Source organism: Flavobacterium anseongense (genome assembly GCF_021608185.1).
GTDB lineage: Bacteria > Bacteroidota > Bacteroidia > Flavobacteriales > Flavobacteriaceae > Flavobacterium > Flavobacterium anseongense.
In genome coordinates this window covers 1-57,671 of the sequence record NZ_JAKIHN010000005.1, presented here as the reverse complement: position 1 = coordinate 57,671, position 57,671 = coordinate 1, and the positions used below count along the sequence as shown (strand labels likewise).

At 37.3% G+C, this 57,671-nt stretch carries 51 protein-coding genes (1 of these 51 running past the window's edge); 29 read left to right on the top strand and 22 right to left on the bottom strand.

What is annotated here, in order from left to right; all coding sequences use genetic code 11:
- Positions 1 to 202: the 5' end (the start) of an SCO family protein gene (locus L1S35_RS08345; RefSeq protein WP_236399823.1), read on the bottom strand. Its footprint begins 476 nt before the window's first position; the window shows 202 of its 678 coding nt (coding positions 1-202); the start codon lies at positions 200 to 202; its stop codon lies beyond the left edge, outside the window.
- A 169-nt stretch (positions 203 to 371) separates the two neighbouring features.
- Between L1S35_RS08345 and L1S35_RS08340 the strand changes: the two genes are divergently transcribed.
- Positions 372 to 2,396, top strand: a complete 2,025-nt coding sequence (locus tag L1S35_RS08340) for a M13 family metallopeptidase (protein ID WP_236399820.1) — start codon at positions 372 to 374, stop codon at positions 2,394 to 2,396.
- A gap of 31 nt (positions 2,397 to 2,427) precedes the next feature.
- On the opposite strand, the gene L1S35_RS08335 is transcribed toward L1S35_RS08340, so the two are convergent.
- The 5 genes from L1S35_RS08335 to L1S35_RS08315 are packed head-to-tail and all read right to left on the bottom strand — an operon-like array spanning position 2,428 to position 6,786.
- A complete protein-coding gene (locus L1S35_RS08335; RefSeq protein WP_236399233.1) occupies positions 2,428 to 2,673 on the bottom strand; it encodes a CBU_0592 family membrane protein in 246 nt (81 codons plus the stop codon).
- Complete coding sequence (locus L1S35_RS08330; RefSeq protein WP_236399230.1) at positions 2,670 to 3,488, bottom strand: SDR family oxidoreductase; 819 nt, start codon at positions 3,486 to 3,488, stop codon at positions 2,670 to 2,672. Before L1S35_RS08330 ends, L1S35_RS08335 begins: the two co-directional genes overlap by 4 nt.
- Positions 3,469 to 3,981, bottom strand: a complete 513-nt coding sequence (locus tag L1S35_RS08325) for an ORF6N domain-containing protein (protein ID WP_236399227.1) — start codon at positions 3,979 to 3,981, stop codon at positions 3,469 to 3,471. Before L1S35_RS08325 ends, L1S35_RS08330 begins: the two co-directional genes overlap by 20 nt.
- Before the next feature lie 59 nt (positions 3,982 to 4,040).
- A complete protein-coding gene (locus L1S35_RS08320) occupies positions 4,041 to 6,425 on the bottom strand; it encodes a M20/M25/M40 family metallo-hydrolase (protein ID WP_236399224.1) in 2,385 nt (794 codons plus the stop codon).
- A 10-nt stretch (positions 6,426 to 6,435) separates the two neighbouring features.
- On the bottom strand, positions 6,436 to 6,786 hold the full coding sequence (locus L1S35_RS08315; protein ID WP_236399221.1) for a hypothetical protein: 351 nt from the start codon (positions 6,784 to 6,786) through the stop codon (positions 6,436 to 6,438).
- Between the two features lie 413 nt (positions 6,787 to 7,199).
- On the opposite strand from L1S35_RS08315, the gene L1S35_RS08310 reads away from it, so the two are divergent.
- The 3 genes from L1S35_RS08310 (at position 7,200) to L1S35_RS08300 (ending at position 8,708) form a co-directional block, all read left to right on the top strand.
- Positions 7,200 to 7,532, top strand: a complete 333-nt coding sequence (locus L1S35_RS08310) for a single-stranded DNA-binding protein (protein WP_236399218.1) — start codon at positions 7,200 to 7,202, stop codon at positions 7,530 to 7,532.
- A gap of 71 nt (positions 7,533 to 7,603) precedes the next feature.
- A complete protein-coding gene (locus L1S35_RS08305; protein WP_236399215.1) occupies positions 7,604 to 8,044 on the top strand; it encodes an HRDC domain-containing protein in 441 nt (146 codons plus the stop codon).
- A gap of 190 nt (positions 8,045 to 8,234) precedes the next feature.
- Positions 8,235 to 8,708 carry a hypothetical protein gene (locus L1S35_RS08300; RefSeq protein WP_236399211.1) on the top strand — a complete coding sequence of 158 codons (474 nt, stop codon included), beginning with the start codon at positions 8,235 to 8,237 and terminating at the stop codon, positions 8,706 to 8,708.
- A 4-nt stretch (positions 8,709 to 8,712) separates the two neighbouring features.
- Here the strand turns inward: L1S35_RS08300 and L1S35_RS08295 are convergent, their stop codons facing one another.
- Positions 8,713 to 9,399 carry an HAD family hydrolase gene (locus tag L1S35_RS08295; protein WP_236399208.1) on the bottom strand — a complete coding sequence of 229 codons (687 nt, stop codon included), beginning with the start codon at positions 9,397 to 9,399 and terminating at the stop codon, positions 8,713 to 8,715.
- A gap of 11 nt (positions 9,400 to 9,410) precedes the next feature.
- The gene (metG, locus tag L1S35_RS08290; RefSeq protein ID WP_236399205.1) at positions 9,411 to 11,468 is read right to left on the bottom strand and encodes a methionine--tRNA ligase; all 2,058 of its coding nucleotides are present in this window, start codon (positions 11,466 to 11,468) and stop codon (positions 9,411 to 9,413) included.
- Positions 11,469 to 11,661: 193 nt separating this feature from the next.
- Between metG and L1S35_RS08285 the strand changes: the two genes are divergently transcribed.
- The 3 genes from L1S35_RS08285 (at position 11,662) to L1S35_RS08275 (ending at position 15,240) form a co-directional block, all read left to right on the top strand.
- Complete coding sequence (locus L1S35_RS08285) at positions 11,662 to 12,558, top strand: S66 peptidase family protein (protein ID WP_236399202.1); 897 nt, start codon at positions 11,662 to 11,664, stop codon at positions 12,556 to 12,558.
- A gap of 70 nt (positions 12,559 to 12,628) precedes the next feature.
- Positions 12,629 to 12,988, top strand: coding sequence for a YraN family protein (locus L1S35_RS08280; RefSeq protein WP_236399199.1), 360 nt, complete (start codon positions 12,629 to 12,631; stop codon positions 12,986 to 12,988).
- An 80-nt stretch (positions 12,989 to 13,068) separates the two neighbouring features.
- A complete protein-coding gene (locus L1S35_RS08275; RefSeq protein WP_236399197.1) occupies positions 13,069 to 15,240 on the top strand; it encodes a M12 family metallo-peptidase in 2,172 nt (723 codons plus the stop codon).
- A gap of 108 nt (positions 15,241 to 15,348) precedes the next feature.
- On the opposite strand, the gene mfd is transcribed toward L1S35_RS08275, so the two are convergent.
- The 3 genes from mfd to L1S35_RS08260 are packed head-to-tail and all read right to left on the bottom strand — an operon-like array spanning position 15,349 to position 20,880.
- A complete protein-coding gene (gene mfd, locus L1S35_RS08270) occupies positions 15,349 to 18,711 on the bottom strand; it encodes a transcription-repair coupling factor (protein ID WP_236399194.1) in 3,363 nt (1,120 codons plus the stop codon).
- Between the two features lie 4 nt (positions 18,712 to 18,715).
- Positions 18,716 to 20,263 carry a T9SS type A sorting domain-containing protein gene (locus L1S35_RS08265; RefSeq protein ID WP_236399192.1) on the bottom strand — a complete coding sequence of 516 codons (1,548 nt, stop codon included), beginning with the start codon at positions 20,261 to 20,263 and terminating at the stop codon, positions 18,716 to 18,718.
- 26 nt (positions 20,264 to 20,289) lie between these two features.
- Positions 20,290 to 20,880 (bottom strand): hypothetical protein, encoded by a 591-nt coding sequence (locus L1S35_RS08260; protein WP_236399190.1) that lies wholly within the window; start codon positions 20,878 to 20,880, stop codon positions 20,290 to 20,292.
- A 158-nt stretch (positions 20,881 to 21,038) separates the two neighbouring features.
- Between L1S35_RS08260 and L1S35_RS08255 the strand changes: the two genes are divergently transcribed.
- Positions 21,039 to 21,977 (top strand): L-threonine 3-dehydrogenase, encoded by a 939-nt coding sequence (locus tag L1S35_RS08255; RefSeq protein WP_236399187.1) that lies wholly within the window; start codon positions 21,039 to 21,041, stop codon positions 21,975 to 21,977.
- Between the two features lie 67 nt (positions 21,978 to 22,044).
- On the opposite strand, the gene L1S35_RS08250 is transcribed toward L1S35_RS08255, so the two are convergent.
- The 3 genes from L1S35_RS08250 to L1S35_RS08240 form a co-directional block, all read right to left on the bottom strand.
- Positions 22,045 to 22,626, bottom strand: coding sequence for a globin family protein (locus tag L1S35_RS08250; protein ID WP_236399185.1), 582 nt, complete (start codon positions 22,624 to 22,626; stop codon positions 22,045 to 22,047).
- A gap of 12 nt (positions 22,627 to 22,638) precedes the next feature.
- Complete coding sequence (locus L1S35_RS08245; protein WP_236399182.1) at positions 22,639 to 23,073, bottom strand: hypothetical protein; 435 nt, start codon at positions 23,071 to 23,073, stop codon at positions 22,639 to 22,641.
- Between the two features lie 365 nt (positions 23,074 to 23,438).
- Positions 23,439 to 23,942, bottom strand: coding sequence for a nuclear transport factor 2 family protein (locus L1S35_RS08240; RefSeq protein WP_236399179.1), 504 nt, complete (start codon positions 23,940 to 23,942; stop codon positions 23,439 to 23,441).
- A gap of 124 nt (positions 23,943 to 24,066) precedes the next feature.
- Between L1S35_RS08240 and L1S35_RS08235 the strand changes: the two genes are divergently transcribed.
- Positions 24,067 to 25,647 carry a L,D-transpeptidase family protein gene (locus L1S35_RS08235; protein WP_236399175.1) on the top strand — a complete coding sequence of 527 codons (1,581 nt, stop codon included), beginning with the start codon at positions 24,067 to 24,069 and terminating at the stop codon, positions 25,645 to 25,647.
- A gap of 5 nt (positions 25,648 to 25,652) precedes the next feature.
- Here L1S35_RS08235 and L1S35_RS08230 read toward each other — a convergent pair whose 3' ends face one another.
- The 7 genes from L1S35_RS08230 to L1S35_RS08200 form a co-directional block, all read right to left on the bottom strand.
- Positions 25,653 to 26,594: a hypothetical protein gene (locus L1S35_RS08230; protein ID WP_236399171.1), complete on the bottom strand. Its 942-nt coding sequence runs from the start codon at positions 26,592 to 26,594 to the stop codon at positions 25,653 to 25,655.
- Between the two features lie 105 nt (positions 26,595 to 26,699).
- On the bottom strand, positions 26,700 to 28,370 hold the full coding sequence (locus L1S35_RS08225) for a sodium/sugar symporter (protein ID WP_236399167.1): 1,671 nt from the start codon (positions 28,368 to 28,370) through the stop codon (positions 26,700 to 26,702).
- 1 nt (position 28,371) lies between these two features.
- Positions 28,372 to 29,424, bottom strand: coding sequence for a UDP-glucose--hexose-1-phosphate uridylyltransferase (locus tag L1S35_RS08220; RefSeq protein ID WP_236399165.1), 1,053 nt, complete (start codon positions 29,422 to 29,424; stop codon positions 28,372 to 28,374).
- Entirely contained in the window at positions 29,405 to 30,592 is a 1,188-nt protein-coding gene (gene galK, locus L1S35_RS08215) for a galactokinase (protein WP_236399162.1), read from the bottom strand. The genes L1S35_RS08220 and galK overlap by 20 nt, the downstream gene beginning before the upstream one ends.
- Positions 30,589 to 32,988, bottom strand: coding sequence for a beta-galactosidase GalA (galA, locus tag L1S35_RS08210; RefSeq protein ID WP_236399159.1), 2,400 nt, complete (start codon positions 32,986 to 32,988; stop codon positions 30,589 to 30,591). Before galA ends, galK begins: the two co-directional genes overlap by 4 nt.
- A gap of 4 nt (positions 32,989 to 32,992) precedes the next feature.
- Positions 32,993 to 33,991, bottom strand: a complete 999-nt coding sequence (locus tag L1S35_RS08205) for a glycoside hydrolase family 53 protein (RefSeq protein ID WP_236399156.1) — start codon at positions 33,989 to 33,991, stop codon at positions 32,993 to 32,995.
- A 2-nt stretch (positions 33,992 to 33,993) separates the two neighbouring features.
- Complete coding sequence (locus L1S35_RS08200) at positions 33,994 to 35,067, bottom strand: aldose epimerase family protein (protein ID WP_236399153.1); 1,074 nt, start codon at positions 35,065 to 35,067, stop codon at positions 33,994 to 33,996.
- Between the two features lie 100 nt (positions 35,068 to 35,167).
- Between L1S35_RS08200 and L1S35_RS08195 the strand changes: the two genes are divergently transcribed.
- Positions 35,168 to 36,166, top strand: coding sequence for a GntR family transcriptional regulator (locus L1S35_RS08195; RefSeq protein ID WP_236399150.1), 999 nt, complete (start codon positions 35,168 to 35,170; stop codon positions 36,164 to 36,166).
- Positions 36,167 to 36,227: 61 nt separating this feature from the next.
- Here L1S35_RS08195 and L1S35_RS08190 read toward each other — a convergent pair whose 3' ends face one another.
- A complete protein-coding gene (locus tag L1S35_RS08190) occupies positions 36,228 to 38,246 on the bottom strand; it encodes a M13 family metallopeptidase (protein WP_236399147.1) in 2,019 nt (672 codons plus the stop codon).
- A 402-nt stretch (positions 38,247 to 38,648) separates the two neighbouring features.
- Here L1S35_RS08190 and L1S35_RS08185 point away from each other — a divergent pair, with 402 nt between their 5' ends.
- The 19 genes from L1S35_RS08185 to L1S35_RS08095 all read left to right on the top strand — a co-directional run bounded on the left by L1S35_RS08185 (position 38,649) and on the right by L1S35_RS08095 (position 57,606).
- Positions 38,649 to 38,891, top strand: coding sequence for a hypothetical protein (locus tag L1S35_RS08185; protein WP_236399144.1), 243 nt, complete (start codon positions 38,649 to 38,651; stop codon positions 38,889 to 38,891).
- 260 nt (positions 38,892 to 39,151) lie between these two features.
- Entirely contained in the window at positions 39,152 to 40,054 is a 903-nt protein-coding gene (gene deoC / locus L1S35_RS08180; protein WP_236399141.1) for a deoxyribose-phosphate aldolase, read from the top strand.
- A gap of 5 nt (positions 40,055 to 40,059) precedes the next feature.
- Entirely contained in the window at positions 40,060 to 41,526 is a 1,467-nt protein-coding gene (locus L1S35_RS08175; protein ID WP_236399138.1) for an aldehyde dehydrogenase family protein, read from the top strand.
- An 11-nt stretch (positions 41,527 to 41,537) separates the two neighbouring features.
- A complete protein-coding gene (locus tag L1S35_RS08170; RefSeq protein WP_236399135.1) occupies positions 41,538 to 42,419 on the top strand; it encodes an aldehyde dehydrogenase family protein in 882 nt (293 codons plus the stop codon).
- A 300-nt stretch (positions 42,420 to 42,719) separates the two neighbouring features.
- Positions 42,720 to 44,177, top strand: a complete 1,458-nt coding sequence (locus L1S35_RS08165; RefSeq protein ID WP_236399132.1) for a CoA-acylating methylmalonate-semialdehyde dehydrogenase — start codon at positions 42,720 to 42,722, stop codon at positions 44,175 to 44,177.
- Between the two features lie 156 nt (positions 44,178 to 44,333).
- Positions 44,334 to 45,686, top strand: a complete 1,353-nt coding sequence (locus tag L1S35_RS08160; protein WP_236399129.1) for an aminotransferase class III-fold pyridoxal phosphate-dependent enzyme — start codon at positions 44,334 to 44,336, stop codon at positions 45,684 to 45,686.
- 22 nt (positions 45,687 to 45,708) lie between these two features.
- Entirely contained in the window at positions 45,709 to 47,154 is a 1,446-nt protein-coding gene (locus L1S35_RS08155) for an NCS1 family nucleobase:cation symporter-1 (RefSeq protein WP_236399126.1), read from the top strand.
- A 77-nt stretch (positions 47,155 to 47,231) separates the two neighbouring features.
- Positions 47,232 to 48,614 (top strand): dihydropyrimidinase, encoded by a 1,383-nt coding sequence (gene hydA / locus L1S35_RS08150; protein WP_236399123.1) that lies wholly within the window; start codon positions 47,232 to 47,234, stop codon positions 48,612 to 48,614.
- Positions 48,615 to 48,693: 79 nt separating this feature from the next.
- Positions 48,694 to 49,560, top strand: coding sequence for a nitrilase-related carbon-nitrogen hydrolase (locus L1S35_RS08145; protein WP_236399121.1), 867 nt, complete (start codon positions 48,694 to 48,696; stop codon positions 49,558 to 49,560).
- A 30-nt stretch (positions 49,561 to 49,590) separates the two neighbouring features.
- On the top strand, positions 49,591 to 50,976 hold the full coding sequence (locus tag L1S35_RS08140) for an NAD(P)-dependent oxidoreductase (RefSeq protein WP_236399117.1): 1,386 nt from the start codon (positions 49,591 to 49,593) through the stop codon (positions 50,974 to 50,976).
- 4 nt (positions 50,977 to 50,980) lie between these two features.
- Positions 50,981 to 52,249 carry an NAD-dependent dihydropyrimidine dehydrogenase subunit PreA gene (preA, locus tag L1S35_RS08135; RefSeq protein WP_236399114.1) on the top strand — a complete coding sequence of 423 codons (1,269 nt, stop codon included), beginning with the start codon at positions 50,981 to 50,983 and terminating at the stop codon, positions 52,247 to 52,249.
- Between the two features lie 226 nt (positions 52,250 to 52,475).
- Complete coding sequence (locus L1S35_RS08130; RefSeq protein ID WP_236399111.1) at positions 52,476 to 53,711, top strand: M20 family metallo-hydrolase; 1,236 nt, start codon at positions 52,476 to 52,478, stop codon at positions 53,709 to 53,711.
- 130 nt (positions 53,712 to 53,841) lie between these two features.
- Positions 53,842 to 54,801, top strand: coding sequence for a 2-hydroxyacid dehydrogenase (locus L1S35_RS08125; protein ID WP_236399108.1), 960 nt, complete (start codon positions 53,842 to 53,844; stop codon positions 54,799 to 54,801).
- Positions 54,788 to 55,189: a hypothetical protein gene (locus L1S35_RS08120; protein WP_236399105.1), complete on the top strand. Its 402-nt coding sequence runs from the start codon at positions 54,788 to 54,790 to the stop codon at positions 55,187 to 55,189. Before L1S35_RS08125 ends, L1S35_RS08120 begins: the two co-directional genes overlap by 14 nt.
- Entirely contained in the window at positions 55,179 to 55,577 is a 399-nt protein-coding gene (locus L1S35_RS08115) for a VOC family protein (protein WP_236399102.1), read from the top strand. Before L1S35_RS08120 ends, L1S35_RS08115 begins: the two co-directional genes overlap by 11 nt.
- Positions 55,578 to 55,637: 60 nt before the next feature.
- Positions 55,638 to 55,976 carry a TM2 domain-containing protein gene (locus L1S35_RS08110; protein ID WP_236399099.1) on the top strand — a complete coding sequence of 113 codons (339 nt, stop codon included), beginning with the start codon at positions 55,638 to 55,640 and terminating at the stop codon, positions 55,974 to 55,976.
- A 3-nt stretch (positions 55,977 to 55,979) separates the two neighbouring features.
- On the top strand, positions 55,980 to 56,384 hold the full coding sequence (locus L1S35_RS08105; RefSeq protein ID WP_236399096.1) for a DUF2752 domain-containing protein: 405 nt from the start codon (positions 55,980 to 55,982) through the stop codon (positions 56,382 to 56,384).
- On the top strand, positions 56,381 to 56,812 hold the full coding sequence (locus L1S35_RS08100; protein ID WP_236399091.1) for a magnetosome magnetite crystal formation protein family: 432 nt from the start codon (positions 56,381 to 56,383) through the stop codon (positions 56,810 to 56,812). The genes L1S35_RS08105 and L1S35_RS08100 overlap by 4 nt, the downstream gene beginning before the upstream one ends.
- Complete coding sequence (locus tag L1S35_RS08095; protein WP_236399087.1) at positions 56,809 to 57,606, top strand: M48 family metallopeptidase; 798 nt, start codon at positions 56,809 to 56,811, stop codon at positions 57,604 to 57,606. The genes L1S35_RS08100 and L1S35_RS08095 overlap by 4 nt, the downstream gene beginning before the upstream one ends.
- Positions 57,607 to 57,671: the final 65 nt, after the last annotated feature.

The following is a 57,671-nucleotide window of genomic DNA, read 5'->3' as shown; positions in this document are numbered from 1 at the left end:
TAAAAGAAAAGTCGGCAATTTTGTGTTCACGGGCAATATACTGCACAGTCGAATCTACTAATTCCGGATTAACATCAGCGGGATTATAAATTGGTAACTTTTTGCCTGATTTCAAAACATTGTAAAACAAGGATATGGTTATTATAGAAAAGACCAAAAAAGTTCCGATGAAAATCCTATATTTCTTTATGGTTTCGAGCATTCTTTTTTTTGCAAAAGTACAAAAGCAAGGTGTTATTTGTAACATTTCAAAAACAATTGATACATATAAATCTGTTAAAAAAAATTTTCTTTCGCCAGAAAGAATAAATTTGTACCAACAAAAAATAAATCAACTATTTATGAAGTTTACTACTACTACAAAAACATTAATGACAGCAATTGTGTTTACAAGTGCTTTTCAAGTTAATGCACAGCAAAAAACACCAGGAATTAATTTGTCTTTGATGGACAAAACGGTAAGCCCGAAAAACGACTTTTTTAAATTCGTTAACGGAACATGGTTAAAAAACACCGAAATTCCTGCAGATAAAACACGTTGGGGAAGCTTTGATGAATTGCGTCAAAACACCGATAAAGATGCATTGGCTATCTTAAAAGAAGCGGCTAAAAATCCAAAGTATGGTTCAAATACCGATCAAGGGAAAGCCATAAATATGTATAAAACTGCCATGGATACTGTGGCAAGAAGCAAACACGGAATTGACCCAATACTACCGTATTTAGCAAGAATCGATGCGGTTAAAAACATGGTCGATTTGCAAAAACTGATGATGTATGAAGAATCTAAAGGTGGAGGCGTTGGATTCTTTGGCGTTGGAATTGGAGCAGATGACAAAAACAGTAACCGTAATGTAGTGAGTCTTGGCGTTGGCGGATTAGGTTTGCCTGATAGAGATTATTATGTTGCTGATGATAAAGATTCTAAAGAAAAAAGAGAAAAATATGTGCTTCACGTAGCCAGAATGTTGCAGTTTTTAGGTGAAAAACCAGAGCAAGCGAAAGTAAATGCAGCTAAAATATTAGCTTTGGAAACAGCAATGTCTAGTCCAAGATTAGACAGAGTTGAAAGAAGAGATGCCAGAAAGCAATACAATCCAACAGCAATTACTGATTTACAAAAAATGGTTCCGGCAATTGATTGGAATACGTATTTAACCGAAGTTGGATTCAAAAAATTAGACACCATTATCGTAAGTCAGCCTCGTTATATGGCTGCATTGCAAACCATTTTTACTGATAATAAAGTTGAAGATTGGAAAGCATACATGCGTTGGATGTTGTTAAGAGGTGCTGCGTCGACATTGTCAACTGACATTGAAACAGCAAACTGGGAGTTTTACGGAAAAACATTAACCGGTGCATTGAAACAAAGACCGCGTCATGAAAAAGCACTTCAAATAGTTAACGGAACTGTTGGAGAAGCTTTAGGAAAATTATATGTTGAGCAAAAGTTCCCGGCTGAAGCAAAAGGAAAAGCGGCCAGAATGATTAAAAATGTTATGCGTGCTTACGAAAACAGAATCAACAATTTGACCTGGATGTCGGCCGAAACCAAAACCAAAGCAATTCAAAAATTAAACAGCTTAACCATTAAAATTGGATATCCTGACCAATGGAAAGATTATTCAGCTTTAGTGATTAAAAGTCCGGAAGAAGGCGGAAGTTATTTTGATAACTTAAGAAGTTTTGGAGAGTGGAGATGGAAAAAAGATTTAGAAAAACAAGGTAAGCCGGTTGATAAAACCGAATGGGGAATGTCACCACAAACTGTTAATGCCTATTACAATCCGTCGTATAATGAGATTGTTTTCCCGGCAGCGATTTTACAACCGCCTTTTTATAATTATCAGGCAGACGAAGCTGTAAATTATGGAGGAATCGGAGCCGTTATTGGCCACGAAATTTCACATGGCTTTGACGATGAAGGTTCAAGATACAATGCCGAAGGAAATCTTGTAGATTGGTGGACAGAAGCAGATTTGACCCAGTTTACAGCATTAGGCGGAGCTTTAGCAGACCAATATTCAGCTTTAGAGCCATTGCCTGGATCTCATGTTGACGGAAAATTTACTTTAGGTGAAAACATTGGAGATTTAGGTGGAATTAACGCAGCATATGATGGATTACAGTTGTATTTAAAAGAAAACGGAAACCCGGGATTAATAGATGGATACACGCCAGAACAACGTTTGTTCATTTCCTGGGCGACAATCTGGAGAAGCAAAATGCGTGATGAAGCATTGAAAAATCAACTAAAAACTGATCCGCATTCACCAGGAATGTATAGAGCTTATGTGCCGTTGTTAAACTTGGATACGTTCTACAAAGCGTTTGATATCAAACCGGGAGACGGAATGTATATTGAGCCAAACAAAAGAGTTAAAATTTGGTAATCTAATTCAAATTATAAATAAAAACCTCAAGTTATGCTTGAGGTTTTTTTATGCTTTTTAGCAGACCAATTACGCTGACTATCGCCCACGTTCCTTCTAGAATTACAAACGGAAAATAATTGATTAAATAAGAAGTGAAACAGGCAATGCTTGCGCCAACTATATTCATTGTATAAAACAAAACACCATCTTTTTTTATCCAGGAAAAGATATTCAAAAAATAGGCAAGGAGAATTATTCCAACTCCAATTGTTCCTATGATGTTATTTGTATTCACAAGGTTGTATTTTGAAATTTATATTCTAACGTGTTTTCCAATTTATCACTCAAAATGGTTTTCCCAATAGAGATTTTTGTTTGGTCAAACTCAGGTAAAGGTAAATTTAATTCTACAGCTTTTTGAGTATAATATTCTCTTCTCGTCGGATGAAATGGAGTTACTGCATTGAATGTTTGACTCCATGAATCCAGCTCGATTATTTTTTCAATAATTCTGATGCAATCAATTTGATGAATTAAATTAATTGGTGCTTCGGGATTTTCGAGATTTTTCCGCCCAGATAAAAAGCGAATCGGATGTCTGTCTTCGCCAATCAATCCGCCAAAGCGAACAACCGTTGTTTTGAAATTTGCATTGCTTTGCAACAGTTTTTCTGCTTCCAGTAATTGCTTCCCGCTTTCAGTATCTGGATTTGGATTTGTTGTTTCTGTAATAGTAGAATTGTCTTCGGCATAAACCGAAGTTGAGCTTACAAAAACAACTTTTTCAATCTTCGATTTCTCGATAAACGGAATCAGATTTTGAATTTTTTTGATAAAGTTTTCGCTGCCAGCACTTCGCAATTTAGGTGGAATATCAATAATCAGAATTTCAGAAGTCGCAAGAAACGAATCGATTTCTCCTTTGATTTCATGTTCTGACAATTCAATTTGAAAAGGATGAATTCCATAACGTTCTAGTACAGAAATTTTCTCTGTAGAAGTTGTTGAACCATTTACCGAAAATCCGTTTTCAAGTACTGATTTTGCTAATGGCAAACCCAACCAGCCACAGCCTAAAATAGAAATTTGATTATTGTTTTTTGAAGCCAATTTGTTTTCGTTCTTTTTGATTCTTTCCTGTCTCTTCTTTTTGAAGAAGATAATTTAATGCTTCGTAAATATCGCCAAATTTTTTGTCATACTTGGTTTCTAAAACATTCAGTTTTTCATTGAAATCTTTATGCTCAATTGCGTGTTTTCTTATTATTACAAACGTTCGCATAATAGCAATGTTTACATTTATAGCAACATCAGAATTTAAAATTCCGCTTAACATAGCAACACCTTGCTCGGTAAAGGCGTAAGGAATAGTTCTAATATTTCTTTTCCCTTGGGATGCGGTCACAAATTGTGACCGCATAGTTGTCCATTCGTCATGACTTAATTGAAACATAAAATCTATAGGGAATCTTTTGTAATTACGTTTAACAGCTTGATTGAGAACTTTAGTCTGAATTTCATATAATGCTGCAAGGTCAAAATCCAGCATTACTTTTAGATTTCGTATTTCGTATATTTTAGATTGTAAAGTAGCAACTTTCATTATCCAACTTTTATTAGTTGCTAATGTACGAATATATTTATAAATAATTAATTGAAAATTTACCTCAAGCTGTCAACAGCAACAGTCAAACTATCTCTTTGAGTTTGATATTTTCTGAAAACTGGTTTTGCTCCCGTTGTTTTTGGAGATGGTTTTAGCTTCTGTTTGATAATCACGGCATCGTTCAAAACAAAAGGTGTCGGAATCATTCCCGGTTTTCTCTGACTCATTTTCAGCAAACGATTTGCCAGTAAATCAAATGAGCTTTCCACTAAATCTAAATCTAGTTTTTGTGAATCTGAAATGGAGAATTCTAACACCAAAGGGAGATTATCCACAACATAATACGTCAACAATTTCCCCGAAGTTTTCGAAGCAATATTGCTTTTAAAGTCTATAGATTGAACACCATTCGCTTTCAGGTTATTGATTTGAATATTGTTATTCACAAAAATATCATAACGGTTAACGCCACGATTCGGCGTGATTTTTATTCGGTACAAATGCTGATTTCCTTTTACTGTATCGCGAAGAAATTCAATCGTTGGTTTGGCAAAATCCTTCAACGGTGCATCAGCCATAAAAGTATATTGTGAACCATATTTGCTATACAATTTGTTTGAATTTAAAGCTGTTGCTGCTTTTGGTTTTTCGCCCAAATAGATTTTTGTCCATTCGTCAAGATTGGCGTCATAAGTTGCCCAATTAGCTTTGTTGATGTCAGCATTAAGAACATAAACCAAACTGTTTGGTTTTGCTTTGTCATTAGTATAATCTGAAGCTTGATGCGCTTTGATAAAGAATCCAATCGAAATTAAAATAAAAATAACTGCCCAAATTTCTTTTTTCACAAACGACCCAAAAATCGGTAACAATAACGTAAAACTCAAAACAGTTAAAACCGAACTTCCCACCAGGATTTTCAATCCCAAACCAATAGGAAACATTTGAATAAATGGTGCCAAAATGATTAGTGTTGGAATCGCTAAAAGACAATTTAATACCCAATTCGACTTCTGCGTAAGCACAAAAAACCCAAGCATCAATGAACTCGCAATCACCGGAATAATCAAAAATCCGGCACCTTGTAATTTCAAAGCAATACCAAGATTGATAAGCAGCCAAACAAATAAAGGCGCTACCATTTGACCCATTTCCGGATTTCGTTTGCCGTTATTTTGATAGAACAAAAAGCAAATCGCTATGGTAAAACTGATAAAGGCATAGATGTAATCGTGTCCGTTATAAGTAAATCCCTGAAGAATGTCGTTGTATTGCGGATAAAAATTCAGCAGTAATTTCCAACCTACATAAGTCACTAAACCTGCCGCAGTAAGTGAACCAAGCAATGGTAAAAACCCTTTAATAATTTCATCCAAACGCATGGCGCGTTTTCCTAAACCAACAAAAACAAACAACAAAAACAAGCCAAAAGCCACAATCAACATCGGGAAAATCCATCCAAAAGGATAACTCATAAAACTAAACGGAACGTTGAAATATATTTTGTTATCGGGTGAATTAAAATCAGTTAAATCAACATTCGAAAAATGATTCAGCAACGGAAACAAGTAACTTCCCTGATGAGCCAAGGTTTTCGGGTCAAGATTATCGTATTTATCCTGAGCCGTATGATAGTTAAAATGACTATCGATAAACGCAAAATTAAAACCCTGAATTTTTCCTTCTTCTCTAAAAACAGTCAAATCAGTATCATTCGGCAACATCTTATAAATGCTGTACATCAACGAATTCGAAACAGGATAACTCGCATTTCCTGCTTTGAACGCATCAACCATTTTGGCATTGCCGTCATTGGTTTCCATCAGCATATAACTTGGTCCCGAACTTCCACGCGCTTCAAAATTCAATACCAAACCGACTTCTTTTGCCAGTTTATGTTGCGTCACAAAAAGCGCAGCGCCATTCAAACCTAATTCTTCGGCATCGGTAAAAAGTATAATGATGTCGTTTTTATGTGGAGTTTTATTATGCAAAAAAGCACGAATACTTTCCAAAATTGTAGCAATGCCCGAAGCATCATCGCTCGCACCTTTCGAGTACGAATGCGGCGCCGAATCATAATGAGAAAGCAACAACAGAGCTTTGGTATTTTTGGAACCTTTTATTGTTGCAATAATATTTTTCGATTTTACCAAGGTTCCTTTTTCGGTCATGGTGAAACCTTCCTGAACCGAGGTTTCTAAACCTAAATTCTGTAGTTCTTTTTGAAGATAATTGCCCACAACTTCGTGGTTTTTCGAACCGACAAAATGAGGTTTTTTAGAAATTTCCTTTACGATCGACAAAGCTCTTTTGGTAGAAAACTCCGATAGCGGTGCCTCAGTTTGGTCATAACTTTGTGGCATCATAAAAAAGAAAATACCGAATAGCAGGGCTACAAGAACTAGTAGGGAATAAATGGAAGTATTGTTTTTTCTCATTAAAATAAAATTAATGTTCTCTTTTTACTAACATATAAAAATCGCTATCCAACAAGCGATAACCTTGGTCATACACAAAAAAATATGTGTTGCCCGTTCCAGTATTTAGTATGTTGGTAAAAAAATCAAAATCAAAACCCTTACTCAACAGCTTGGTTTTGGTGGTTTTCGATTTTCCTTCCGTATTGAGGTTTGACAAAATTCGGTAATTTTTGCGTAACTTGTTATTGATGTTACGCATATAATTTGTGCTGTCTTTATTTATTTTGTTGTTAAAAGCATTGCGGCAACCATCGCTGCAGAACTTTTTGTCCTCGCGACCCACAATTTTTTCACCACATTCTAAACAGACTTTACTCATTTTTTTAATATTAGTAGCACAACAGTTGCTTTTTTAAGATAATCCCTCCCGCTTTCCGCACTACGCGGTAGTTGCTGCAATCGGGGCTAAATACACGTTCATTGGTTTTCAGAAGAATAAAATACCTGACAGTCATTGACAGTCCTCCTCTTACTATAACACGAGCAAAGTTACTGCTGAAGGAAATTATGTGACATTTCCCGTATGTATTTGTCATCCTTTTCTCAATCAAATATAATAAAAATTTTCCGTTTACAAACGGGTACAAACAATTACAACCGAAAGTAAACGTATAACTACCGAATAAATTTCACCAACCATCACAACTTTGCAACGTCGGAAATGAGAAACCAAAAACTCACAACCGACAGCGAAAAGTAAAAAATAACAATAACATTTAAATTTTAAACGCCATGAATGCAATGAGAAACAAAGTACAATTAATCGGTCACGTAGGACAAGAACCTGAAATCAAAAACTTCGACGGAGGGAAAAAAGTAGCCAACATCACTATTGCTACTAATGAAAATTACACCAATGATAAAGGTGAAAAAGTAGAACAAACCGAATGGCATCGTGTGTCTGCATGGGGTAAATTAGCCGAAATCATCGAAAAGTATGTCGACAAAGGCAAAGAAATTGCCATCGAAGGAAAACTAACACACAGAAGTTTTGACGACAAAGACGGTAACAAAAGATATGTTACGGAAGTAGTTGCTAATGATATTCTTTTATTAGGGAAATAAAACCATCAACTCGAATTCCCGGTTTTGATTAGTTAGAATCGGGATTGTCGAGAGGTTTAAATCAACTGGTCATGAATATCAAAGTATTTAATATCAGACTGAGCAAAGAGCATTGCCAACAAGACCAAACCCGAATGAATGAGTTTTTAGATGCGGTTGAGGTAAAGCTAAGCTCGACGAATTTTGTAACAACCGGAACTTTAGATTATTGGTCAGCGGTGGTTTTCTTCGAGCCAAAAATCAGCAAAAATGAAAAACAAGTAAGTAAGTTTTCAGAAGAAGAATTATCGCCGATTGAGCTCAAAACTTTCAAAGCACTACAAAGTTGGAGAAACGATTTAGCAAAAAAGTTAGACTGGTCGGCCTTCAGGATTTGCCATAATTCTCATTTAGTTGCTGTTGTCAAAGCAAACCCTCAAACGCTATCTGAATTAGAAAATATTTCTGGTTTCGGAAAGAAGAGAACGGAGAAATACGGCGATGATATAATGTCGGTTTTAAACGCTTTATAAATCAAAATGATCTTTAACTAAAAACGGCAAATTAAAGTTTAGCCGTTTTTTTATTGCAAAAATCGTAATCTTTTAACGCAAAAAACACAAAGTTGTCAACACGCAAACGTTTTCGCTATCGATTTTAAAATAGTTAAGTAATATTTATTCAACAATTTAGTTACATTTAAATTGTCAAATTCAACAAACCATGGAAAAATTAAAATTAACACCAATTTTAATTGCGGTCTTTTTGGCTTCAAATTATGGTAGAGCACAGGTTGGTATAAATACAACAGCACCCTTAAGCACATTGGATATTAATGGTAATTTAAGTGTAAGGGAGATAGGGATTGCCAATGCTTTGGTTGCTGGTTCGGCTGCTTTTTATGGAGGACCTCCGAGTAGTGCTACAGCTATTAATGATGGTGTTTATATTTCGTTAACCCCGTTATCCGGGAGTCAGGAGTTTATCTTGCCAAATGCAGCAAGTTTCCCAGGTAGAATCTACATCTTGAGAAATATTTCTAATTCTATTACAGCCCAAATTTATACTTATGGTGGTCAGTTTTTTGCGAAAGATTCCAATTCTGCTACTGCAGCACCTTTAAACATGCCCGGAAATGGTACACTAAAAACGGTAATAGTCATAAGTGATGGTGTAAATTGGACTTATATTTTCTAAAGGTTTACAGCAAAATCTCCAAAACATCCGATATCTTTTCCAAGGTTCTAAAATTAGGATGACTTACTTTATGGCTAATTTTTTCATGTTCCCAAGTCGTGTGAAACGGAATATGAACAGCATAACCACCAATATTTAATACAGGTAAAACGTCCGACTTCAATGAATTTCCAATCATAAAAAATTCTTTTGACTCAATTTCCAACCGCTTTAAAAGTTTCTCATAATTCAATTCCTGTTTGTCAGACATCACTTCAATATGATGAAAATAAGGACCAAGACCGGAGTCGTGAAGCTTTCTTTGTTGGTCTTTTAAATCGCCTTTGGTTGCCACAATCAGTTTGTATTTTCCCTGAAGTGCTTTTAGCGTTTCTTCAACGCCATCTAAAAGTTCGATAGGTCTTTGTAATAATGCTTTCCCCAATTCAATAATTTCCCCAATAACTTCTACAGACAAAGTATTGTCAGAGATTTTCATTGCCGCTTCAATCATTGATAATGTATAGCCTTTAATGCCATAACCATACAAGTCGAGATTGTCGATTTCGGTTTTAAATAATTGTTGCGATAATCCTTGATGCGATAAATAATCGCTCATCAAAGCACAGAATTTTTGCTCCGTTTCCTGAAAATAAGGCTCATTGACAAACAAAGTGTCGTCAGCATCGAAGGCAATAACTTTTAGATTCATAATTCTATAATTTAGCTAATCAAAGCACCATTATCAACACCGTCAGCATCAGGATTTACAAAAACTAATTTGCCTTCAGCGTTATTGGTCATCAAAATCATGCCTTCACTTTCTACGCCACGCAAAGCTCTTGGAGCTAAATTAATCAAAACCGTAACACGCTTACCAACAACTTCTTCCGGTGAAAAATGCTCGGCAATTCCGGAAACTATGGTTCTAACATCCAAACCGGTATCGACTTTTAAAACCAAAAGTTTATTTGCTTTTGGCATTTTCTCAGCTTCAACAATGGTCCCAACTCGCAAATCTAATTTGGCAAAATCTTCGAATGTTGCTATTGGTTTTTGAGGTTCGGTAATTTTATTTTCCATCGCGTTTGATGTTTTAGTAGCTTCCAGCTTGTCTATTTGTTTTTGGATTTCGGCATCTTCAATTTGGGCAAATAAAATTTGGGCTTCACCTATTTGATGTCCTGAAGGAAGTAAATCGGATGTTTCTGAAACCGAATTCCAACTTAGATTTTTACTATTTAAAATGGTTGCTAATTTGCTTGCAGTAAACGGTAAAAATGGTTCACATAAAACTTGTAATGCTGCCGCAATCTGAAGCGCCACATACATTTGTGTCTCTACTCGTTCCGGATTGGTCTTTACCATTTTCCATGGTTCTTCGTCAGCAAGATATTTATTTCCCAAACGCGCCACATTCATCAATTCGCCTTGCGCTTCTCTAAATCGGTAGCGTTCAATCGAGTTTGAAATTACAGCAGGATATGCTTTTAATTCGGCTAAGGTTTGCGTGTCAACTTCATTAAACTCATTTGGAGTTGGTACAATTCCGTTGTAATATTTATTGGTTAAAACCACGACACGATTGATGAAATTTCCAAAAACCGCAGCCAGTTCATTATTATTTCTCGCCTGAAAATCCTTCCAGGTAAAGTCATTGTCTTTGGTTTCAGGAGCATTTGCAGTCAAAGCATAACGCAATACATCTTGCTTTTCGGGGAAATCCTGTAAATATTCGTGCAACCAAACCGCCCAATTTTTAGAAGTCGAAAGTTTGTTTCCCTCCAAATTCAAAAATTCATTCGCCGGAACGTTATCAGGTAAAATATAAGTTCCTTCTGCTTTTAACATCGCAGGGAAAATAATACAGTGAAAAACAATGTTGTCTTTCCCAATAAAATGAATCAGTTTTGTATCCTCTTTTTTCCAGTAATCTTCCCAATTTTTGCCTTCTCTTGCTGCCCATTCTTTGGTTGAAGAAATGTAACCAATCGGCGCATCAAACCAAACGTATAATTTCTTTCCTTCGGCACCTTCAACCGGAACGTCAATCCCCCAATCTAAATCTCGGGTTACTGCGCGAGGTTTCAAACCATCATCCAACCATGATTTTACCTGACCCAAAACATTTACTTTCCAGTCTTTCGCATGGTCTTGTAAAATCCATTTCTGTAAAAAATCCTGATATCTGTCCAATGGCAAAAACCAGTGTTTAGTCGATTTCAAAATTGGAGTTTCTCCGGTAATCGTTGATTTTGGATTAATCAAATCGGTAGCATTCAAAGTCGAGCCACAACGTTCGCATTGGTCGCCATAAGCTTCCGGATTGTCACATTTCGGACAAGTTCCGGTTACGAATCTGTCGGCCAAAAATTGATCCGCTTTGGCATCATACAATTGCTCGGTAACTTCTTCAACGAAGTCATTATTATCATATAATTTTCTGAAAAACTCTTGCGCAGTATCGTGATGAATTTTGGATGATGTTCTCGAATAGTTATCAAACGAAATTCCAAAATCGATAAACGACTGACGAATAATTCCGTCGTATTTATCAATAACCTGTTGCGGTGTGATACCTTCTTTTTTGGCTTTCATTGAAATAGCAACACCATGTTCATCGCTTCCGCAGATGAAGGCAACATCTTTCCCTTGCAATCTTAAGTAACGGGCATATATATCTGATGGCACATAAACGCCCGCCAAATGGCCAATATGAATTGGACCATTGGTGTAAGGCAACGCGGCTGTGATGGTATATCTTTTTGGATTTTCTAACATATGTATAATTAAAAGATTCTGAACTTGATTCAGAATGAAGTGCAAAAATAAGTATTTTTAAGCCAAGATTTAACTAATTAATTTTGGGATTTGTTTACTTTTGAAATGGCTATTTTTCAAACCAAATCTATTAATGCGAACGCTTATACTTTTACTATCTATAATTTCAATTTCTTCTTATTCACAAAAAAAGATGATTACACCACCTTACCTGCAAAAAGGCGACACCGTTGCCATCGTTTCTACCGCAAGAAAAAATATTGATGACAATTTAAAACCAACCATTGATTTACTCGAAGGTTGGGGATTGAATGTAAAAATCGGGAATACAATTGGTTTAGATTATTATCAATTGGCAGGAACGGATGACCAACGTGCAGCAGATTTTCAGGAGCAAATGGACAATCAAAACATCAAAGCAATTTGGTGCGTTCGTGGTGGTTATGGAACGGTGAAAATTATAGATAAATTGGATTTTGCCAAATTCAAACAAAATCCAAAATGGATTATTGGTTTTAGCGATGTGACCGTTTTGCACAGTCATTTGAACCGAATGGGAATAGAATCTTTACACGCAACCATGCCGGTTGCTATTCCAAGAGCGACAGACGAAGCTAAGAATTCGTTGTGTGCTGCTTTGTTTGGAGATAAATTGCAATACACTTTAGATTGCGATGCCTTAAATCATAACGGCAAAGCTAAAGGCGAATTGGTTGGTGGAAATCTGTCTATTTTATACAGTTTGTTAGGTTCGGAATCGGCGATTGACTGCCATGATAAAATATTGTTTATCGAAGATTTGGATGAATATTTATACCATGTCGACCGAATGATGATGAACTTAAAACGCAACGGCTGTTTGAGTAGTTTAAAAGGAATCATCGTTGGCGCAATGACAGAAATGAAAGACAACGACATTCCATGGGGAAGAAACGCTTTAGAGATTATAGAAGATACAGTGAAAGGATTAAACATACCAATCATATACAATTTCCCCGCCGGACATATCAGAGATAATCGGGCACTGATTTTCGGAAGACAGGTTTCGATGGAAGTAACAGCTGAAAAAAGTAAAGTCACCTTTGAGTAATTTTTAACATTAAGCATTACAACTGAACACTGCTCCCGAAGCTTCGGGATGAATACTGAAAATTACTTATATGGCAGAACACAATGAGCTTGGTAAATTTGGCGAAGAATTAGCTGTAGAGTTTCTGCAAAAAAACGGCTATGCTATTATGGAAACTAATTGGACATTTCAAAAAGCGGAGATTGATATCATCGCTCAAAAAGATAACATAGTTGCCGCTGTTGAAGTCAAAACCCGTTCGAGGATTGACTTTGGTCTGCCTCAGGATTTTGTAAAACCAAAGAAAATCCAATTGCTGGTCAAAGCCGTAAATGAATACATAGTTTCTAATGATTTAGATGCTGAAGTTCGATTTGATATTATTGCGATATACAAGGAAGAAAAGACATATAAAATAGAACATATTGAGGATGCTTTTTATCATTTTTGAATAAACAAATCTTAAAATCATCTAACAAAATTTGTTTTACACTGAATTTCAATAACTTTACAAAAAAATATCTTCACGCTATGAAAAAACACCTACTAGTAACTGCATTATTTTGTTTGACAAGCTTGTTCGCGCAAAACAAAGTTGCCGAAAGAGTATCTGAATTACAGAGCTTAAAGGCCAGCTTCAGACCAATTTCTGTTTTGTCTGCAACTCAAAACACTATTGACAGTGATGTAAACAAAGTTGTTAACGATGCTACTTTAGCAACAATTAATTTTGAAAAAATAAATGAAATTGTTGCCAACCGATATGAAACTATTGAATTAGAAATACCATATCAAAATCAGAATATTGCTGTGCTTTTGTATAAAGTAAATCCATTTGCAGAAGGTTTTCATGTCGATACGGATAAATCAAAAAACATCAGCTATCAAAAAGGAGTTTACTACCGCGGAATTATAAATGGAGAAACGAATTCGGTTTCGGCATTCAATTTTTTTAATGGCGAGTTTAACGGAATCATTTCAAGTTCTGAATTAGGAAACCTTGTTGTTGGCAAGCTAGATAAAGTAAACAATCAAACAGATTATATCGTTTATTCGGATGCTAAAATGAAAGTGTTGAATGACTTTGATTGTCATACAAAAGATGGAGATAGCTCGACTGAAAGTAATGGTGACTTTAACAGAGACATCACTAGTACCAAATGTGTTTCAATGTATTTTGAAGTTGATAATAATTTGTTTGTTCTAAACGGGAATGACATCACTGCTACAACCAACTGGATGACGTCCGTTTTTAATGGGGTTCAAACATTATACAACAATGATGGAATTACAGTTAGTTTAAAATCAATGTATATTTGGACAACTCCTGATCCATATGAAGGAATCGGAACAAGTTCGGGAGCTTATTTAAATGCATTTAATGATAACAGACCTGTTTTTGATGGAGATGTTGGTCAATTAGTAGGGATTGACCCCGATGGACTAGGCGGAGTTGCCGCCACCATAAATGGAATTTGTACCCAAAATAATTATAGTTATTCCGATGTCAATTTTAGTTATAGTTCTGTACCATCCTTTTCTTGGACTGTTCAGGTTATCACACATGAATTTGGACACCTTTTAGGCTCAAGACATACGCATGCTTGTGTATGGAATGGGAATAGTACATCTATAGATGGTTGTGGAACGCAAGCAGGATTTACAGAGGGAAGTTGTGCATTGGGACCAATTCCATCATCATCAGTGAAAGGAACAATAATGAGTTATTGCCATTTGGTATCAGGAGTTGGAATAAGCTTTAATAATGGTTTTGGACCACAACCAACAACAGTAATTTTAAATACTGTTAATAACAAGTCATGTTTAAGTACAGACTGTGTAACCAGTTGCCCAAATACGGTTACCAATATAACCACTTCAAATATTACTTCAGATTCGGTACAAATAGCATGGACAGATATCGGTTCTGCAACTTCCTGGCAGGTTTCGGTTAGACCAGTTGGTTCAAATTCTGTTTGGAATACGGCCACAACCAATTCATATACAGCAACCGGGTTAAATCCAAATGTTTATTATAATGTAAGAGTTAGACCTTTATGTACCGGTTTACAGCCAGCTTCAAGGGAGAAAATAGCTGCCACTGCCGCAGTTAATTACTGTTTAGACACGCCGTTTACAGATACAGGTGGTACAACCGGAAATTATACCGATATGCAATCCTGGACAAGAACCATGACACCATATAATCCTGGGTTAAAACTAAGGGTTACTTTCACAAGTTTTGAGCTTGAAGATAATTGGGACTTTTTATCCATCTATGATGGACCAGATTTACTTTCACCTGATTTGACATTTGGTGGTTTAACAGGGAGTACAAATCCAGGAACTTTTGATTCAACAGCTGCCGATGGTTCATTGACTTTTAAGTTTACTTCTGATCAAAATACGGTTGCTGCCGGATGGGATGCTACTATAACATGCACAGGAACCTTAGGTGAAGTAAGTAATGATTTCTTAGACTATAGTTATTATCCAAATCCAACTACGGGAAAAGTAACCATTAGTTCTAAAGATTCCATTTCTGAAGTTACCGTTTATAACGTTCAAGGACAATTGTTGTATAACCAAAAAGGGAATGAATTGATTACCAATGTAGATATTTCACAATTTGCAATTGGAACGTATTTCTTTAAATTGAAAATCAACGATAAAGAAGTGAATTTCAAAATTTTGAAAATGTAGTGATTGAACCATATAAGTTTCATACAAGTGAAAGGCGTTCAAATTAGTGAACGCCTTTTATTTTTCCTTCTATTTTCTTATATGACTTATATGGTTCAATATTAAAACTTATTCCTTCATCATTTCCATAAACTCCAGAGCCTTGTTTATGGATTTTACATTTTCAAAAGTGATGAGCAAACGAAGCCCGTTTTTGGTTTCTTTCTCTTTCATTTTACAAATGTTTCCGTGTTGCTGTACAAATTGCAACATACGTCTGAATTGTTTCGAATTATAATAATCCGATTGCTGGTCGCCCACAAAATAACCAATCAGTTTGCCTTGCTTCATAATGATTTTTTCAATTCCCATTTGCGTTGCAATCCATTTGATTCGGATACTGTTCAAGAGTGCTTTTGCTTCTTTTGGTAACGCTCCAAAACGATCAATCAGTTTGGTTTCATAAGTTAATAAACCTTCTTCATCTTTTATAGTTCCAAGTTCGTTATACAAATTCAAACGTTCTGTAATATTGTTGATGTATTCATCAGGAAATAACAATTCGAAGTCGGTATCAATCTGCAATTCTTTTACATATTCTTTGGTATCGACATCATTTTCTGATTCGTAAAGCTCTTTGAATTCGTTTTCCTTCAACTCTTCAATGGCTTCGTTCATGATTTTCTGATAGGTTTCAAAACCAATTTCGTTGATGAAACCACTTTGTTCTCCACCCAATAAATCTCCGGCGCCACGAATTTCCAAATCTTTCATTGCAATGTTGAAACCGCTTCCTAATTCGCTGAATTGTTCCAAAGCCTGAATACGTTTTCTTGCATCATCTGTCATAACAGAATATGGCGGACAGATAAAATAGCAAAACGCTTTCTTATTGCTTCGACCAACTCTTCCACGCATTTGATGTAAATCGGAAAGGCCAAAATTATTAGCGTTATTAATGAAAATCGTATTCGCATTTGGCACATCCAAACCACTTTCGATAATTGTGGTTGCCACCAAAACATCGAATTCGCCGTTCATAAAACCAAGCATCAACTCTTCCAGTTTGTTGCCCTCCATTTGGCCGTGACCGATACCAACACGCGCATCGGGAACTAATCGTTGAATCATTCCGGCAATTTCCTTGATGTTTTCAATTCGGTTATTGATAAAGAAAACCTGTCCGTTTCTTTGAATTTCATACGAAATCGCATCGCGAATTAACTCTTCGCTAAAACCAACAACCTTTGATTCGATTGGATAACGATTTGGCGGAGCTGTTGTAATTACGGATAAATCTCTCGCAGCCATCAATGAAAACTGCAAAGTTCTCGGAATTGGAGTAGCAGTTAAAGTCAATGTATCAACATTGGCAGCAATCGTTTTTAGTTTGTCTTTTACGTTGACGCCAAACTTTTGTTCTTCATCAACAATCAGCAAACCTAAATCTTTAAACACTACATTTTTATTGACCAACTGATGCGTTCCAATAAGAATGTCCAATTTTCCCGAAGCTAAATCTTCTATAGTTTTTGCTTTTTCTTTGGCAGTTCTAAAACGGTTGAGGTAACCAATATTAACCGGCATGTCTTTTAATCGTTCAGTAAAAGTTCGGTAATGTTGATAGGCCAGAATCGTGGTAGGAACTAAAACCGCAACTTGTTTGCTGTTATCAACCGCTTTGAAAGCCGCGCGAATAGCAACTTCGGTTTTCCCGAAACCAACATCGCCACAAACCAATCGGTCCATTGGGCGGTCTTTTTCCATATCGGCTTTGACGTCTTGCGTGGCCGTAATTTGATCTGGTGTATCTTCGTAAATGAACGAACTTTCCAATTCTTTTTGCAGATAACTATCAGGTGAGCAGGCAAAACCTTTTTCCAAACGGCGTTTTGCATACAGTTGAATTAAGTTAAACGCAATGTGTTTGACACGCGCTTTTGTTTTTTGTTTTAAGGTTTTCCAGGCATTCGAACCAAGCTTATAAATCTTTGGTGGTGTTCCGTCTTTTCCGGTGTATTTTGAAATTTTATGTAATGAATGAATGCTAACATACACAATATCGTTATCGGCGTAAGCCAACTTAATTGCTTCTTGGGTTTTGCCTTCGACCTGAATTTTTTGCAAACCGCCAAACTTTCCGATTCCGTGATCGATGTGCGTAACGTAATCGCCAACCGACAAAGAATTTAATTCTTTTAGCGTAAGCGTTTGCTTTTTAGAATAACCATTTTTGATGTTGAATTTATGATAACGCTCAAAAATCTGGTGGTCTGTATAGCATGCAATTTGGTTTTCTTCATCAATGAAACCTTGGTACAAAGAAGCTACTATCGTGTGATATTGTTTGCGTATGTTCTCATGATTCTCTTCATCAATACTTTCAAAAATATCATGAAAACGATTGGCTTGCCCTTCATTTGAACAGAACAAATAATTGGTGTAACCATTAAAATGATTGTCGCTCAAATTGTTCAATAACAAATCAAATTGCTTGTTGAATGAAGGCTGAGGTTGTATGTGGAATTCAAAAGACTTTGTAGTTTTGAAAAACGGTTTGTTCGATAATTCGATGATCGAAAAATCCAAAGCTTTGCGTAAAAATCCTTCCTGATTGAGGAATAAATGTTTGGGTTCAGCGTGTTTGACATCTTTGGAAAGTTTGTCAAATGTTTCGATGGCTTTGCCAATAAGCTTGTCCAATTGGAAAGTTAGAAACTCAGTGTTTTCAATGCACAAAACGGTTTTGTCGCTGATATAATCTAAAAAGCTTTCGCGATTTTCCTGAACGAATTTATTTTCCAGATTTGGGATAATGGTAATTTTGGTTTGTTTTTCCAGCGAAAGCTGCGTTTCAACATCAAAGGTTCGGATGCTTTCGACTTCATTACCAAAAAACTCAATACGATACGGATTGTCATTCGAAAATGAAAATACATCTAGTATTCCGCCACGAACTGAAAATTCTCCTGGTTCTGTAATAAAATCGACACGTTTGAATTCATATTCAAACAAAACTTCGTTTATAAAATCGATAGTAACCGTTTCACCAACAGCAATTTTCAAGGTGTTTTTTTCGAGTTCTTTTCGGGTAACTACTTTTTCAAAAAGTGCTTCGGGATAAGTAACAATAACGGCAGGTTTCTTTCTCGAATTGATTCGGTTTAAAACTTCGGAACGCAATAAAACATTGGCGTTATCGGTTTCTTCAATTTGGTATGGACGACGATACGAACTTGGATAAAACAACACATCATTGGCACCAATCATTTGTTCCAAATCGTTTAGATAATAGGCAGCTTCTTCTTTTTCGTTGAAAATTAACAGAAACGGTTTGTCGCTTTGCTTAAAAATTGCCTGAAATACGAATGAGAATGACGACCCCAAAAGTCCTTTTAACTGAATTTTGGTCAAAGGATTTTCGAGTACATCCGTTATTTGTCTGACTTTCGTCGATTGGAGATAACCGTTGTATAATGAGTTTTGACTCAACTAATTATTGTTTTATAAATTTTTTATAAATGGATTTTTTATTATCATCTTGAAGCTCTAAATAGTAAATCCCCGATTTTAATTGAGATACGTCAATAGTATTTTTATAGTTTTTCTTAATGATAGTTTTTCCTAAAGTATCGTAAATGATATATGTTTTAATGTTGGAGGTTTCGCTGATAATATTTAGTTGATTTGAAACCGGATTTGGGAACAAGACAGGGTCAAATAAATCATAGTCAGATGTTGCTAACGAATCGGGACCAACTTTCACTACCCAATAATCATTATAGCCATGATTTCCACTTACATCACCATCAAAGGAAGCAGTAAGTCCTGCCATAATATAACCATCATCCGGGGTGGCACACAAACTATAAGCGCAATCATTTGAAGAGCCACCATACGTTTTTTGCCATAATATGGAACCTGTGTTACTCAGTCGAAGCAACCAAGAATCCTGTCCGCCATGGTTTGCTGTCACATCGCCATTAGTTGATGTTGTAATACCTACGATAGCATAATCATCATTGGCAAGCTGCACGATGCAATTCCGTCCAACACCTTCATTCCCTGTTCCGCCAAGACATTTTTGCCATTGTATAGTCCCTATATTATTTATTTTGACAACCCAAATGTCGTACCCTCCGTGGGTTCCTGATACATCGCCACCGTTTACTGTAGTATCTCCTACAAAAATAAATCCTCCATCAGATGCCTTAATAATTGTATTAGCTCGGTCATACCCTTGTGATCCATATGTTTTTTGCCATAAAATGTCACCCGTACTGTTGATTTTTATTACGTAGGCATCGCTAAAACCGTGGTTTGAAGTGAAATCTCCATTGTTTGATTCGGTATAACCGCATAAAATATAACCTCCATCGGGAGTTAGTTGTATACTTCTAGGGTCATCGTAACCTGTCCCACCATAAGTCTTTTGCCATTGAATATCTCCGATGCTGTTTAATTTTATTACCCAAATATCGGAATTCCCATGATTTTCCGTTACATCGCCATCATTGGAACTAGAATTGCAAATAACGATAAAACCATCATCTGCAGTTTGTTCGAAGCTGCTCCAAAAGCCATCAGTGTTTGTGCCGCCATAAGTTTTTTGCCAAACAATATTGCCTGCGCCGTTTAACTTTACGATCCAAAGATCATAAACACCGCCGTGATTTCCTGTTACATCTCCGTCGTAGGAACCTGAGTAGCCACAAACAAGGTAACCATTGTCTGTAGTCTGCTTTACATTAAATGTTCCTTCGCTATTGCTACCACCTAAAGCTTTTTGCCATTCTATGTTACCATTACCGTCTGTTTTAACAACCCATATATCACCACCTGTTCCAGTGTGAAAATTTGTAACATCACCATCGTTAGAAGTGGCTAAATTGGCAACGATATAACCACCATCATTAGTTCTTTGAATGCTTTGTGCCTGATCATCATTGGTGCCACCATAACATTTCTGCCACTCTATTATTGGTGCTTGAGCATAAGTAGTCAAACCTAAAAGAAAAAGAAAAAGCAGATTAAATTTTTTCATGAATAGCTGTAAAGAATTTGATTAAACTATTTCGTAGGTTTTAGATTTGGGGTGTTGGGGATTGCTCTGGCAGTATCTAACATTCGTAACATGTCGTCTTCGCCATCTTCTGTTTTGATTTCGCTTTTACGCTTGATTTCGTCTAATTGCCATTGCATCGAAGCTACTTCGGCATTAATTTCCTGTACTAATTGGACAATCTTTTTATCCGGAATTTGATTCAGATGAATGTATAAGTTTACCGCATTGACTTTGGTCGCTATAACTGAAATTCGGCTTTTTATTTCAGGAATATTATATTTTATTGGAATGTTGTTATTTAACTCACCCGCTCTTTTAGAAAGCGTTTTCGCTTTTTGCTGAAAAGCACCAATGCTGCTTTTTGGTTTTTGACCTAACTCGTTAAGAAACACGCGCCATTCAGCCCAAAAGGTTCTCAATTCACTCGAAGTTTGGTTTAAAGGTTGCGAATTAAAGTTCCAACCTTTATTGATACTTGCAAATATGACTTCTCTTTTTCGTGTTTCTTTTTCCTGCTCTAAGGCGCGAGCTTTTGGGTCTTCCTGGCACGAAGAAAGAAAGACCAACAATAGTAATGCTGAAAAATATAATTTCATGGATAAATAGTAAAGAGACAAAGGTACAAAGGTAAAAGGAAACTTTAGTATGATGTAGTTAAAGCGATTATAATTTTATGAAAAAGAAAACGGTTTTTTTAAGTAAGTTATTTTTCTTAAAAAAGTATCTTTGTTGAGCAAATAAACAACACTACTACATGAGCACAAAAATCCTAATCATTGGCGCTTGCGGGCAAATCGGAACCGAGCTTACGCAAAAATTAAGAAGCATTTACGGCAACGATAATGTTATAGCTTCCGATATCAGAAAACTAAATAATGACATAGTTAACAACGGTATTTTCGAAGTTGTCAATGCTTTAGATTACAATCAAATTGAGCATTTGATTGAGGAATATCAAATTACAGATGTGTATCTGATGGCAGCTTTGTTATCGGCTACAGCCGAAAAAAATCCGGCATTTGCTTGGGATTTGAATATGAATTCGCTTTTCCACGTTTTAAATCTGGCGAAAGCCAAAAAGATAAAAAAGATATTTTGGCCATCGAGTATTGCAGTTTTCGGACCAACAACACCAAGAGACAATACACCGCAATATACCATAATGGAACCAACAACGGTTTATGGAATTAGTAAACAGACCGGCGAAAGATGGTGTGAATATTATCATAATGTTTATGGTGTTGATGTGCGAAGCATTCGCTATCCGGGATTAATCAGTTGGTCAACCGAACCAGGTGGGGGGACGACAGATTATGCCGTTGACATTTATCACAAAGCATTAAAAGATGGGAAGTATGAATGTTTTCTTTCGGAAGAAACGGCTTTACCAATGATGTATATGGATGATGCGATTAGGGCAACAATAGAAATCATGCAGGCATCGAGTGAGCAAATTAAGATTCGTTCTTCTTATAATTTATCGGGGATTAGTTTTACTCCGGCTGAAATTGCAACTGAAATTAAAAAGCATATTCCCGATTTTACGATTTCATACAAGCCAGATTTCCGTCAGAAGATAGCGGATAGTTGGCCGGCATCTATTGATGATAGCTCAGCAAGAGAAGATTGGAACTGGAAACACAAATTTGATTTAGCTACGATGACAGAAGAAATGTTAGCTCATTTAAAATAAATCTACAAAAAACGCTACCCAAAAAAGATTGGTGTAGCGTTTTTCACTAAACAAAACAAAAACCTTATTATTGAACTATAGGATCTCTTAATGATTCTAATACGGCAACTATGTCGGCATAAAGTTGGGTGTTGGCGGCAACACCATTTTGTACGGCAGCGGCACCAACATAGCCTTCAAATTTAGTGTAGTCAGCATTAGTTGAAGTGGTTCCCATTCTTGGATTCATAGCCGGATTGTGAGCGGATACCATATCCAAACCTGAATAAGTATTTACAGCATTTGTTCCTCCGGTGTTAAAGGAGAAAAAGTCGGTTAAATTATCGACCAATATTGCTAAATTGGTAGTATTTCCTGCGGTAACTTCTCCCAATATCGGAGCAAAATGAGCTCCTAAATTACCAGAAGCACCTGCTTGTACGTCAGCTACGATTAACCCAACGGTTGAGTTTACCACTTTACGATAGCTTAAACGCCCTTGTTCTATCATTTGTCCGGGATTATCAGGATCTGCAACTAATGTTGTTCCTCCCAATCTTTCATAGATTGATGCCGGTGCCGGAGCCGAATCATCATCGTCACTACAAGAGGCGAATGCGAATGCCCCAATTACTAATGCACATAGTGCAAATTTTGAATACTTTTTCATAGTTTTTTATATTTAAGATTTATTGAAAATTCCTTGTATGAACTTGGTGAACTTATAGCTCAGGCCATCTTTCTTTATCACCGGGCAAACTTGTTTATTGGCCAGACCTTCAGGTAATACAAATCGTTCTGCTTTGTAATTTCCTTTAGTCATTAATTCATTGTAAACTTTTTTAGAGTCGGCAATGCGGTTGTCGTGAAAATAAACAACCACGTTTCTTTTTACGATGATGTCACTTTTAACGCCGGCAATACTGTGTAATTTTTGTTTGATTTCAATTGTGCTTAACGAATCAAAAGGTTTGTCGAAATCTATCCGGCTGACTTGTATTGTTGCATTTTCGATAGGTTTTGCGTTAGCAATGTGATATACCAATATCACAAACATCAAAAGGGAAAATCCTAGTATGCTTAGTAATGCGATTTTAATTTTCTTATTAATTTTCATGATGTTTTTTTTTGTTTGTAAATTGATTTACGTGAAAAGAACAGTTTTGGTTTTTTAAAGTGAAAAAAAATAGAAAAGAAGAATGTTTTGAATCGAAAAGCGCTGCCTTTGACACGAAACAGCGCTTTTCTTTCCAACCAAAACTAACCAAAACATCTTAAGTAATTTAAGCACAAGCATTTGTTTTAAACCGGAGCAAACAGGGTTAAATAAAAAACAAGAAATAACACCGCAAGCATTGCTATAAAAGCAGTGGTTCCAAATAATTTATTAATTTTTTTGTTGATATCCATAATCATTGAATTTGGGGTTCTTAGACTCAATTACGAGAAAAGAAAGATTATGGTTTTCGGGAAGTAAAAGTTTTACTTTTTTTTGTTTTTCAAATCGCTAATTAAAGCGTCTTCTATTGGAGTTTTTGTTTTTATGACTTCGTCGATGTTGTCATTTGGAATAGTCATAGAAAGTACATAATGCTTTATTTTCCATTGGTTATTTATAAAGACAAGCACTCCGGAACCACGACAGATTTTCATTTGTGTATCGAGTAATTCATCAAACCAAGCTGTTTTTTTGTCTTGACTAAAATAAATATGTCTTTCTAATGCGGTAAAACTCCATGCCTTTCCTTTATCAAAATAAGGTTTGGCAAATGCTTCGAAAGCAGGTTTAGCCCAGTTTTCTGTTGCATCAGTTCCGATAAAAACAGCATCATCTGTTAAGGCATCAAAATAGTTTTTATAATTGGCTTCGGCAGCAGCTTTGTGCCAGGCATCGAGTGAATTGTTGATTTGTGCTTTGCTTTCATTTTGAGCATCAACATTGATAACAAAGAAATGGAATAGTATGAAAAGAAGTGTTTTTTTCATAAGGGTTACATGTTTGATTTAGTTTATCATTGTAATTAGAAACGGTGATGTAAATATACTATTTGCGATTGTCAAACTATGCTATTAGTTTTTGTATTTTTATAAACTGAATAAACAAAAGTAAATGAACAAGGCGAGGTTATACGCATTTTTACTAATGCTTTTTGTAGCGAGTATTTGTTTGACGAGTTGGTATTGTGCTAACAATGAAAGCAAAGAAATTGCCATGGTCAAAAAGAAGCAGGAATCATTTTCCTTGTCTTTTGACAGCACTTTGGTGGAAACCTTTTATGCCAAATATCCCAAATTGATTTTATATAAAAAGCAAGTGCTTTCCTTGTATCAAAAAAACAACTTCGATTTTATTTGGTATGACAAAAAAGGCAGAAAAGAAACCGCCGATGTCATCTACAATAAAATAAACAACTTGTTCGAAGATGGCGTAATTACAAAAGTGCCTTATAAAGAAACGCTTGATGCCTTGTTTCAAAAGACTTCTGCAAAACCCGATATTGATGTAGAGTTATTTTTATCTAACTATTATTTCTACTATACCAATAAAGTGCTTCAGGGAATTGATGATTCAAAATCAAATGAATTAGAATGGTATTTGCCTCGTGAAAAGCAATCTTATGTAACCTATTTAGATTCTTTGTTGGTTGACCCAAAACTCATCGACAAAAAGGAACAGCACATTGAGCAATATTATAAACTCAAAACGGTACTAAAAAAGTACAGAGATTTAGAGCAAAAAGGCGGTTGGGACTCTATAACTGTTCCTAAAGATTTTGTATCAATAAAACCCGGTGACAGTTCCGATGTTGTAGCCAAAATTAGAACCCGATTGTTTTTAACCGGAGATATTGATGTTGATTCGGGCCGAAAATTATACGGATTTGCACTTCAGCAAGCGGTTTTGAAATACAAAAAACGCAATGGTTTTAAATTAGACAAAATCATTTTGCCAAAGCATATCGATGAGATGAATGTGCCTATTAGCAGTCGTATTAAAACCATTATCGTCAATATGGAACGTTGCCGATGGATTGCTACCGATGTGGCAAAAGCCAAGGAATTTATCGTAGTTAATATTCCGTCATATCATTTGAGATATTTCAAAGATGGGCAGCCGGTTTTGAATTCGAAAGTTGTGGTGGGAAGCATGATGAACAAGACGGTTATTTTTAGCGGAATGATGAGTTATATTGTATTTAGTCCGTATTGGAATGTGCCTACAAGTATAAAAGAAAAAGAAATTCTGCCAGGAATTGCGAAGAATAAAAACTATTTGGCAAAACATAATATGGAATGGAACGGAGCAAACATCAGACAAAAACCCGGAAAAAATAATTCCTTGGGTTTGGTTAAGTTCTTGTTTCCAAATTCGAATAATATTTATTTGCACGACTCACCAGCCAAAGAATTGTTTAATCAGGAGAAAAGAGCCTTTAGCCATGGTTGCATTAGAGTGGAAAAACCAAAGGAATTGGCTAATTTAATTTTGGAAGATGATGAAAATTGGACACCGGAAAAAATAGATGCTGCAATGAATAAAGGAAAAGAATCCTGGTACACACTAAAAAACAAAATTCCGGTTTACATAGGTTATTTCACCGCTTGGGTTGATGCTGATGGCACTATCAATTTCTATAAAGATATTTATGAAAGAGATGAGCGGTTAGCCGCTATGTTGGTTGAAGAATAGTTGTTTTACTTTTTCTGAAGCGCTTTCTGCAACTCTTTCAAATCGCTCGATTTAAAGTTGGAAGCCGAACCCGAATACTCTGAATAAACAATCTCACCAGTTTTAGAATTGGTTACCGTGATAAATTTATCGTTAATGGTTTTGATGAACAGCAAGTAGTATATTGGCGTCGGATTGTTCAGGATTTTATCATTGAGTTCCTCCAAAGAAAGTAATTTGTATGTCAGATTGTAGCCGTCAAAGATTTCTTTTGTATCAAATTTTTTGCTTTCGTCATCTGCATTTTTCGAAAACTTAGTCATTACATAATCGGGAATAAACAGCGTTTCGGAGGCTAGTTTTTTGAATTCATCTTTGTTGTAAAAAGTTGTTTTGGCTTCATGGATTTCACCTTTATTGAGCAAGATTGTCAGTTGTTGAATATAATTGGCAAGGATGCCGGAACTCCAATTTTCAAGATGGCCATCAGCACCATAGTCCATTTTGTATAAACTGCTTGGATAATTTTGCGCGGTGAAATCGCCAAAAAGTTCTAAAGTGGCTATTGAAATTTTATCCGCTTGATTGAAGTGTTTTCTCTTTTTTGGATCATAAGTATACTTTCCGTTAGTCGTCCAGAGTTCTAAATAAATATGGGTTTCTGTGCTAGCAGTTGTACTATTGGAACTGGTCATATTCGCAGTAATGGTAACAAAGCTATTATTAGGCGCAATGTTTTTTTCTACCTCTGTATATTTTATGCACTCTACTTTTGAAAGTGTCCAGTTTTTTTTGATAGCTTCTACATAAGCAGCTGCTTTTGGAGATGCCGGATTACTCATAGCGAAGAACGTAGTGCCGTTTTTTATTTTAGCTATTTCACCAACATTTGTAATAGCGATTTGCCCGAAGCTAATTACCGGGAGTATGATTAGCATGAAATGTAAAAAAGTAGTTTTTAGTTTCATTTTTTGGAAGTTATTGTTTGGTATTTCAAACTTACTAAAAAACCCAATCTCTTTTTTGAACGAGACTGGGTTTTTATTATAATTCGAAAGAATGCAAGTGGTTTTCTACCAGAAAACAGTATACAATGCAGCTAAAATAGCCGTGATAATCAACATTCCAACTGTGAAGCCCGGCGACATTTTGAACATCGTTTTATCTACTTCTAAACCGTTTGGCTGAACGCCTTTTTTGTTTTCATAGCTACTGATGAAATACATACCAATCACGCAAATCAGGAATACAAATCCCATACGGTCAATAAACGGAATTTCATAAAGGCCATCTGCATTTGGCACAGCAAATCCCATCGGATTCAGGAATGATAAATCGACAAAAGCAGGCATGAATTTGAAAATAATCGAGAATAGGAATCCGCCAATCGTTGCAAACAAAGCGGCATTTGAAGTTGTTTTTTTCCAGAAGAATCCAAGAATAAACATCGCGAAAACTCCCGGACTCACAAAACCTGTATATTCCTGAATGTATTGAAATCCACCTTTTTTATCGATACCTAAAAATGGAGCCACAACCACAGCTACAATCATAGCGGTTATAATAGTTGTTTTCCCGATTTTTACTAATTTCTTTTCATCTGCTTCGACATTTAATTTGGTTTTATAAATGTCTAGGGTGAAAATAGTCGCAATACTATTGGCTTTTCCGGCTAAAGAGGCTACTATCGCCGCAGTTAACGCAGCAAACGACAATCCTTTTAATCCAACAGGTAATAAGTTCAATAAGATTGGATAAGCTCGGTCAGGATTTACGCTTCCATCCTGCAACATCTCGGTTTGAAAATGACCGTTTTGGTATAAAACAAAAGCCGCAATTCCCGGTAAAACCACGATGACAGGCATTAGTAATTTTAAGAAAGCTGCAAATAAGATTCCGCTACGTGCCGTTTTTAAATCAGCGCCCAAAGCTCTTTGCGTGATGTATTGGTTGCAACCCCAATAATTCAAATTAATGATTAACATACCACCAATCAAAACGGATAATCCGGGTAAGTCCATATAATTGGGATTCGATTTATCAAATATCATGTGGAAATGATCACCTGCTTTCTCCTGCATCAGATTAAATCCATTGATAACTCCGGTTGAACCAAATTCGGTTGCGACTAAATTCAGAGCCAAATAAGTGGTTACCAATCCACCCAAAATCAAAAAGAACACCTGAATCACATCGGTATAACCAATAACTTTCATTCCGCCAAGCGTAATCATCACAGCAAAAAACGCCAAGAATATCATGCAAAAAGTAATGTTTAATCCCGAAATACTGCTAATCGCCAAAGCGCCCAAATATAAAATAGAAGTCAGATTCACCAAGACATAAAGCAGGAGCCAAAATACCGCCATAATCATTGCCACGTTGCTGTTGTAACGTTTGTTGAGGTATTGTGGCATCGTAAAAATTTTATTCTTCAGATAAACCGGCATAAAGAAAACCGCAACTATGACTAACGTAGCCGCTGCCATCCATTCATAAGTGGCAATTGCTAAACCCATTTTGAAACCACTGCCACTCATTCCGATAAATTGTTCGGCACTGATGTTACTCGCAATTAAGGACGCACCAATCGCCCACCAAGTCAGTGAACCTTCGGCCAGAAAATAGTCATTACTGCTGGCTTGTGCTTTCTTTTTTCGGTTGTAAATCCAGAATCCGTAGCCTACGATAATGACGAAATACAGGAAGAAAACAATATAATCTTGGGTGGCTAAGGTTTGCATATCAATTGGTTTTGGTTTTATAATGTTGGTTTGGTAAGTCTCTTAAAATTTTAGCACTTTGTTCAGGCGAAATATCGCGTTGTGCTTCACCCAGCATTTCGTATCCTACCATGAATTTTTTCACAGTTGCGCTTCGCAATAATGGTGGATAAAAATGCATGTGAAAATGCCATTCGGGATGCGAAACCCTGTCGGTTGGCGCTTGATGAATTCCGGCTGAATACGGAAAAGAAGTTTCAAAAAGGTTGTCGTATTTCACGGTAATTCCTTTGATGATTTCGGCAAATGCTGAAGTTTCTGCTGCCGTCATCGCGATGATATTGCCAAAATGCCTCTTGCTGATAATCATCGTTTCGTATGGCCAGATTGCCCAAAACGGGACCACGACCGCAAAATGATTGTTTTCTAAAACAATGCGTTCTTCCTTTTTTAATTCGGCTTCTAAATAATCTTTTAATAAGCTCGAATTGTTTTTTTCGAAATAGGCGCGAAGGCTTTTTTGAGTTTTTTCAACCTGTGTTGGCAAAGATGATTGTGCCCAAATTTGTCCGTGCGGATGCGGATTGCTGCAACCCATCACGCTGCCTTTGTTTTCAAAAATCTGAACGTAGTTGATATAGTCGTGACTTCCCAATTCGATGTATTGTTCGGCCCAGGTTTGCACCACTTTTTCAATATCAGAAACTTCCATTTCCGGCAAAGTGATATTGTGTTTTGGCGAAAAACAAACGACTTTATTGATGCCTCTTTCGGGTTTTAATTGGAATAAGGAATTGTTTTTATTTTCATAATTGACTTCCTCTCTTAGTAAAGCCGAAAAATCATTTTCGAATACATAACAATCCGTGTAATCAGGATTTTTTATACCATTTGCACGAACATTTCCGGCGCATAAATAACAGTTTTCATCGTGTTCGGGGCGATTGTCTTCGTGTAGTTTTTCATTTTGCCCCTGCCAGGGACGCTTATTACGATGTGGCGAAACCAATATCCATTCGTCAAGCAAAGGATTGTATCTTCTATGTGGATGTTCGTTATTGTTGAATTGTGTCATTTTTGATTTTGTAAAGCGTTGTGCCTTTTGAAATTTTTACTTTATAAGCTTTTAATTCTATGCCAAAAGCGTTTAAGTAACTTTTGGAAATGGTTTTAATAAGTACTTCTTCGGTTCCTTTTTCAACTAAGTTGATAGAGCAACCTCCAAACCCGCCACCCATCATTCGGGATCCTAAAACAGTTTTATCCTGTTGAACAGCATCGACTAAAAAGTCAATTTCGTCACAACTCACTTCGTATTCTTTGGACAAACCATTATGTGTTTCCGACATCAATTTGCCTAATGTTGCAAAATCAGAATTATTCAAAGCAGTTGCAGCATCACGAACACGTTGAATCTCTTTCACAACAAAATGACAGCGTTTAAAAATTGTTCTTCCTAATTGTTCGTTTAGTTCCAAAACCATTTCTTCAGTGCAATCTCTGAATGTTTTTACATTTGGGAAGTTCTTTTTTATAATAGCCAATCCTTTTTCGACTTCCTTTCTTCTCACATTATAACCCGAAGTTAAGTGCGTGTGTTTTACATTGCTGTCCAATAAAAGTAACGAATATTTCCTGAAGTCGGCATTGTAATATTCATATTCCAAAGTATTGCAATCGAGTTTGATGACTTTATCCTTTTTGCCAAAAACCGAAGCAAACTGATCCATGATACCACAATTCACGCCCACAAAAGTATGTTCTGATTTTTGTCCGATGAGTGCGATTTGTTCTTTGGTTAAACCCAAATCAAACAAGGTATTCATAGCATAGCCAATGCCGCATTCGAGAGCTGCTGAAGAAGAAAGTCCGGCGCCCATCGGAATCGTACTGCTGAAAACAATATTGAAACCTTGTGCCAATCCGTGTTTGTCTTTTAACTGACTCAACACACCCAAAATATAATTCACCCACATTTTGTCGACTGGTTTTAACTCATCGTTTAAATCAAATTTGTAGGCTTCGTTTAAATCTTTGGCAATAAGAGCGCACTCGCTGTTTTCATTTTTTGAAATCGCAAAACAAATGTATTTATTGATGGCGGCCGGCATTACAAAACCGTCGTTATAGTCAACATGTTCTCCGATAATATTGATTCTTCCCGGAGACAGAAAAATGTATTCCGGCTTGTTGTGAAACAACTTTTCAAAATGTTCCGTTGTATGTTGGATTAATTTCTTCATTTGATTTGTATTGTTGTTGAAGCGGAAACCAATCCGTTGGATTTGGCTTCCAATATTACTGAACCGGCAGTTTTCCCAGCTTGAATAATGACTTGGCATTTTCCGTTGAAAGCGCTTCGTTGCCACATGCCACCCGCACATTTATCTGCTTCATGCGAACTTGGATCGCCATTGCCAACACCAATAATTTTGGCATCGCCTGAAATAGAAAAGTAAATCATATTGTTTGCATCGGGAACTTCTTTGCCATTTGTATCGACGAAAGAAACATTGATAACCGTTCCGTCTTTACCATCGGCAAGCATCACAGTTTTGTCTGGGGAAACAATAACTTTTGATGCCTGACCTGTGGTTTCTACTTTAGTAGTTAATTTTTTTCCTTTTTTATATGCAATGGCTTCCAATGTTCCTGGCTCGTAATTGACTTGCCATTGCAGATGGGAATTCCGTGGCATTACTTTTTTACCCAAGCTTTTTCCGTTTAAAAATAATTCAACATCATCGGCATTGGTGTTTACCCAAACATCAATTGGCTTTCCAATTTTATCCTGCCAATTCCAATGTGGAGAAATATGAAGGATATCTTCGTTGGTCCACCAACTTTTATAGTAGTAATAAATGTTTTTCGGGAAACCGCAAACATCTAAAATTCCGAAATGCGAATTGATATTTGGCCATTTATAAGGCGTTGGTTCACCACGATAATCAAAACCTGTCCATACAAAACCACCTAACCAATACTTATTTTCGGCGGCTAATTTCCACCAATCTTCGGCTTTGCTTGCCCACCATGGAGCGGTAATATCTTGGTCGGGAACATAGGCCTTGATTTCATCTTTTTCATAAATGCCACGAGTGGTTACGGTACTTCCCATTTCGGTTCCAAGCAAAGGCTGATTTGGATGATCGCGATGATAATCGGCTACAGCAAATTGGCGGTAATTGAATCCTCGAATCGGAATCACTTCGTTTACACCTTTAAAATCATTGCCCATATCGGCAGCATACGTACTCGTTCGCGAAGGATCTAATTTCTTTTGAATAGCCAATAACGATTGCGCAATTCGTTTGCCGTATTCATTCCCCTGAATGTTTTGTTCTTCGTTTCCAATCGACCATAAAAATACGGAAGGATGATTTCGGTCACGACGAAGTAATCGCTGGAATTGGTCAACATATTCAGGGCTACTATTCAATAATCGCTGTTCATCTAAAACCAACATTCCCAAACTGTCACAGGCTTCTAAAAGTTCCGGAGTCGGAGCATTATGACTTGTTCTGTAAGCATTAGAACCCATTTCTTTTAATAGTTTTATGCGGTAATATTGCATAAAATCGGGCAATGCACTTCCAAGACCAGCGTGATCCTGATGATTATTTGTGCCTTGAATTTTGATATGTTTTCCGTTAAGGAAGAAACCTTCATTGGCATCAAATCGCACCGTTTTGATTCCGAAATTGACTTTCTTTTTATCGACAATCTGATTGTCTTGCTTTACAACAGAAACGACTTTGTACAAATACGGATTTTCTAATGACCATAAATTGGCATTATTTAAAGTAATTTTTTGCTTGACAGTAGTTTTTCCATTGACTGAAAGTGTGAAATTTTGTTCCGAAGTTTTGGCAATTTGTTTTCCATTTCTATCGGTTACATAAGAATAAATAGTTCCTTTTGAAGAAGTCAAATTTTTGTTTTCGACTTCTGTTTCAATCGTTACGGAAGCATTTTTACCATTTACAGTTGAATAAACAAAAACACCATCTTCCGGAATATGAACATTGTTGCGAATGTTTAACCAAACGTGACGATAAATTCCGGCGCCTTCATAAAACCAACCTTCGCTTTGCGTTGCATCTACACGAACAACGATTACATTTTCATTTTCAAAATTCATATAATCAGTGATGTCGTAGGATTTGCCAACATAACCACTAAAATTGGTGCCAACGTAAAAACCATTTACCCAAACAGCAGCATTTCTATAAACGCCATCAAATTGGATTTCGAAACGTTTTCCTTCGTCTTTTTTATCTACAGAAAAATGCTTTCTGTACCAACCAATACTCGTTTCAGGATACAATCCGCCAACAGGTTTGTAACCATGACTATCCATTTCATGTGTTGCTGATTTTACAAAAGGAAGTGCCACAACCCAATCGTGAGGGACGTCAACCTTTGTCCAGGTAGAATCAACAAATTTTGGACTGATAATCGTTGTTTCAAAGACATTTGATTTGTGTAATAGCAACTTATTTCCGTAATCGAAATCCTTATCAGGATTGGCCGAATTTCCGAGATGGAATTTCCAACCTTCATCTAAGTTTATCTTCTTTTGCGCATTTGTGATGGCAAAGAAAAAGAGTAGTAGTAGGAGTAGTGTTTTTTTTAGCATTGTTTTATTCTTTAAAAGCATCTAAAGCAGGTGACGGTTTCCCATCGGCTTGCCAGGCGCTTAAGTTGTAATGACTCCAGCTTCTTGCACCTTGCGGTTCCCAATATAAAACGCCAAGACCTTTGTTATTAGGAATGTTTTTCACGGCTTTAATGGCTGTGGCCAATAGTTGGTATGTGTTTTCAACCTTATCGTCTTCGCCACCAATTTCAACTATCATCACTTCTTTACCGTAACGTTTTACCATATCATTCAGATTGAATTCTAAATCGGCTATGACTTCGGTGTAATCTTTCTTAATCCAAAACGGATAATAGGATAAACCGATTACGTCATAACGTACTTTTTGTTTGGTAGCATTATCAAAAAAAATTCTGAATTTAGCATTGTTATTTCCTTCATCCACATGCACAATGACCTTGATGTTTTTGTCAACAGCTTTAACCGCATCGTAACCTTTATTTAATAATTGTCCAAGTTGATCCCAGTGATTCGTACTGCCATCAGGCCAAAGCATTCCGCCTGGAATTTCGTTTCCAATTTGCACCCATTCCGGAGTAACACCGGCAACTTTCAGCGCATTGATTACATCAAAAGTATGATTGTAAACATCGTTTAATAATTCCGGGAACGAATGGTTTTCCCATGCTTTTGGTTTGAATTGCTTTGCCGGATCAGCCCAGGAATCAGAATAATGGAAATCAATCATGATGCGAAACCCCATTTTTTGTGCGCGTAAAGCCATAATGATGGTCTCTTCTTTACTGCAATGTCCACTGGCTTTATCATCAGATGGATTTACCCAAACACGTAGGCGAATGGAGTTCATTCCACGGTCTTTTAGCAATTGCAGACAGTCTTTTTCTTTGCCATCGGTATCGTAAAATTTATAACCTGTGGCTTCCATTTGAGGCAACCAACCTACATCGGCGCCTTTTGCAAAGGGTTTGTTTTGGCTAAAGCCAATTGTCGAAATAAGTAATATTAAAAATAGTTTTTTCATGATTATAAATTTTCAAATTTGAATGTTGTCTTATGATTATACAGCTCTCCTTTTTTCAAAACAGAATTTGGAAAATGAGCGTGATTTGGTGCGTCAGGGAAGTTTTGTGTTTCAAAGCAAATCCCGCTTTTTGGATGATAATCGGCATTTTCTTTTCCTTTGATTTTACCGAAACAGTTTCCGCCAACATAAATGTGAACCGCAGGTTGATTGGTTATAACCGATAGTTGCAGTTTGTTCTTTTCACTGATAAGAGTGACTGCATTTTGCTCCGCCAGTTCGCTTACGCTTGTATCATTCTCCAATAGAAAAGTGTTGTCGATGGAAGTTGGACAATCTTTAGCTTCATTAAAATCAAATGGGTGATTTTTTAAAGGAACAAAATTCCCGGTCGGAATAAGTTCATCATTCGTTTCCAGTATTTTTTCTGAATTAATTATAAGTTTTTGATTCGAAACAGCATTCGAATGTCCGTCTAAATTAAAGTAACTGTGTTGGGTTAAATTAACAATCGTATCTTCAGATGTTGTGGCCGTATAACTTACCTTGAGTTCGTTTGCTGAAGTCAAAGTATAAGTCACCTGAACGGTCAATTCTCCCGGAAAATTCTCTTCATTATTTTTACTAATATATTCTAAAGTAATGGATGGATTTTCTTCAGAAGTTGATGCTATAACTTTCCAAAGCTTTCTGCTAAATCCTAAAATTCCACCATGCAGATTGTGTTCGCCATGATTTTTGTTTAGAAAATTTCGCTCCCCATTTAGTGAAAACTCGGCATTGTTTATTCGACCTGCAAACCGTCCAACGGTTGTTCCAAAATAAGGCGGACTTGGTAAATAATAAGAATTGATATACTCTTCCAACGAATCAAAACCCAAAGCAACATCGATTTTTTGGCCATTACCAATCGGAATTTTTAAGGATGTAATCGTTGCGCCATAAGTCATTATACTCACTTCAGTTCCTTTTGTATTGGTTATCGTATAGCAAAAAACCTCATTACCATCGGGAGTAAAACCGAATGATTTCGTATTTATCGAAGAGGTAATTTGAGAAATGTTATTTTTTATCATGGGTTTTTTATAAATCCGGCAATAAAAGTATAAAACAATCCTATTTAACCATACCAGTACCTACCGGTTTTTTAGTATCTTGCCACCAGTTATTGATGTTATGAAATTAATTACGATAGAAAACCAGTCGGGAACACCCAAATACAAACAAATAGTTTGGTCGATAGAAGTTGCTATTGCGGAAAACAGATTAAAGAAAGGCGATAAATTACCTTCGGTAAACAAAGTCAGTTTGGAGTTTTCGATTTCAAGAGATACGGTTTTATTGGCTTATGATGAACTGAAAAAAAGAGGTATTGTCTTCGCTATTTTGGGCAAAGGCTATTATATAAAAAGTGTAGAGTTTAGTTTTGAACAAAGAATTTTTTTGTTGTTTGATGAATTGAATTCTTTTAAGGAAGACATTTATAATTCCTTTATGGAAGCCATGAATAATGTTGCTCAGATTGATATTTTCTTTCATCATTTCAATATCGAGATGTTCAAAAAACTTATTTCTGAAAGCAATGGAAATTATTCGAAGTATATCGTAATGCCTACTAATTTGAATGGCGTAGCTTCGATAATTAAAACATTGCCCAAACAAGATGTTTACATTTTAGACCAGACGAACAATGATTTGGCTAATTTCCCATCAGTACATCAAAACTTTTCAAAAGATATTTATGCTGGCTTAGAGAAAGGCAAATCACTTTTGTCAAAATACAAAAAACTGATATTGATATTTCCGGGAAACAAAGAGCCTTTAGGAATGGTTGAGGGGTTTAATAAATTTTGCAACGATAACTTATTTGAAAAAGAAATTATAACGGGTTTTGAAGAAAACACTATAAATCAAGGTGATGTTTTTATCATTCCAACAGACAGGCATTTGGTCAACGTAATTGAGCAGGCTAAATGGCAGGATTTAATTATTGGGAAAGATTTCGGAATTATATCTTATAACGACACACCATTAAAAAAGGTTGTTGAAAATGGGATAACAACCATTTCAACCGATTTCAAAGTAATGGGAAAAACGCTGGCTTCAATGGTGCTAAATTCAGGAAAAGAGCAAATTGAAAATCAATCCGATTTAATAATCAGAAACTCGCTTTAAATAAAAAAACCCAATCTCGTTTTAGAACGAGACTGGGCTTTTAATTTATTTCTAAAAAATATTACCAAATCTTAACCCGCTTTTCAGGAGCAAGATATAATGAATCCGTTGGTTTTATTTTGAATGCTTCATAGAATTCAGGGACATTTCTAACAACACCATTAATTCTGAATTTTGCAGGTGAATGTGGGTCGCCGGCAATTTGACTTCTCAAAGCTTCATCGCGTATTTTTTCTCCCCAAACTTGTCCCCAGCCTAAGAACACACGCTGCATACCTGTGAAACCATCCATAACCGGAGCTTCTTTTCCGCCAAGGCTTGCTTTATAAGCTTTGATAGCAATGCTCAATCCGCCAAGGTCACCAATGTTTTCTCCCAAAGTAAAGGCACCATTCACATTTAAATCAGGGAATGCTTTGAAGCTGTTATATTGTGTTTCCAGCGCAGCAGTTTTTGCCTTGAATGCCTTTAAATCGGCATCAGTCCACCAGTTTTTCATTACTCCATCGCCATCATAAGCGCTTCCCTGGTCGTCAAATCCGTGACCAATTTCGTGACCGATTACAGCTCCAATTCCACCATAATTTACAGCATCATCAGCATTTAAATCAAAGAAAGGCGGTTGCAAAATAGCAGCTGGGAAAACAATTTCGTTAAGCGTTGGGTTATAGTAAGCATTCACCGTTTGTGGTGTCATGCCCCATTCAGTTCTGTCAACAGGTTTTCCTAATTTGTTTAAGTTTCTTTGGTATTCAAATTCGTTGGCTCTCGAGGAGTTTCCATACAAGTCGTTTTTGGCAATTTTCAACGAAGAGTAATCTCTCCAGTTATCAGGATAACCAATTTTAATCATGAATTTATCAACCTTAGCTAACGCTTGTTTTTTGGTTTCAGCTCCCATCCAATCTAACTTTTTGATACTTTCAGCGTAAGCTTTCAATAGGTTTTTAACCAAAGTCACCATGCGCTCTTTGGCTTCAGGAGAGAAGTGTTTCTTAACATAAACCTTTCCTACCATTTCGCCCATGGCACCATTAACAGCATTAACGCCACGTTTCCAATCTTCTTGTTGCTTCTCTGTTCCGTAAAGCGTTTTGCTGTAAAACTCAAAGTTTTGATTGTCCAATGCAGAGTTCAGTCTACCGGCATTTCTGTTTATTAAACCCCATTTAAGATACATTTTCCACGTATCAAGAGGCGTGCTTTTAATAATGTTGTTTAGGCTTTTTGTATAGTCAACTTGTGAAATGATAATTGATTTTTCTTTGTCCATACCTGCAGTCTTAAGCAGGGCAGTCCAATCAAAATCAGGCATTAAGGTTTTTAAATCAGCCGTATTGTATTTATTGTAGAGTTTTACAACATCGCGGGTATCTTCTTTTTTCATATGACTTGAAGCGATAGTTGTTTCAAGAGCCATGATTTTAGCTGCGCTTTCAGTTGCGTTTTCAACACCACTCAATTGTAGCATCTTTTCAACATGGGCAACATATTTTTTGCGAATATCAGCCATCTTTGCATCGGTTGATGTATAGTATTCTCTTTCCGGAAGTCCAATTCCTCCCTGCCATGTGGTTAAGGCATATTCATTTGGATTTTTAGAATCTTGGCCAACGAATATATTAAAAGGATTAGTTACACCAGTTCTAATTGCTTTACCAAAATAACCTGCCAAATCGGAATAAGTAGCAATGCCATCGATAGCTTTTATCTCTGGTTGAATAGGTTTAACTCCTTTAGCATCTCTGTCTTTTCTATTCATAAAAGAAGCAAAGTAATCGCCAATTTTTTGTTCGTCACTACCATCAGCATTAGTGCCTTTTGCAGCATCTTCAATAATGGCTCTTACATCTACTAATGATTGATCATAAAGCATATCAAACGCACCATAAGAAGCTTTATCAGCCGGAATTTTGGTGTTTTTATACCAAGTTCCGTTTACATAATCGGCAAAATTATCGCCCGGATTTACTTTGGTATCCATATTTTTTTTATTGATACCCGAAGTAAGTTCTTCTTTTTTAGCGCAGGAAGCTACCAGAACAACCGCGGCAAGAAGAGTTAGTTTTAAGTTTTTCATTGATTGGTTGGTTTAATTTATCTGCTAAAGGTAATAAATATTAAAATAGCTGATTTAAGTTAATAGAATCGTTAGACATAAGGATGAGCGCTTTGTTACAAATAAGAATGTTTTTCATATTGATTAGGAGCACTACGTCATTGCACCTTTACAACCTTACTCCCGCTATCCGCTATATCTCGCTTCGCGAGGATGCCGCTCCTATCGGGGCTAGAGAGGGGAATTGCCTTTCTTTTAACTTATAAAAAAGATGGTAAAGATTTGTGCGATAGCGAGTAATTTTCTCCAAATGTTAATTTCGATAAACGACCTGTTTTTTTAACAGTTAAGACATGGCTTTTAACATTATTTATAAAAACGTTTGGATACCTTTACAGTCCCAAAACTAAACAATGCCTACTTATGCCTTTTGCTACTATTTTTGAGTATACTCAAAGCATCGATAACCCACTACTCATAGAGTATTTTTACAATGGAGAAAAGATAGATGACCCTGTCCTGTTTTTTGAATTGAATCCGGGAGCATTTGAACTTTTTTTCCCATCAGAAGAGGAGATTATTGACATGATTAATAAAAAGAAGCTCTTCTTTCAAACGCACAAACTAATCATTTCAGAATATGGGTTTCATTTAATACAACTTTAAAGCAAGTTTTTTGGATAATCTTTTACCAGAAGGTACGCGAATCCCTTCTGGTGATGTTACACCTCTAATAATTACAGAATGTCTATTGAACATTCTCCCCCAATATCAAATTCACAAGGCAATAATTAAACTGCTTACTACGACTATCCGAAACTTTTCATCCCCTAAACCCCCTAAACTTCATAAACCTTTTATATATTTGTCTGTTCGAGTCGATTTTGAAATTAATCGATTGACTCAGATTTTAACGAAACTTATAAATGAAACAGATAGATTTTTCAAATTCCCCACGCATTGATCAGGTTGGAATTGAGGATAGAATAGCCCGGATTACTGCCCGAAGTATAAAGAAAGAATCAAAAATGCAAGGCTTACTTATGGCTTTAAATATGATTGATTTGACTACGCTTGAAGGTGCTGATACTGAAGAAAAAGTAAAACAACTTTGCTTTAAAGCACATCATTTGCATGATGATATTCCGGGATTACCAACCACAGCTGCCGTTTGTGTGTATCCAAATTTTGTCAAACTTGCGGTTAACGAACTCAAAGGAACAGGCGTAAAAGTAGCTGCAGTTGCCACAGCCTTTCCAAGCGGACAATCCAGTGCTGAAATCAAATTATTAGATACTAAAATGGCTGTCGATAATGGTGCCGATGAAGTTGATATGGTAATCAGCAGAGGAAAATTCCACAGCGGTGACTACAATTTTGTTTTCGATGAAATTGCGATGATAAAAGAAGCTTGCGGTAAAAATGTACGACTAAAAGTTATCCTTGAAACAGGCGAAATCGGAACGCTTGACAAAGTACGTCAGGCAAGTGACATTGCAATGTATGCCGGAGCCGACTTCATCAAAACTTCTACCGGGAAAATAAAACCGGCAGCAACTTTACCCGTAACTTTGGTAATGCTTGAAGCAATCCGCGACTATTATTATAAAACCGGAATCATGATTGGAATGAAACCTGCAGGCGGAATTTCAACATCCAAACTAGCCCTGCAGTATTTATTAATGGTAAAAGAAACCCTTGGCGGAAAATGGTTAACCAACGAATATTTCCGTTTCGGAGCCAGTAGTTTGGCAAACGATGTTTTGTTGCAAATCGCCAAACAACAATCAGGTATTTACCAATCAAATGATTATTTTTCTAAAGTTTAATTCCAATGAAGAAAACACATAAAATAGATTTTAGTTCTGACTGGAATTTAGCACCAGCACCGGAAAGTACAACGCATTTCAAATTAAAGGATACTTACGATTTATTTATCAATGGCAAATTTGTCGCACCTAAATCAGGAAAGTATTTTGATACTATAAATCCGGCAAACGAAAAAGTTTTAGCTAAAGTAGCCGAAGCAAATGAAGCCGATATTGACTCGGCTGTAAAGGCTGCAAGAAAAGCATACGATACCGTTTGGTCAAAATTATCCGGAAAAGAACGCGGAAAATACATTTACCGAATTGCGAGAATTATTCAGGAACGCGCACGTGAATTTGCAGTGGTGGAAACCCTAAACGGTGGCAAAGCCATTCGCGAATCTCGTGATGTTGATGTTCCTTTGGCAGCAGCACATTTCTTTTATTATGCCGGATGGGCAGATAAATTAGAGTATGCTTTCCCAAACAGAAAACCAAAAGCATTAGGCGTTGCCGGACAAATCATTCCATGGAATTTCCCGTTATTAATGGCGGCATGGAAAATCGCTCCGGCTTTAGCGGCAGGAAATACAGTCGTAATTAAATCTTCAGAAACTACGCCGCTAACCGCTTATCTTTTAGCAGAAGTAATTCAGGAAGCGGGCTTACCTGCCGGAGTGGTGAACATCGTTTCAGGCGCAGGACTAACAGGTTCTTTTATCGTAAATCATCCTGATGTAGATAAAATTGCCTTCACAGGTTCAACTGCGGTTGGTAAGATTATCATGAAAGCGATAGCCGGAACTCCAAAAAAATCTACTATGGAATTGGGAGGAAAAGCAGCCAACATCATTTTTGAAGATGCCGCTCTAGACCAAGCCGTAGAAGGAATCGTAAACGGAATCTTCTTTAACCAGGGACACGTTTGCTGTGCTGGTTCAAGATTGTATGTTCAGGAATCGGTATTCGATGTTGTCGTTCAGAAATTAAAAGACAGAATGAATTCCCTAAACGTTGGCGATCCATTAGATAAGAATACAGACATTGGAGCCATCAATTCTAAAAAACAATTGGAAACAATTGCTAAATATATCGAAATCGGAAAAAATGAAGGTGCCGAAATGTATCAGCCTTCGTGCGATTTACCATCAAAAGGATTCTGGTGCCGACCAACAATTTTCACAAAAGTGAGCCAATCCAATAGAATCGCACAGGAAGAAATATTCGGGCCGGTTTTAGCCATTCAAACCTTCAGAACGGTTGACGAAGTTATCGAAAAAGCAAACAACACACCTTACGGCTTGTCGGCTGGAGTGTGGACAGATAAAGGTTCCAAAATCTTCAACATGACATCGCAAATGCGTGCCGGAGTTGTTTGGGCAAACACATTTAACAAGTTCGATCCTGCTTCGCCATTCGGCGGATACAAAGAAAGCGGCTTCGGAAGAGAAGGCGGCGTTCACGGATTGGAAGCGTATTTAAAATTTGAATAAAAAGTAGCAACATGTCAAGAATAGAAGTTTTGAAAACCTATAAAATATACATCGGTGGAAGTTTTCCAAGAACCGAATCAGGACGTTATTATCCGCTTATTGCGAATAAAAAAACGGTGGCAAACATGTGTTTGTCTTCTGTAAAAGATTTTAGAAATGCTGTAGTAGCAGCTCGTGGCGCTCAAGGCGGCTGGTCACACAAAACAGCCTATAACCGTTGCCAGATTCTATATCGAATTGCCGAAGTGCTCGAAGGAAGAAAAGCACAATTCGTAGAAGAATTAGAATTGCAGGGAAGCACCAAAGCCAAAGCACAACAAGAAGTCGATTTAAGCATTGACCGATTGATTTATTATGCTGGTTGGTGCGATAAATACACCCAATTATATAGCACCGTAAATCCGGTTTCGGGAAGTTTCTTTAACTTTTCAGTTCCTGAACCAACGGGAGTTGTATCGGTGTTCGCCCCGCAAAAAAGTGGCTTGCTCGGATTAGTAACTCAAATAGCTTCCATCATTGCCGGTGGAAATACCTGTGTAGTTTTAGCTGCTGAACAATTGGCGTTGTGTGCGGTTACTTTTGCCGAAGTATTAGCAACTTCAGATGTTCCTGGAGGCGTGGTTAATATCCTTACGGGAAATCAAACCGAATTGCTAACGCAATTTGCTGCTCACAAAGATGTGAATGCGATTTTATATTGCGGAAAAGATGCAGAAATGATTGCCAAAATTCAGGATTTAGCTATCGAGAATTTAAAGCGCGTTGTCATCCGCGAAGACGGCGATTATTTTGATGAAAAACACGAATCGCCTTATTTGATTTTTGACTTTCAGGAAACCAAAACAACCTGGCATCCAATCGAAGTGATTGCTGGTGCCGGTGCTGGTTATTAAAAGGATTGTTATTCCCTCGAAGGTGGGAATCCAAACAATTATTATAGATTCCCGCTTTCAAGGGAATGACAAAAAACCCGAGGAGAAATTCTCGGGTTTTTTGTCTGAATCAGAATCCAAAATTATCAGTATTCAATTTTTTAAAAAGCATATTGCTAATTTATAGGTGTAAAAATTATCAAAAATGAAAGCAAACTGCATTTTTAACAAAAAAAGTAAAAAATAATTTTTTTTATTACAATTAATTAATCAAATTAGATGTTCCGAATTTTTTAAAATAACAAAACAAGATAAAAATAAATGAAATATTCAGCAATTCAGAATTACATCGGAGGCAAATTTGTAGATGCGTCGACCTCAAAAAAAATGGATGTAATTTCACCTTTAGACGGAACTTATTTATCAACCGTTCCAATGTCAACTGCAAAAGATTTAGACGATGCGGTAAAAGCAGCAGCAGCAGCATTTCCGGCATGGAGCAAAACACCAATTAAGGAAAGAGTTCAGGTATTTTTCAGATACAAGACCTTATTGGAAAAAAACTTAAAAGAACTAGCTGAACTATGTAGCGAAGAAAACGGAAAGACATACGGCGAATCAGTAGCCGAAATAGAAAAATGTATTGAGCTTACCGAGTTTGCCACTTCATTACCACAATTAGTTCAAGGCGAATTATTAGAAGTAAGTAAAGGTGTAGAATGCAGAACCGAGCACGTACCACTTGGCGTTGTAGCATCAATCGTTCCGTTTAACTTTCCATCAATGGTTCCAAACTGGACAATTCCAAACGCTATTGCATTAGGAAATTGCATGATTATAAAACCTTCTGAAAAAGTGCCTTTGAGCTGCGGAAGATTAGCCGAACTTTTAAAAGAAGCTGGTTTGCCTGATGGCGTTTTCAACGTAGTTCATGGTGATGTAGATATCGTAAACGCAATCTGCGATCATCCAAAAATTGAAGCAGTTTCATTTGTCGGCTCAACCAAAGTGGCAAAAATCGTGTATCAAAGAGCAACACAAAATCTGAAAAGATGCCTGTCTCTGGGAGGTGCAAAAAATCATTTAATGGTTTTGCCTGATGCCATTCCGGATATGACCGCTCAAAACGTAGCGGCTTCAATGTCGGGTTGCGCAGGTCAGCGTTGTATGGCAGCTTCTGCTATGGTCGGCGTTGGTGATGTTGATCACATTGTTTCTAAAATCTGCGACGAAGCTCGTAAAATAGTTCCGGGTCAAAATCTGGGTGCCGTTATCAATAAAGAATCACAGGACAGAATCGAAAGTTATATCAGTCAGGCTGAAAAAGACGGCGCTAAAATCTTAGTCGATGGCAGAAATACTAAGGTTGCCGGAAAAGAAAAAGGTACGTATGTCGGGCCAACCGTTATCGATTATGTTACACCTGATATGAGTGTAGCTCGCGAAGAAATCTTCGGCCCGGTTATCTCAATTATCAGAACCAAAACCGTTGACGAAGCTCTAGCCATCGAAAATAAAAATCCATACGGGAATGCCGCAAGTGTCTTCACCCAAAATGGTGGAATGGCACGTTACATCATCGACAAGGCAAGTGCCGGAATGATTGGTGTGAACGTTGGAGTTCCTGTTCCGAGAGAACCTTTCAGCTTTGGTGGCTGGAACGATAGTAAGTTTGGTGTTGGTGATATCACAGGAAAAAGCTCAATCGAGTTTTGGACCAAATTAAAGAAAAGCACCATCAAGTGGAATGCCGAAGCAGGAGTTAACTGGATGAGTTAATAATTTTTAGAAGCTAATCCCGCTATCCGCAGTATCTTTTTTGTTTACCACGATTGTCATTCCGACGAAGGAGGAATCTCAACAAAAAAGGATACTTGCTCCTATCGGGGCTAGGGCAATTACTTAATTAAGAAATTTCAAATAGAAAAGAATATTATGATTACGAAAGAACAAGAAATGACGAAAGAACAAATCATCAAAGACAGCAAAGAGTACAGTTTGTTTTCATGGTCAGCACAAGCTCCCGTGAACCCAATTGCCATAGAAAGAGCCGAAGGCGTTTACTTATACGATTATGACGGCAACCGAATAATCGATTTTTCTTCGGGTTTGATGTCGGTAAATATTGGTCATGGTGACCAACGTGTGACCGATGCAGTTGTTGAACAAATGCAAAAAGTGAGCTATGTAACACCATCTTGTACGACAGAAATCAGAGCGAAATTATCTAAAAAGTTAGCTGAAATCTGTCCGGGTGATTTGAACAAAGCATTCTACACGTTATGTGGAACTTCATCAATTGATAACGCTATCAAACTGGCAAGATTGTATACAGGAAGACACAAAATCATAGGAAGATACAGAGCTTTTCACGGAGGTTCAATCGGTGGAATGACCGTTGGTGGAGATCCAAGAAAATTAGCAAATGATTCGCAACAAATGCCCAATGCGGTTCATTTAGACGATCCCTACTATTTCTTCGGGATGAAAGATTTAGACAATGCTACCAAGTTGAGTTTGAGTTTGGAATATGTCGAAAGAGTAATTCATTTAGAAGGGAAAACCAATATTGCAGCTTTCATTTTTGAAGGCGAAAGCGGTTCTTCAGGTTGTCTTCATTATCCAAAAGGATATTTAAAAGGAGTAAAAGCACTTTGTGAAAAGTACGGAATCTTATTCATAGCCGATGAAGTTATGAGTGGTTTCGGTCGCACCGGAAAATGGTTCGGTTTCGAAAACCATGACATCGTTCCCGATATGGTTTGTATGGCAAAAGGATTGACTTCATCCTATCTTCCATTAGGCTGTTTGATGGTTTCGGATAGGATTGCGGAAAAATTTGAAAACACACCAATGATGATTGGCTTGACCTATAACGGTCATCCGGTTGCATTAGCTGCGGCTTTGGCAGTAATCAACATCTACGAAAGTGACAAACTGATTGAGAATACTCGTGAAATGTCGACCTATTTAGAGTCCAGAATCGAGGAAATGAGAAGTCATCATCCAAGTATGGGAGCATTCAGAAACACTGGCCTTTTGGGCTGTTTAGACGTTTTAAAAAACAAAGCTACAGGCGAATTAATGGCACCTTATAACGCAACTGCTGATGATATGAAAGTATCCAATCAAATAGCAGCTAAGATTAGACAATTAGGAATGTACACCTTTGTGCGTTGGGGTTATATTTTCATTGCGCCACCATTGTGTGTAACCAAAGATCAAATTGACGAAGGATTAGCGATTATCAGCGAAGCCTTAAAAATTTCAGACGAAGCTTTAGTATAAAATTCAACCAATCAGAAGACCGATGAATACAAATTCCTCTTTGTATAGTGAAGACCTGGCTCCAATTTCGAACGAAAAGCGAACTTGGACAACATGGAATTACGCAGCACTTTGGATAAGCATGAGTCTTTGTATTCCAACGTATATGCTTTCGAGTTCTTTGATAGAAGGCGGAATGAATTGGTGGCAGGCAATACTAACCATATTTTTAGGAAACACCGTTGTTTTGATTCCCATGATTTTAAACGGTCACGCCGGAGCTAAATACGGAATTCCGTTTCCAGTTTTTGCCAGAGCAAGTTTCGGAACAGCGGGTGCTAATATTCCGGCTTTGCTTCGGGCGATTGTAGCCTGCGGATGGTTCGGAATTCAAACCTGGATTGGCGGATTTGCCCTATTCCAAATGGCGCGTTTATGGATTCCATCAATAGAAACCTTACCACAAATCTTCCCTGATTCGTGGGGATTACAAACCGGACCGGCAATTTGTTTCATCTTGTTTTGGCTACTGAATATGTATGTAGTGTATTTAGGCGTTGACAGCATCCGAAAATTATTGGTTTTCAAAGCCATCTTTTTACCGGTCGCAGCACTTGCCTTATTATTCTGGGCATTAAGTGCAGCACACGGTTTGGGACCAATTTTAGACACACCATCAAAATTTACCAATACTACCGATTTCTTCACTTTCTTCTTTCCGGCCTTAACCGGAATGGTGGGATTTTGGGCAACGTTGTCGTTAAATATTCCCGATTTTACAAGATATGCAACATCGCAACAAGCACAGATAAAAGGACAGATTTATGGTTTGCCAACATCGATGACTTTATTTGCTTTTGTTGGAGTTGTGGTAACTTCAGCAACAACAATTGTCTTCGGAACCATGATTTGGGATCCTGTAGTTTTAGCAGGAAAATTTGATAGTAAACTATTAGTAAGCGTTGCAATGATAGCAGTTGCGATTTCAACATTGGCTACAAACATAGCCGCAAATATTGTTAGTCCGGCAAATGATTTTGCGAATCTTTCTCCATCAAAAATCGATTTCAGAAAAGGCGGTTATATCACAGGAATTATCGGAATTCTAATATTTCCATGGAAATTAATCGCTGACCCAACAGGCTATATTTTCACTTGGTTAGTCGGCTATTCAAGCCTACTTGGACCAGTTGGCGGAATCATGATAGTCGATTACTATTTTGTTCGAAAACAAACCTTAGTAGTTGATGATTTGTACAATACAAATGGAATTTATTCCTTTTCAAAAGGGTTTAATTTCAGTGCAATTATCGCATTGATAATTGGAATTATACCAAACGTTCCCGGATTTTTCACAACCATAAAAGTATTTCCAGCAGATATGTTTCCAGGTTGGTTAATCGGATTATACAGTTATGCCTGGTTCGTTGGCTTTGCCTTAAGTGGATTTGTTTACTGGTTATTAATGAAAAACAGAGTGGCTAAGTAGCTGATTGACTGAGTAGCTAAGTAAATAGCTCGGAAACTCAGGAACTCAGGAACTCAGTGACTCAGAAACTAAATAAAATGAGTATTTTAATTAAAAACGGAAGAATTATAACCGCTACCGATGATTATGTAGCGGATATTTATATTGAAGGCGAAACGATTTCAGCCATCGGTAAAAACTTAAATGTGACTGCAGATACGGTTATCGACGCTTCAGGGAAATTAGTAATGCCAGGCGGAATTGACCCTCACGTGCATTTAGACATGCCGTTTATGGGAACGTATTCCAGTGACAATTACGAAACAGGAACACGTGCCGCCCTTTTTGGCGGAACGACAACGGTTATCGATTTCATTTTACAAACACAAGGAAAAAGTTTGAACTCGGCTTTGCAGGAATGGAAAGGGAGAAGCGATAACAATGCAGTTGGAGATTATAGTTTCCACATGGCAGTAACCGATTTCAACGAGGAAACCAAAAAAGAAATCCAGCATTTTATAGAAGTCGAAGGAATCACCTCTTTCAAAACATTTATGGCTTATAAAGGAGCACTAATGATTGATGACCGCCAAATGGTTGGACTAATGCAGGAAGTAAAAAAGCACGGAGGATTAATCAACGTTCACGCAACCAATGGCGATATGATCGATTTTTTAATAGCCAAACACAAATCAGAAGGTAAATTATCTCCATTATATCATTATCTATCACAACCCGAAGTTACCGAAGCTGAAGCGAGCAGTCGTTTTGCAGATATGGCAGATTATACAGGCTGTCCGGGTTATATTGTTCACTTAACTTGTGAAGGAGCATTAAATGCAGTGCGTTTTGCAACACGAAGAAATCAACATGTATTTGTAGAAACCTGTATTCAGTATCTGGTTTTGGATGCTAGTTTGTACGAACAAAATTTTGAAGGAGCCAAATGGGTAATGTCGCCACCATTGCGAGAAAAGAAGGATCAGGAAACCCTTTGGGCTGGATTGAATCAAGGCTTAGTGCAAGTAGTTGCTACCGACCATTGTCCGTTTATGTGGGAACAAAAACTCATGGGAAAAGACGATTTCTCTAAAATTCCAAATGGTCATCCGGCAATCGAAAACAGAATGGAATTGCTTTTCAGCGAAGGTGTAAACAAAGGCAGAATTACTTTAAATAAATATGTAGAAGTCGCTTCAACAAATGCAGCAAAAATATTCGGGATGTTCCCTAAAAAAGGAACAATTGCCATTGGTAGTGATGCTGATATTATATTGTTTGATGCGAATGAAAAACATACGCTTTCGGCAAAGACGCATCACATGAATGTAGATTACAGCGGTTACGAAGGCTGGGAATTAACCGGAAAAGTAAAAACCGTCTTGCTTCGAGGCAAAGTAGTAATTGATAATAATGAATGTAAAGTGCAAAAAGGCTATGGCCAATTTGTAAAACGAAATAAAGTAGAAGGGAAAATATAATTAGGTTGTTGGTTGAAAGTTGTTTGTTGTCGGAAAGACAAAATAACCATCAACCGTCAACTATCAACTAGCAACAAAAATGGCAAGAATAGTAAAATCAGGCTTGATACAATTGAGTTTAGCTAAAACAGAAGGCGAAGGAACCATTCCCGAAATCATGGAAGCAATGCTGCAAAAGCATATTCCATATATCGAAGAAGCCGGAAAGCAAGGCGTTCAGATTTTGTGCTTTCAGGAAATTTTCAACACACCTTATTTCTGTCCCGGACAAGACAGCGCTTGGTATGCTTCGGCAGAAAGTGTTCCCGGTCCAACTACAGAAAGAATGCAGGAATACGCCAAAAAATACAACATGGTAATCATCGTTCCGGTGTATGAAAAAGATCAAGCCGGAGTCTTATACAACACCGCCGCAGTAATTGATGCAGATGGAACCTATCTGGGCAAATACCGTAAAAACCATATCCCGCAAACAGGTGGTTTCTGGGAGAAATATTTCTTCAAACCAGGTAATTTAGGCTATCCAGTTTTTCAGACTAAATACGCCAAAGTCGGCGTTTACATTTGTTACGACCGTCATTTCCCTGACGGAGCAAGATGCTTGGGATTAAATGGTGCCGAAATCGTTTACAATCCATCAGCCACAACCGTTGGACAATCCCAATATTTATGGAAACTTGAACAACCTGCACATGCCGTAGCCAATGGCTATTTTATGGGGTGCATCAACCGTGTCGGAATTGAAAAACCATGGAACTTAGGCCGCTTTTATGGAACGTCTTATTTTGTGAATCCGTTAGGAGAAATCTTCGCCTGCGCTTCCGAAGATAAAGATGAATTATTGGTTGCCGAATTTGATTTGGATTTAATAGAGCAAATTCGAGGCAAATGGCAATTCTATCGAGACCGTCGACCGGAAACCTATGGCGAAATTACACAGTTATAAAATATTAATATAAAACCAACCAACCAAAATATGAGTATTAAAAATAACCGATTAACAGCGTCTGAATATCAGGAGAACTTTGCCGATATTCATCCGCCGTTTGAAACCAAAGATGCAGCTTTGACAGAAGCAAACCGTTGCCTGTTCTGTTACGATCCGCCTTGTATGAAATCATGTCCGACATCGATTAACGTACCAAAATTCATCAAACAAATCGCCACAGAAAACCTTAAAGGTTCAGCACATACCATTTTTGCTTCTAATATTATGGGAGCTGGATGCAGTAAAGTGTGTCCGGTAGAAAAATTATGTGAAGGCGCTTGTGTGTACAATATGATGCACGAAGAGCCAATCAACATTGCCCGTTTGCAACGCTATTCTACCGAAAAAGCTATGGCTAACAACTGGCAGTTATTTGACAGAAAACCTTCCAAAGGAAAGAAAGTTGCGATTGTTGGTGCCGGCCCAGCCGGATTGAGCTGCGCACACACCCTAAGCCGTGAAGGAATAGATGTAACGATTTACGAAAAAGAAGCCAAAGGTGGCGGACTAATGACCTACGGAATTGCAGCCTACAAAGTAACACCAGAGTTCTGTGAAGATGAGGTGAATTATATCACATCTATTGGCGGAATCGAAATCAAATACAATCAGGAATTTGGGAAAGATGTAACGCTCGATTATTTACAGAAAAACTACGATGCCGTTTATATGGCATTTGGAGTGGGATTGGCACGTCAGTTAGATATTCCGGGTGAACATTTAGAAGGTGTTGAAGACGCCATCAAATTCATTTACGAATTACGCGATAACGATTATTCTAAAATTGCAGTCGGTGATAAAGTAGCCGTAATCGGAATGGGGATGACCGCTATCGATGCAGCAACCCAAGCCAAAAGATTAGGAGCTTCCGATGTGACTTTAGTATATAGAAGAACACAAGCCGAAATGCCATGTACCCAAAAAGAATTAGACATTGCCAAATTAGACGGTTGTAAAATAACCTGGCTGGCCGCTCCAAAAGAAATCAAAGGCGAAAACGGAAAAGTAACCCAATTGGTTTGCGATGTAATGAAACTCGGAGAACCAGATGCCAGCGGAAGAAGAAGTCCGGTTGTTTCAGGCGAAACTTTTACACTCGATGTTGATATGGTTATCAAGGCAGCAGGGCAAATGCCTTTCAGTTCTTTGGTCAACTCAAATAATATCGAAAACAATAATGGAAAAATTACGGTTAGCGGAAAATCAGCTACCAAATTGGCTGGAGTATTCGCCGGGGGCGATTGTGTTAACGGTGGTAAGGAAGTCGTAGACGCTGTTCAGGCAGGAAAAGACGGAGCCGCAGCAATTTTGAAAAGCATTATTTCACCGGATTACATCATCGAATCCGAATTAAAACCAACTTTTAACAACTAGAATTATGGCAGATATATCAACCGATTTTTTAGGAATAAAATCTCCAAATCCATTTTGGCTGGCGAGTGCGCCACCAACAGATAAAAAAATAAACGTTGTCCGTGCCTTCGAAGCAGGCTGGGGCGGTGTAGTTTGGAAAACTTTAGGCTCACAGGTTAAGAACGTTTCTTCGCGTTATTCATCAGTCAATTATGGCGGAAAACGTATGATGGGTTTCAACAATATTGAGTTAATCAGCGACCGACCATTAGAAATCAATCTAAAAGAAATCTATGAAGTCGTAAAAATGTTCCCGGACAGAGCGATGATTGTTTCGCTTATGGCGGATAACGACAGAAAATCGTGGCACGAACTTATCATGAAAGCAGAAGATGCCGGAGCAATGGGCTTCGAATTAAACTTTGGCTGTCCTCACGGAATGACGGAGCGTGGAATGGGAGCAGCCGTTGGACAAGACCCTGAAATTGCCAAAATGGTAGTCGAATGGGTAATGGAAAAAGCTACAATTCCCGTAATCACAAAGCTTACGCCAAATGTACATTCGGTTGTGCCAACGGCGCAGGCAGCAGTTCAAGGTGGAACAAGTGCGTTGAGTTTAATCAACACCATTCAAAGCGTTACTGGAATTGACTTAGATACTTTGGTACCAAATCCGTATGTTGCCGGACAAAGTGTTTTTGGTGGTTATTGCGGACCGGCCGTAAAACCAATCGCCTTGAAAATGTTAACGACAGTGGCACAAGATCCAATTGCTTCAAGAGTTCCGATTTCCGGAATAGGTGGTGTAAGCACCTGGAAAGATGCTGTCGAATTCATGCTTTTGGGAGCTACTTCAGTCCAAGTTTGTACCGCAGCTATGAACCACGGTTTCCGAATCGTCGAAGATATGTGCGAAGGCTTAAACAATTGGATGGACGAAAAAGGCTTCCAAAAAACCACCGATTTCATTGGAAAATCAGTAGAAAAAATCACGCATTGGGAAGATTTAGACATCAACTATCACCATATCGCCAACATCGATCAGGACAAATGCATCCACTGCGGACTGTGTTTCATCGCCTGCGAAGACACATCACACCAATCTATCAATATAGAAAGAGGCAATCCATACAACAATTATACGGTAAACGAGAAAGAATGCGTGGGCTGTAATTTGTGCAAACTGGTTTGTCCGGTGGACGATTGCATCACAATGGTCGAACACCGCGTGGCTCCCGAGTATGTAAACTGGAAAGACTGGCAAAGAGAAGGTCGTCCGTTAAACGATCATTAATTTTTTGGGCGTGCCCCTTCGGGTCGGGCTTTCCGTTACAATCTTTTTTAATTGCCACGGGTTTAAACCCGTGGCAATTAAAAAAGGATTTCCACTGCAATCCCTCACGCAAACAATAATAATTTAGAAATTGAGATAAATTAAGAACGTAAAATACCTGACAGCCACTGGCTGTCCTCCTCTTAATATCAAATCTCACGCAAACACTTTAAAATAGAAACTATAAATGAATATAAACCCAACTCGTCTTCAATCTTACTTTGAAGCAATGTCTGAAATAGGTAAAATAGGAGAAACCGGAACTTGTCGTCCTGCGCACACAGCATTGGAAAAACAAGGATTTGAAATTGCCGCGTCTTGGATGAAAGAAGCCGGAATGTCAACACGCATAGATAATTTCGGAAACCTTATCGGAAGATTAGAAGGGGAAAATCCGGACATGCCCGTTTTAATGATGGGTTCTCATCTCGATTCACAACCTTATGGAGGAAGATTCGACGGGGTTGCCGGAGTGTTATGTGCCATCGAAGTCGTAAGAACATTGCATGACAACGGTATCGTTCCCGAAAGACCAATCGAAGTCATTTCATTTGCCGATGAAGAAGGCTGGCGTTTCAACAAAGGACTTTTTGGCTCACGCGGAATCTTAGGAAAACTAGAAGAAGGCGAATTGCAAAGAAATGACCAGGACGGAATCACACGTGAACAAGCCTTAAAGGATTTTGGTTGCGATATCACCAAATTCAAAGAATCAGAATACAAACCGGGAAGCATTTTTTGTTTCTTAGAATTACACATAGAGCAAGGTCCGGTCTTAGATATAGCGAACAAACCAATTGGAGTCGTTTCCGGAATTTCCGGACCATTGTGGTGGACCGTTAAACTCAAAGGAATGGCCGGTCACACAGGTTCTGTTCCGATGCCGATTCGTAAAGATGCTTTGGTAGGCGCCGCCGAAATCATTGTTGCTGTTAACGAAATTGCTACTCAGGTTCCGGGAAACCCAACCGTTGGAACCGTTGGAACACTTAACATTTTTCCGGCATCAAGAAATATTATTCCGGAAGAAGTAACCTTTACCGTTGATTTGCGTGACATCGATTTGGAAAGAAGAAATCGCTACGAAAAACAATTGCGCTACCGAATAGAATCTATTACCAAAAAACATCAATTGACTTACTCCATTTCGGAAGATACCAAAAGCGATCCGCGTTACTGTGCCGATTGGATTAAAGAAATCATCCATGCCGAATGTCAAAAACTAAAATTGGATGAAATTGAATTAATGAGCGGACCATTCCACGATGCATTAGCATTGTCGTATGCCTGCGATTACGGAATGATATTCGTGCGTTGCAAAGACGGCATCAGCCACAATCCATTGGAATATTCTTCATACGAAGATTTAGCCATTGGTGCCAATGTTTTATTAGGTACAGTAACTCAAGTGTTGAAAAAATAAAGACCAAAAATTATTGCACGCCATACAACCTCAACTTTAGCCATCAGAGAAATTTGGTGGCTTTTTTTTACGCTGAACTCGTTTCAGTGTCTTTCAATAAATGTTATCTTTACTTTTTCAACACAAAACTATGTCCAATAAAGACGTCAAAATACTTCACATCGACAGCAATCATCCTTTGTTGTGGGAACAATTGGAAAGCGCCGGTTTTCAAAACGAAGCCGATTTTACTTCATCCAAATCAGAAATAGAAGCCAAAAGTCATAACTATCACGGAGTCGTTATCCGCAGCCGATTTAAAATCGACAAAGATTTTATCGATAAAGCAACCAATCTTAAATTCATTGCCCGGGTTGGTGCCGGTTTGGAAAGCATAGATTGTGATTATGCAAAAGCAAAAAACATCCATCTGATTGCCGCTCCTGAAGGAAATAGAAATGCCGTTGGGGAACATGCATTAGGAATGCTTTTGTCATTGATGAACAAACTAAACCGAGCCGATAAATTAGTTCGCGATGGACATTGGATTCGGGAAGGAAACAGAGGTTATGAACTCGAAGGCAAAACCGTCGGGCTTATTGGTTATGGGAATATGGGAAAATCATTTGCCAAAAAACTCCGGGGATTTGATGTTGAAGCTTTGTGCTATGATATTCTACCAAATATAGGCGACGATAATGCCAAGCAAGTTTCATTATCAGAATTACAAGCTAAAGCCGATGTGTTGAGTCTGCATATTCCATGGACACCGGAAACGGATAAGATGATTAATACCAATTTCATTAATGCCTTTGCCAAACCATTTTGGTTTATCAATACGTCAAGAGGGAAAAATGTGGTGACGGATGATTTGGTGACTGCTTTAGAATCAGGAAAAATTCTTGGAGCCGGATTAGATGTTTTAGAATATGAAAAATTATCTTTCGAAAATCTTTTTATCGACAGTGAAAAACCTAAAGCATTTGAATATTTACTTAAATCAGAAAACGTTTTACTAACACCACATGTCGCGGGCTGGACATTTGAAAGTCATCAAAAACTGGCACAAACTATCGTGGATAAAATCATTAAATTATATGAACAAGATTAGTTATTATTTGGTTTCGATAGTTGGAGTAATTGCCTGCTTAAGCTTTATTCCACATGCTTTTTTTGGATTTCCGGCAGTATTGGAACACATCCAAAAAGGAGAAATAAACGGAGCGGCAATCAACGGTATGCAAATGATTTGGCTGTATTCATCAATCATGATGTTACTTTCCGGAGTTTGGATGCTGTTTTTGGCAAAACCGATAAAAAGCGGCGATACTAAATCGCGAATTCAAGTGCTTTTGTTAGGTATTGGATTGAGTGTTTTCGGAGTTTTATGTACATCTATTTCAGGTCATATTGACGGAATGGTTTCTTTTACTATAGAAGGGATTTTGTTATTATTAGCCGCAACAATCTTTTTTAAAAGAGCAACTAATGAGCAGTAAAGACATCAAAAGGGTAACAGGTTTGGGTGGCTTTTTCTTCAAATGCGAAGACCCAAATGCCATTAAGGAATGGTACAAAACGCATCTCGGTATTCCGGTCGATTCTTATGGCTGGACATTCTGGTGGAAAGACAAAGACGGAAACGAATGTTCTACACAATGGTCACCGTTTGAAGCGAAGACGAATTATTTCGCGCCAAGCGAAAAACCATTCATGATGAATTATAGAGTGCACGATTTAGAAGCCTTGCTAAAAGTTTTAAAAGAAGAAGGAGTAACCATTGTAGGCGAAATGGAATCGTATGACTACGGAAAGTTCGGCTGGATTTTAGACCCGGAAGGAAATAAAATTGAACTTTGGGAACCAATTGATAGCGCTTTCTTATAATTTTTTATATTTTAGTCAAATAAAAAAACAAAACATAACTCTTAAAAAACCAAACGTATTATGGACGCACAAAAAGTTGACATGTTTATGATGACCAATGCAAAGTATTTTGAAGCACATCATTTAAACGCAATCAGAGAGAAATTATTAAGTTTAGACGAATCAAAATGGGGATTAGTTCAGACTATGCAATTTAAGGAACCAACAACATCATTAATTGTATCACTATTAGGAGGACAATTAGGGATTGACCGTTTTATGATTGGAGATACCGGAATGGGAGTTGGAAAATTATTGACTTGCGGTGGTTTAGGAATCTGGGCAATCATTGACTGGTTCTTAATCATGGGCGCTACCCGTGAAAAAAACATGGAAACTTTCCAAAATGCATTCTATTAATAAATGACCAGAAATAAGTTATATTCCTTGTTGCTTATAGCTTGTTTAGCTGGATTTATTTATCTTTTTTACAACATTCATATATTACAAAGTCAAACATTCCGAGTTTGTATCATTAAAAATGTGACAGGTTATCCTTGTCCATCTTGTGGAACAACTCGGGCTGTAACTTTGCTTTTAGAAGGGAAAATTATAGAATCGTTGCTTCTAAATCCGTTTGGAATACTAGTTGCTATAGCGATGATACTCTTCCCTTTTTGGGTATTGATAGATATCATTCTCAAGAAAGAAAGTTTTTTTAGAACTTATAAAAAAGCAGAAACTATTATCAGAAAACCTTGGCTTGCCTCGATTTTGATACTACTGGTACTTTTCAATTGGATTTGGAATATATACAAACATTTATGATACAAGAGACTATTTTTGCCTACAAACCAAGCGAGCACGAATGCGAAAAAGCATCCAACAGTTATTTGATGTCTTTGGTTGCACTTATCGCCGGACTGCCTTTGCCGATTATTAATTTATTAGCAACGTTCTTTTTCTTTTTAGCCAATAGGAAAGGCACTTATTTTGTGCGTTGGCATTGTACCCAATCTTTGTTTTCACAATTAGCTTTGTTAGGAATTAACAGTGCTAGTTTTTGGTGGACCATGTCAATTCTCTTTACCGATGAAAGAGTGAGCAATCAATACTTCGCCTATATTTTTGCTGTGATTTTATTTAATCTTTTAGAGATTTTTTCTACGATTTATGCCGCTGTCCAAGTCCGTAAAGGGAAACATGTTCAGTTTTTATTCTTCGGAAATCTTACTAACTTAATTTGCAGAAAATGATTCAGAAAACCTTTCTACAGGCATTACTCATAGTATCAGCATTTTTCCTGATATGGTTTGGATTCTCCCAAATTGATTTTATGAAGTTGTTCAAAGTAAAAGAACGAACTACAACTTTGGAACATAAACTTGGCGATATGATTTGGAATCAAATAGAAGATACCGAAGATATTGTTTACAACGATACCATTACAAAATCACTGGATAAATTGCTTAAACCTCTTTGCGACGCGAATGATATTGAACAGGATTCATTAAAAGTTCATATTATAAAAAACGATGAAATCAATGCTTTTGCTTTGCCAAATAATCATTTGGTAGTCTACACAGGATTGATTGAAGATTGCAAAAGACAGGAAGCTTTGCAAGGAGTTTTAGGGCACGAGATTGCACACATCGAAAAAAATCATGTGATGAAAAAATTATCCAAAGAAATTGGTTATTCGGTATTGTTAACAGCTGCAGGCGGTTCAAAAGGCGGGCAAATGGCAAGAGAAATCCTGAAAACACTTAGCTCTTCTGCTTATGACAGATCTCTCGAAAAAGAAGCGGATATTAGCAGTGTGAAGTATATGATGGAAGCCGATATCAACCCGAAACCAATGGCTGATTTTATGTATCAAATGGCACAAGACAGCACTATTGATAAAGCGATGTATTGGATTGCCGATCATCCGGAATCGGAAGAGCGAGCAAAATATATTTTGGACTATATCAAAGGCAAGAAACTAAAAAACAAACAAACGCTTTCAGAAAAAGACTGGAAAAATTTTCAGGAACAAGTTGGGAAATAAGACAGGAGTTTATTTATTCAATCTTTTTATTCTCAAATACTTTTACGTCTTTAACATAAATCTAT

Bases quoted from the DNA above. Each gene is read 5' to 3' on its own strand.
- L1S35_RS08340 (WP_236399820.1), top strand. From the start codon at position 372: ATGACAGCAATTGTGTTTACAAGTGCTTTTCAAGTTAATGCACAGCAA.
- L1S35_RS08325 (WP_236399227.1), bottom strand. From the start codon at position 3,981: ATGAAAGTTGCTACTTTACAATCTAAAATATACGAAATACGAAATCTA.
- L1S35_RS08320 (WP_236399224.1), bottom strand. From the start codon at position 6,425: ATGAGAAAAAACAATACTTCCATTTATTCCCTACTAGTTCTTGTAGCC.
- L1S35_RS08315 (WP_236399221.1), bottom strand. From the start codon at position 6,786: ATGAGTAAAGTCTGTTTAGAATGTGGTGAAAAAATTGTGGGTCGCGAG.
- L1S35_RS08310 (WP_236399218.1), top strand. From the start codon at position 7,200: ATGAATGCAATGAGAAACAAAGTACAATTAATCGGTCACGTAGGACAA.
- L1S35_RS08305 (WP_236399215.1), top strand. From the start codon at position 7,604: ATGAATATCAAAGTATTTAATATCAGACTGAGCAAAGAGCATTGCCAA.
- L1S35_RS08300 (WP_236399211.1), top strand. From the start codon at position 8,235: ATGGAAAAATTAAAATTAACACCAATTTTAATTGCGGTCTTTTTGGCT.
- L1S35_RS08295 (WP_236399208.1), bottom strand. From the start codon at position 9,399: ATGAATCTAAAAGTTATTGCCTTCGATGCTGACGACACTTTGTTTGTC.
- metG (WP_236399205.1), bottom strand. From the start codon at position 11,468: ATGTTAGAAAATCCAAAAAGATATACCATCACAGCCGCGTTGCCTTAC.
- L1S35_RS08285 (WP_236399202.1), top strand. From the start codon at position 11,662: ATGATTACACCACCTTACCTGCAAAAAGGCGACACCGTTGCCATCGTT.
- L1S35_RS08280 (WP_236399199.1), top strand. From the start codon at position 12,629: ATGGCAGAACACAATGAGCTTGGTAAATTTGGCGAAGAATTAGCTGTA.
- L1S35_RS08275 (WP_236399197.1), top strand. From the start codon at position 13,069: ATGAAAAAACACCTACTAGTAACTGCATTATTTTGTTTGACAAGCTTG.
- L1S35_RS08265 (WP_236399192.1), bottom strand. From the start codon at position 20,263: ATGAAAAAATTTAATCTGCTTTTTCTTTTTCTTTTAGGTTTGACTACT.
- L1S35_RS08260 (WP_236399190.1), bottom strand. From the start codon at position 20,880: ATGAAATTATATTTTTCAGCATTACTATTGTTGGTCTTTCTTTCTTCG.
- L1S35_RS08255 (WP_236399187.1), top strand. From the start codon at position 21,039: ATGAGCACAAAAATCCTAATCATTGGCGCTTGCGGGCAAATCGGAACC.
- L1S35_RS08250 (WP_236399185.1), bottom strand. From the start codon at position 22,626: ATGAAAAAGTATTCAAAATTTGCACTATGTGCATTAGTAATTGGGGCA.
- L1S35_RS08245 (WP_236399182.1), bottom strand. From the start codon at position 23,073: ATGAAAATTAATAAGAAAATTAAAATCGCATTACTAAGCATACTAGGA.
- L1S35_RS08240 (WP_236399179.1), bottom strand. From the start codon at position 23,942: ATGAAAAAAACACTTCTTTTCATACTATTCCATTTCTTTGTTATCAAT.
- L1S35_RS08235 (WP_236399175.1), top strand. From the start codon at position 24,067: ATGAACAAGGCGAGGTTATACGCATTTTTACTAATGCTTTTTGTAGCG.
- L1S35_RS08230 (WP_236399171.1), bottom strand. From the start codon at position 26,594: ATGAAACTAAAAACTACTTTTTTACATTTCATGCTAATCATACTCCCG.
- L1S35_RS08225 (WP_236399167.1), bottom strand. From the start codon at position 28,370: ATGCAAACCTTAGCCACCCAAGATTATATTGTTTTCTTCCTGTATTTC.
- L1S35_RS08220 (WP_236399165.1), bottom strand. From the start codon at position 29,424: ATGACACAATTCAACAATAACGAACATCCACATAGAAGATACAATCCT.
- galK (WP_236399162.1), bottom strand. From the start codon at position 30,592: ATGAAGAAATTAATCCAACATACAACGGAACATTTTGAAAAGTTGTTT.
- galA (WP_236399159.1), bottom strand. From the start codon at position 32,988: ATGCTAAAAAAAACACTACTCCTACTACTACTCTTTTTCTTTGCCATC.
- L1S35_RS08205 (WP_236399156.1), bottom strand. From the start codon at position 33,991: ATGAAAAAACTATTTTTAATATTACTTATTTCGACAATTGGCTTTAGC.
- L1S35_RS08200 (WP_236399153.1), bottom strand. From the start codon at position 35,067: ATGATAAAAAATAACATTTCTCAAATTACCTCTTCGATAAATACGAAA.
- L1S35_RS08195 (WP_236399150.1), top strand. From the start codon at position 35,168: ATGAAATTAATTACGATAGAAAACCAGTCGGGAACACCCAAATACAAA.
- L1S35_RS08190 (WP_236399147.1), bottom strand. From the start codon at position 38,246: ATGAAAAACTTAAAACTAACTCTTCTTGCCGCGGTTGTTCTGGTAGCT.
- L1S35_RS08185 (WP_236399144.1), top strand. From the start codon at position 38,649: ATGCCTTTTGCTACTATTTTTGAGTATACTCAAAGCATCGATAACCCA.
- deoC (WP_236399141.1), top strand. From the start codon at position 39,152: ATGAAACAGATAGATTTTTCAAATTCCCCACGCATTGATCAGGTTGGA.
- L1S35_RS08175 (WP_236399138.1), top strand. From the start codon at position 40,060: ATGAAGAAAACACATAAAATAGATTTTAGTTCTGACTGGAATTTAGCA.
- L1S35_RS08170 (WP_236399135.1), top strand. From the start codon at position 41,538: ATGTCAAGAATAGAAGTTTTGAAAACCTATAAAATATACATCGGTGGA.
- L1S35_RS08165 (WP_236399132.1), top strand. From the start codon at position 42,720: ATGAAATATTCAGCAATTCAGAATTACATCGGAGGCAAATTTGTAGAT.
- L1S35_RS08160 (WP_236399129.1), top strand. From the start codon at position 44,334: ATGATTACGAAAGAACAAGAAATGACGAAAGAACAAATCATCAAAGAC.
- L1S35_RS08155 (WP_236399126.1), top strand. From the start codon at position 45,709: ATGAATACAAATTCCTCTTTGTATAGTGAAGACCTGGCTCCAATTTCG.
- hydA (WP_236399123.1), top strand. From the start codon at position 47,232: ATGAGTATTTTAATTAAAAACGGAAGAATTATAACCGCTACCGATGAT.
- L1S35_RS08145 (WP_236399121.1), top strand. From the start codon at position 48,694: ATGGCAAGAATAGTAAAATCAGGCTTGATACAATTGAGTTTAGCTAAA.
- L1S35_RS08140 (WP_236399117.1), top strand. From the start codon at position 49,591: ATGAGTATTAAAAATAACCGATTAACAGCGTCTGAATATCAGGAGAAC.
- preA (WP_236399114.1), top strand. From the start codon at position 50,981: ATGGCAGATATATCAACCGATTTTTTAGGAATAAAATCTCCAAATCCA.
- L1S35_RS08130 (WP_236399111.1), top strand. From the start codon at position 52,476: ATGAATATAAACCCAACTCGTCTTCAATCTTACTTTGAAGCAATGTCT.
- L1S35_RS08125 (WP_236399108.1), top strand. From the start codon at position 53,842: ATGTCCAATAAAGACGTCAAAATACTTCACATCGACAGCAATCATCCT.
- L1S35_RS08120 (WP_236399105.1), top strand. From the start codon at position 54,788: ATGAACAAGATTAGTTATTATTTGGTTTCGATAGTTGGAGTAATTGCC.
- L1S35_RS08115 (WP_236399102.1), top strand. From the start codon at position 55,179: ATGAGCAGTAAAGACATCAAAAGGGTAACAGGTTTGGGTGGCTTTTTC.
- L1S35_RS08110 (WP_236399099.1), top strand. From the start codon at position 55,638: ATGGACGCACAAAAAGTTGACATGTTTATGATGACCAATGCAAAGTAT.
- L1S35_RS08105 (WP_236399096.1), top strand. From the start codon at position 55,980: ATGACCAGAAATAAGTTATATTCCTTGTTGCTTATAGCTTGTTTAGCT.
- L1S35_RS08100 (WP_236399091.1), top strand. From the start codon at position 56,381: ATGATACAAGAGACTATTTTTGCCTACAAACCAAGCGAGCACGAATGC.
- L1S35_RS08095 (WP_236399087.1), top strand. From the start codon at position 56,809: ATGATTCAGAAAACCTTTCTACAGGCATTACTCATAGTATCAGCATTT.